Below are 55,421 nucleotides of genomic sequence, written 5' to 3'. Positions count from 1 at the left end.
CTGCAGCTGCTCGAACACTTCATTGCCCACGGCCTGCGCGGTGCTGAGCGTCTGGCCGGGGATGAATTCCATGCCCAGCGCCAGGCCACCAAGGGTGCCGAGCAGGGCCGGGGCGTGCTTCCAGCCGCCCAGGCGTTCCAGCATGCGCGCCTCGCGGCGCACCATCAGCCGGGCGATCGGCGACACGGGGGTGCCACGGTAGCGGGAGTAGTCCTTCACCACCGCCGGACGACCGTCCAGGCAGGTGCGGTAGACATCGGGGGCGAGGAAGCGTTCACCGCGCTTGAGCAGCAGCGGCGCCACGGCGTCATCGCCGCAGGACGGGGAGGGGGTAATGGAAGGGATCATCTGGGGTCTCGGGCGACCCGGTGGGCGGCGCTGAAGCGTCAAGCGAACCGGTACGACTGGGGGAACTGGCTAAACTTTCGTTAAGTGAATTTTAGTACCGGCGAGTTCGCTATTCCACGATTTGTCGGAGAAATGTCGGCGTCGTGGCTGGAACAGTTCGTCACATACATTCGGACAATTATGTCTCAATTTTTTAAAAGGCATTGAATTTCAACGACTTGCAAGGTCGCCCGTCTCCGCTCACACGGCAGCGCTGCGCGCCGCGCACGCCCGGCTTGACCCCGGCGCACGGCCTGCCGACCATAAGCTGTTACACGCGACATCGACGGCCGCACCCACCCGGCACGTCCCCGTCTCCTGCCGCGTTCCCCCACTGATGCCGGCCCTGCGGCCGCATCGCCCTGTTTCCCTGTCCGGCGTGTGCTGGAGGAAAGTGTTTTGATCATCAAAATCGTGCTTGCGGCGCTGTTCGTGTCCTGCGTGCTGTACATCCACTTCCGTGGCAAGGTCCGTGCGCGCTGGTCGCGCCAGCTGCTGGACCACTCCAGCTTCATGGCCCCGATCAACGTGGTCATGTACATGTTTTCCAAGGTGCCGACCACGCCGTTCCTGGACCCGGGCAAGGAATTCCCGCAGCTGGAGCCGCTGCGGCAGAACTGGCAGATGATCCGCGACGAGGCGCTGGCGCTGCGCGATGCGCAGGCGATTGCTGCCTCCAGCACGTTCAATGATGCCGGCTTCAATTCGTTCTTCCGCCGCGGCTGGAAGCGCTTCTACCTGAAGTGGTACGGCCCCTCGCACCCGTCGGCCAAGGCGATGTGCCCCAAGACCACCGCGCTGCTGGAATCGCTGCCGGACGTGCGTGCGGCGATGTTCGCGCAGCTGCCGTCGGGCAGCGAACTGCGCCCGCACCGCGATCCGTTCGCCGGCTCGCTGCGCCTGCACCTGGGGCTGGCCACGCCCAACAACGATGCCTGCTACATCGAAGTGGACGGCATCAAGAAGAGCTGGCGCGACGGCGAGTGGATGATGTTCGACGAGACCTACATCCACCACGCGCACAACGAGACGCCCGATGACCGGGTGATCCTGTTCTGCGATATCGCCCGCCCGCTGCGCTTCGGCCTGCCGGGCCTGTTCAACCGCCTGGTGGCGTCCACGCTGCTGGCCGGTGGCGCCTCGCCGAACCTGCCGGGTGACCCGACCGGTGGCGTCAACAAGGCCTTCGGCAGTGTCTACAAGGTACGGTTGAAGGCCAAGGCGCTGCGCGAGCGCAGCGTGGTGGCCTACCAGGTGATCAAGTGGGGCCTGGTGGTGGCGGTGATCGCTGGTATCTGGGCGCTGTAAGGGAAAAACAGCCGAGCGTGGGCTCGGCTCTACAGGATTCCACGGGGCATGTTGTAGAGCCGAGCCTATGCTCGGCTTGGTCTACCGCAACCTGTCCGAAGGGCAGCCGAGCGTGGGCTCGGCTCTACAGGATCAGCCCTTCAGCGCCGCCTTCACGAACGGCGGGGTCACCAGTACGCCGGTGTGCAGCGCGGCGGTGTAGTACAGGGTGTCGAAGGTCTTGGCGGCCGAATCGGCCTGGCGGAAGTCGAAGCTGCTGTCGCCCTTGCGCGCCAGGGTCACGCTCCACCAGCCGGTGGGGTAGCACGGCTGCGGGAACGGCAGGGTCTTGAACGAGCCGAAGCCTGCCTTGCCCATCTCGGTGCGCATTTCGTTGATCAGCTCCAGCTGCATCAGCGGCGACTCCGACTGCTGCACCAGGATGCCGTCGTCCTTCAGGGCCTTGAAGCAGCTCTCGTAGAACGCCTTGTTGAACAGGCCTTCACCCGGGCCGACCGGGTCGGTCGAATCGACGATCACCACGTCCACGCTGCCGGCCGGGCAGTTGGCCATGTAGGCCACGCCGTCATCGAACATCAGCTCCGCGCGCGGGTCGTCGTTGGAATCGCACAGTTCCGGGAAGTGCTTGCGCGCCATCACCGTCACCTGCTCGTCGATGTCGCACTGGGTCACGCTCTCCACGCCCTTGTGCTTGAGCACTTCGCGCAGGGTGCCGCAGTCGCCGCCGCCGATGATCACCACGCGCTTGGGCGCGGCGTGGGTGAACAGCACCGGGTGGCTGATCATCTCGTGGTAGAAGAAGTTGTCCTTGCTGGTCAGCATGATGGCCCCATCGATGGTCATCAGGTTGCCCCAGTCGGTGGTCTGGAAGATCTCGATCTTCTGGAACGGCGACTGCACTTCGTCCAGCTTGCCGGTGATGCGGTAGCCGATGGCCGAGCCGGTGCGCTCGAAGTGTTCGATGTACCAGTTGCTGTTGTCAGTCATGGGAAAGCATTCCTGTTCGGAAGGGATGGAGCCGGGCTGAAGGCGGGGTGCCACGCATCCGGACGGATCGGCCCGTTCAGGTTGGAACCTGCCGCGGGCGCGGGCGCGCATGATAACGAACCTGTGGGCATATAGGCGTTATCATGCCCCCCCTTTTATTTGCCACAAGGCCGACTGCAATGACCGATTGGTCCCTCGACCAAGCCCGCAAGACCTACTCGATCCCGCACTGGGCGGATGGCTATTTCGACGTGGATCAGGCCGGGCACATGGTGGTGAGACCGACCGGGGCGGATGGCCCGGTGGTGTCGCTGCCCAAGGTGGTGGATGCCGCGCGCGCGGCTGGCGCCAAGCTGCCGCTGCTGGTGCGCTTCCCGGACATCCTCGGCCAGCGCCTGGGCAAGCTGCAGGCGGCGTTCGCCCAGGCCCAGCAGGATTGGGACTACCCGGGCGGCTACACCGCTGTGTACCCGATCAAGGTGAACCAGCACCGCGGCGTGGCCGGCACCCTGGCCAGCCACCACGGTGAGGGCTTCGGCCTGGAAGCGGGCAGCAAGCCGGAACTGATGGCCGTGCTGGCGCTGTCGCGCCCCGGTGGCCTGATCGTCTGCAACGGCTACAAGGACCGCGAGTACATCCGCCTGGCCCTGATCGGCCGCAAGCTGGGCCTGCAGACCTTCATCGTCATCGAGAAGCCGTCCGAGCTGAAGCTGGTGCTGGAAGAGTCCAAGGCACTGGACGTGAAGCCGGGCCTGGGCGTGCGCATGCGCCTGGCCTCGCTGGGCGCCGGCAAGTGGCAGAACAGCGGTGGCGACAAGGCCAAGTTCGGGCTTTCGCCGCGCCAGCTGTTGGACCTGTGGAAGTCGCTGCGCGATACCGAATACGCCGACTGCCTGAGCCTGCTGCACTTCCACATGGGCTCGCAGATCTCCAACGTGCGCGACATCGCCAACGGCATGCGCGAAGCCACCCGTTACTTCGTCGAGCTGTCACAGCTGGGTGCGAAGATCACCCACGTCGACGTGGGCGGTGGCCTGGGCGTGGACTACGAAGGCACCCGGTCGCGCAGCTTCTGCTCGATCAACTACGGCCTGAACTCGTACGCCAGCAACATCGTGCAGCCGCTGGCCAATGCCTGCGAAGAACACGGCCTGACCCCGCCGCGCATCGTCACCGAGTGTGGCCGCGCGATGACCGCGCACCACGCGGTGCTGATCGCCAACGTGTCCGAAGTGGAACAGGCGCAGGAAGGCCGCGTGCCGGACCAGCACGACGACGAGCCGGCCTCGATCCGCCACCTGCGCGAGATCCACGAAGAACTGGACGTGCGCCCGGCGGTCGAGCTGTTCCAGGAAGCGCAGCACTTCCATGCCGAAGGCCTGTCCAGCTATGCGCTGGGCCAGATCGACCTGCCGCAGCGTGCGCGCATCGACGATCTGTTCTATGCCATCGCCCACGGCGTGCGTGCGCGCCTGAGCTATGACGAGAAGAGCCATCGCCCGGCGCTGGATGAACTGAACGAGCGCCTGGTCGACAAGTACTTCGTCAACTTCAGCGTGTTCGAGTCGATTCCCGATGCGTGGGCGATCGACCAGGTGTTCCCGATCGTGCCGATCGAGCGCCTGAACGAGACGCCGGATCGCCGCGGCATCATCGCCGACATGACCTGCGACTCCGATGGCATGGTCAAGACCTATGTCGAGAACGAAAGCCTGGACAGCTCGCTGCCGCTGCACGCGATCAAGCACGGCGAAAGCTACCGCATCGGTTTCTTCATGGTCGGTGCCTACCAGGAAATCCTCGGCGACATCCACAACCTGTTCGGTGATACCGACGCGGTGGAAGTGCTGGCCGATGCCGATGGCTACGCCATCACCCAGCAGCGTCGCGGCGACACCACCGACGTGATGCTGGACTACGTGGGCTACAAGCTGGATGACCTGCGTGCGGCCTACGCCGACCGCGTGGCATCGGCAGACCTGTCGCCGGAGCGCGCGCAGGAGCTGTCCGAAGCGCTGGAAGCGGGCCTGACCGGTTATACCTACCTGTCCGACGAACCGCTGATCTGAGGGTGACGGTAGCGCCGGGCATGGCCCGGCGCTACCGGTGCTGATGAGCGCCCGCGCGATCTTCCACTTGTTCCTGCATGCCGCCGTGCCAGCCCTGCTGGCATGGCTGTTCTGGCGCAAGCGTTTCGCCTCGGCGTGGCTGTTGCTGCTGCTGGGCTGGATCATCGATCTGGACCATCTGCTGGCCGACCCGATCTACGCCCCGAACCGCTGCAGCATCGGCTTTCACCCGCTGCATACCGCGCCGGCGATTGCCGTGTATGCGGGCCTGTGCGTGCCGAAGAAGACGCGGCTGGTGGGGATTGGCCTGATGATCCACATCGTGCTGGACGCGATTGATTGCTGGTGGATGCATCACCGTTGATGCTTGATGCGTGTCGACCAAGGTCGACACCTACCGGGGGCGTGATCCGGTAGCGCCGGGCCATGCCCGGCGAGCGCAGCGGCAGGTCACCCCATCGGCAACCACAACGTCGCGCGCAACCCTGGCTGCGCGTTCTCCAGCGCCAAACGCCCGCCATAACTGGCGGCGATATCCCCCACGATGGCCAGGCCCAGGCCGCTGCTGCTTTCGCGCTCATCCAGCCGCACGCCGCGCTGGGTGACCTGCGCCAACGCCTCGGCTGCCAGACCTGGACCGTCATCGCGCACATCGATGCGCAACTGCCCTTCGTCCACCCGCGCCGTTACTGTCACATCCCGCTGCGCCCACTTGCCGGCGTTGTCGAGCAGGTTGCCAAGCATCTCTTCGAGGTCGGCGCTGGCGCCGGCGAACTGCAGGTCGCTGGCAATGCCCTCGGCCTGGAACTGCAACGCACGCTCGCCATGCACCCGTGCCATCAACCGGCACATCGCCTGTGCCACCGCTGTCACCGGCGTGCGTTCGCGATGATCAGCGGTCAGCCCGGCAGCAAGATAGCGATCGACGCTGGCCTGCATGCGCGCGCCCTGCTCACGCAGCGTGGTGCGCCACGCGCGGCCTTCACCATCAGCTTCGGCGGCGAGCACGCTCAGCGGTGTCTTCAGTGCATGCGCCAGGTCCTGTGCACTGGTACGCGCGCGCGCCACCATCCGTTGCTGGTGGTCCAGCAGTGCATTGAGTTCGTCGCCCAGCGGCGCGATTTCAGCGCCTAATCCTGCTGTATCGATGCGCTGTGCATCGCCGCGGCGCACACGCTCCAGCTGCGTACCGAGGCGTTGCAGCGGGCGCAGGCCGAAATGCACCTGGCTGGCCAGTACCGCCAGCCACGCGGCGACCAGTACCGCCAGCGCCATCGCACTGCGTTGGCGGAACGCGGCCACATCCGCGTCCAGTGCGCTGCGGTCGGAGGCGACCACGGCAACATAGGGTTCGTTGGCGCGTGGCAGGCGCACCTGCTGCACGCGCGCGCGCAGCGACTGCTGCAGCGGGCCGGGAAGATTGCGTGCGGCTGCGCCATTGGCGGCCACGGGCAACGTCTCGTCCCACAGCGAACGCGACTGCAGCAGCACCTTGCCGCTGCCATCGGCGATCTGCCAGTAGGCGCCGGAGAACACACGCTGAAAACGCGCGTCATTGGGCTCCTGGCGAAGCTGCAGCTGACCGTCGGCATCGATCTCGGCCTGCGCCAGCAGGGTCAGCATGTCCTGCTGCAGTTCGTTGTCCAGGCGGTCGCGCGCGCTGCGCTTGAACAGTTCGCCCAGCAGCGCACTGGCCAGTGCCGAGACCAGCAGCAGGCCGATGCCACCGGCCAGCAGCAGCCGGCGTCGCAGTGACGGTTGCCGGCTCACGGCGCCGCCAACCGCCAGCCCTGGCCGCGCACGGTCTGGATCAGGTCGGTGCCGAGCTTGCGACGCACGCGCCCCAGCAGCACGTCCAGCGCATTCGAATCGGGATCGTGGCCGCTATCGAACACGTGCTCACCCAGACGGTCGCGGCCGATCACTTGGCCGCTGTGGTGGATGAAGTAGCTGAGCAGACGGAATTCCTGTGGGCTCAGTGCCAGTGCCTGGCCATCGAGGTCGAAGCGCCCGGCATTGACGTCCAGCTGCAGCGGGCCGCACTGCAGGCGCGGGCTGGCGTGGCCATGGCTGCGGCGGATCAGTGCGCGCAGGCGCAGCACCAGTTCGTCGGCCTGGAAGGGTTTGGTCAGGTAGTCGTCGGCGCCGGCATCGAAGCCGGCCAGCTTGTCGTGCCAGCGTCCGCGTGCGGTCAGCACCAGCACCGGAAAGTCGCGGCCGTTGCCGCGCCAGCGCTCGATCACGCTCAGGCCATCCAGCCCGGGCAGGCCCAGATCGACGATGGCGGCCTGCAGGTCTTCCACCTGGCCGATCTCCTCGGCCTGGCGACCATCGGCCACCACGTCGACCACGTAACCGGCCTGCTCCAGCAGCGGCTGCAGGCGCTCGGCCAACGCGGCATCGTCTTCGGCCAACAGGATGCGCATCAGTCGTCCAGCTCCGTCTTCAGCAGCCTGCCGTTGCGCGCATCATAGTCCAGCTCCACCACCACGCCGTCGGCACGCAGGATCTCCACTTCGTACACGCCATCGTCCAGCTCCACTTCCAGCAGCTGGCCGGGGTGGCGCTTGAGCGCATCGCGCACCACGCTTTCCAGCGGCACGTAACGGCCCTGTTGCACGGCCCGGCGCGCGACCTGCTGCGCCGGGTCCTGGGCGGGGCCGGTGGCGGTCGGGGCGCTGGCCAGCGCCAGCAGCAGGGACAGGGAAGACAGGATCGGCACGTGGATGATGGGGAATGGGGAACAGGCGCGAGTGTGCCGCCGCCAACTAACCATTGGCTAACAGCGCCGGCTAAGTGGCTGTTAACCATGCGGCGCATCGTGGCGTTGCCGGGATGGTCCGGCACCGAACAGGAGAACCCCCATGTTGAAGTCGCTCACCCTCGCCACCGTCGTTGCGCTTGCCGTCGCTCCCGCTGCCCAGGCAGCACCGCTGGGCCTGGCCCAGGTCGAACAGACCCTGCGCAAGGCCGGCTACACCCAGATCCATGAGATCGAGCGCGATGATGGCCTGTGGGAAGCCGACGTCAGCCGCGCCGACGGTCGCTTCAGCGAGGTGTATGTGGACCCGAAGACCGGCGAGATCTTCGACGAGCATGACAGCCGCGCATTGCTGAGTACCGAACAGGTGCTGGCCAAGGCGCAGTCGCAGGGGCTGCGTGAGATCCATTCGCTGGAACGCGATGGTGCGACGTGGTCGCTGGAAGCGCGGAATGCCCGCAACCAGCGCGTGGAAGTGCGCGTGAGTGGTTATGACGGCCGCATCCTGCACAGCGAGCGTGATGGCTGGCTGGATTGATGCCTGCTGGGGTGGGCGTGTCGACCAAGGTCGACACCTACCGATTGATGGCGGGTAGAGCCGGCCGCTGGCTGGATTGAGCTGCGCTTCGGTAGATGCCGACCTTGGTCGGCACAGCGCCGGAAAAGCGTGTCGACCAAGGTCGACACCCACCCAAGGCGCGGATTACCAGCCGTAAGGCGGCGGGTAGTCCCAATAGCCGGGGCCACCACCGTAGTAGCCGCCACCACCATATGGCCCGAAGAAGCCCGGGCCCTTGCCTTCGCTCACGTGGATGTTGACGTTGACCCCACGGGTCTTGCCTTCATCGTTGGTGTAGTTCTTGCTGAGGTTGAGCGTGGCCGCGTTGTAGTGGGTGTTGCCGTAATTCTTGGCGTAGCCGATGCCGGTGGTGAAACTGCCGGACACCTTGACCTTGTCATCCGTCACGTCGGCGATCCTGCCGTCGCCATTCACGCGCGGGCCGGTCTTGTCGCCGTAGAACGTGCCCGGCGGATCCTGCTGCAGGGTGGGATCGTTGAGATAGCGGATCGGCGTCTGCGGCACGGACAGGTCCAGGCCGGAGGCCTGCGGCGCGGTGGCGCCGGCGGCGGACTGCGCCAACGCGGTCCCGGGCAGGGCGGCCAGGCACAGCAGCAGGGTCAGGGGGCGGATCATGACGGCGCTCCAACGGAGAGGGGCCGCGCAGCACGCGGCGGTACAGGCCGACGCTAGCAGGCGTTGCTTGAATGATGCCTGTCGGCGCCCGCTTGCGGTAGAGCCAGGCCATGCCTGGCTGCACGCTACAACCGCCCGAACCCGAACAGCTCCTGCAGCGGGTGCCGGCGCCGCTCGATCCCGGCCCGCAACAGCCCGGCGCCGATCATCGAATAGGTGATGCCGTTGCCACCATAGGCCATGGCGAACTGCACCCGCGGGCCCCACTGCTTATGCGGGCCGAAGAACGGCAGGCCGTCGGCGGTCTCGGCAAAGGTGCCCGCCCACGAGAACGCCGGGGTCGGCTGCAGGTGCGGGAACCACTGCTGCAGCTGCTTCATCAGTTTGCGGGCCTTGCTTTCCACCCGGCCGTCGCGGCGGGCGGGAATATCGATGGCATCGTCCAGCCCGCCCACCAGCAACCGGCGGTCGCCGGTGGCGCGCAGGTACAGATAGGGACGCGCGCTCTCCCAGACCATCGTGCGCTGCAGCCAGCCCAGCTCGTCGGCGTTGATCGGGTCGGTGATGAAGGCATAGCTGCTGCGGTTGCGGGCTACGCGTGGGTCCAGCCATTGCTGGTTGGCATAGCCCATCGCCAGCACCACGTGGCGGGCACGGATCTGCATGCCGGATTCGGTGCGCGCAGTCACGCCGCGCGTGCTGGGGGTGAGGGCATGCAGCACGGTGCGGTCGTGGACCACGCCGCCGCGCCGACGCACACGCTCGAGCAGCCCATAGGCCAGGCGGTACGGATCCACGCGCGCGGCCTGGCGGGTCAGCAGCGCACCGCCGGCATCGACGCTGAAACGTTCCTGCAGCGCCTCCCGGTCCAGCCAGCGGGCATCCAGGCCGATGCCACGGCGCGCCTCACCTTCGGCCATCAGCCGCGGTACGTCACGGCGGCGACTGGTCAGGTACAGGCTGTCCATCTGCTTGAAATCCACATCCTTCAAGCCGCGTGCCACCTGGCGCAGGGCCGGGATCGCATCCGCGCATGCCTGGTAGGCCAGCGCCGCATCGTCCTCGCCATACTGCGAGGCCAGCTCCAGCAGATGGGTGTCGATCTCGTACTGCAGCAACGCGGTACTGGCTGCGGTGCTGCCCCAGCCGATGTCGCGTTGCTCGATCACTGCAACGTCGTGCCCATGGGCCGACAGCTCATCGGCGATCAGCGCGCCGGTGATGCCGCCACCGACCACCAGCACATCGCACTGCAGATCCTGTTCCAGCGGAGGAAAGGCCTGGATCAGGCCGTTGCGCACCGCCCACCACGGGTAGCCACTTTTCAGGTCCATGCGCGTTCGTGCTCAGGCAGTGGGATGGCCGGTATGCGGGGTCTGGATCAGTTCGGACAGATCGAAGCCCTGCAGGCGTGCGGCTGCCAGATAATGTTCCTGCACGGTGGCATCCAGCCGGGGCTCACGCGCCAGCAGCCACAGGTACTTGCGATCGGGGCTGCCGACCAGGGCAACGCTGTAGTCCGGCGCCACCTGCATCACCCAGTAGTCACCCTTGGCGAAGGGCAGCCAGCGCAGGCCCTTGGGCAGGAAGCTGACTTCCAGCCGCGCGCTGTCGTTGTCGATCGCGCACGCCTCACCGGTGGCTTCCTCGATCTCGCCGTCCATGCGGCAGCGGTTGGTGACGCCCACGTTGCCGTTGTCGAGCAGCTGGTAATGGGCCGACACATCGGTGCAGCCCTCCGGCTCATGGCGCATCGGCAGGCGGGCGATCTCGTACCAGGTGCCCAGGTAGCGGGGCAGCTTGAGGTCGGTGACGGTCTTCAGGGGCGGCAGGTCGGTCATTGTCAGGCGTGGCAGGAGAGGACCTCCACGATGCCGAGGACACTGCCACGGGCGGGTGAAGCCGGGGCGAGGGCCATGTCCAGAACATTCCGTCGCCCCGACGGAGCGCGTGCCGTCATCGGCGCAGCGGTATGCTTCCGCCAGCGCCGCGTTTTCCCGATCCGACCGCAGTGGAGGTGCCGATGTACCAGGTGATCCTGTTGAAGAGTGAAACCCAGTTCGCCCGCGAGCAGTGGCCGCAGGTCGACGATCTGGTGGACTACGAAGGCGTGGCCTACAGCCTGCGCGCCGGGCCGCGCCAGCCGTTGCCGACCGACCATGCCTGGCACCCGATCGCGGTGTACGCGCCGGATGAGATCACCGAGGAAGAATTCCAGGAGTGGTACGCGCTGCAGCAGCCACAGGTGGAAGAGCTGCGGCTGAAGTACTGAGCCACCACCACCCGCCTGCGCCTGCGCATCCGCCGTTTACAGCACCTGCCGTATAGTCGCGCGCAGGCGCGGTGGTCCGCGTGAACCGGTGTGGCTGGCTTGTCTTCCTTCTTCCGAACGATCCTGGTGCGTGGCCCCTGGTTGGCCCTGCTGTTGTGCTGCACGTTGCTGCTGGCTGTGCCGGCGCTGGCCCAGGATGATGACCCCACACCGAAGCAGCAACTGGCGCAGATCGACAGCACGCTGAAGGATGTTGCACGCAAGCGCGTTGACGCCGAGGCCACCGAAACGCTGGGCACGCTTTCGGAAAATGCATCGCAGGCCAAGCGCGATGCCGAGGCGCTGGAAAAGACCCTGCAGCCGCAGCTGGACCAGCTCAACGAGCAGCTGACGCAGCTGGGCGATGCGCCCAAGGACACCACTGAACCGCCGGAGCTGGCCGCGCAGCGGCGCACGCTGACCCGCCAGCGCGATGCCCTGGTGGCATCGATTGCCCAGGCGAAGTCCAGCGCCGTGCGCGCGCAGCAGCTGAGCGCGGACATCGACAAGCAGCGCAACGCGCAGCGCACCGAGGAACTGGGGCGCAAGGTCGCCTCGCCGCTGTCACCGACGCTGTGGCGACAGGTGGCCGACCAGCTGCCAAACGACATCGCCCGCGTCACGCCCTTGGCCCAGCAGGGCCGTGCTGCGCTGACCACGGCCATTGCCACCCATGGTTGGGGCACGTTGCTGCTGGGGCTGGCGGCGGCACTGGTGATGATGTTCCCGCTGCGTCTGTGGCTGCGCGCGCTGGGGCGCCGGTTCGCTGCGTCCGAGCGTGCTCCCGACGGCCGCCTGCGCCGCTCCGGCCTGGCCATGTGGCTGCTGCTGGTGGGTACCCTGCTGCCCGGCTACGCCGTGGTGGTGCTGGTGGCTGCGCTGGATGCCATCGGCGCGATTCCGCCGCGCCTGCAGAGCGTGGCTGAAGGAGTGCAGGCGGCGACGTTCGCTGCGGCCTTCATTTCCGCGCTGAGCGCCTGCCTGCTGGTGCCGAAGCGGCCCTCGTGGCGGCTGCTGAACCTCGATGACACTGCCGCGCTGAAACTGCGCAAGTACGCCTGGGGCGCTGCGGCACTGGCCTGGCTGAGCACGGTGCTGGTGGCCATCGATCGCGCCACCCGCACCAGCGACGTCACCACGGTGGCGCTGGATGGTGTGATCGCGCTGACCTATCTGGGCCTGATCATGGCCATGCTGGTGACCTTGGCGCGCCTGCATCGGCGGCAGACCGCCGAGGCCGAGGCGAAGCTGGAAGCGCAGGCCGACGGCCAGGGCGCGGCCGTTCCGGTACGCCGCAGCAGCTGGCTGGTGCTGGCGCGGGTCGCCGGCAACATCGCCGTGGTGGCCGCGATCATCGCCACCTTGATGGGCTATGTGAACTTCGCCAAGTTCGTGAACCAGCAGCTGATCGGCGGCAGCATCGTGGTGCTGGCGGCAACCCTGCTGTTCAAGTTCGTCGACGATTTCTCCACCTGGCTGCTCAACGCCGACAGCAAGGTCGGCCAGACCATCCTGCTCAGCACCGGCCTCAGCGTGTCGCGGCTGGAGCAGGCCGGTGTGCTGCTGTCTGCGGTGCTGCGCACGTTCGTGGTGTTGATCGCGCTGCTGGCGCTGGCCGCACCGTTCGGCAACATCGGCACGATCGTTGAACGCATTGCCTCGCTGGCCAATGGCATCGTGATCAACAAGGACCTGACGCTGCAGCCGGGCCGCATCGTCACCGGCGTGCTGGTGCTGCTGGTGGGCATGGGCCTGACCCAGCTGCTGCAGCGCTGGTTGACCGATACCTACCTGCCCAAGACCGAACTCGACCTGGGTGCACGAAATTCGATCAGCACTATCGCCGGCTACGTCGGCATCATCCTGGTGGGCCTGTGGGCGCTGACCGCGATGGGCCTGAACCTGAAGAACCTGGCGCTGCTGGTCAGCGCGCTCTCGGTGGGTATCGGCTTCGGCCTGCAGGCGATCATCCAGAACTTCGTCTCCGGCCTGATCCTGCTGACCGAGCGGCCGGTGAAGATCGGTGACTGGGTGAAGCTGGGTGACCAGGAAGGTGATATCAAGCGCATCAACGTGCGTTCGACCGAGATCCAGGTGAGCGACAAGTCCACCTTGATCGTGCCCAATTCCGAACTGATCACCAAGACCATCCGCAACATGACGATGGGCAACAACCAGGGCCGCATCCAGATCCAATTCGCGGTGCCGGCCAGCACCGACGTTGCGAGCCTGCGACAAGCGCTGCTGGATGCCTACGGCGCCCACAACACGGTACTGCAGCAGCCGGCGCCGTCGGTGTACATCGACAGCATCGCTGGCGGCCAGATCACCATCAACAGCTTCGCCTACGTGGCCAGCCCGCGACAGGTGTATGGCACGCGCAGTGATCTGTATTTCAGCCTGTTGCAGATCCTGGCCGAGCGGAACATTCCGTTGTCCACGCCAACAGACATCCACATCACCCGCGATCCGCAGCAGTAAGAGGGTGGGTCGGCAGGGCTGCGCCCTGCACCTGCCGAAGCAACGGCAACAGCAACGGCCGAAGCAAAAGCGGGTTTCCTGTGGGATGGCGGGGTGGGTCCGGTTGCGGGGGACGCTGCAAGTACGTCCCTGTAAGCTCGGTCGCGCCATCCATGGCGCTCACGCCCCCGCAACCGGACCCACCCCGCCTTCGACAGATTTCCGCGATCTGTCGGGATGGCATTGCCTGCTCTTGGTGGGTGTCGACCGCGCTGCGGTTGGTAGGTGTCGACCTTGGTCGACACGTAGATCCACGCCATGCGTGGATGAATGTCCATCGAAATCGAATATTTCGAAAATTGATCGAAAAACATCCACGCATGGCGTGGATCTACCAGATTGCGGAAATCTGTCAGAGGTGGGGCGGTGTCGGATTGCGGGGTGTCAGCCGCATGGATGCGGCTGCCAAGCCTACAGGGCGTACTCGCGGCGTCCCCGCACTCCGACACCGCCCCGCCACCCCACGAAATGCCAGCTGTTGCCGTTGCCGTTGCTTCGGCAGGTGCAGGGCGCAGCCCTGCCGAACCCCCTTTACCCCCGCGGTCGCCCACGCGAGGGCACCAGTGCGAACGTATCCACTGCCAGTTTCTCGGCGTGGTTCAACCACGCGCGGATTTCCAGATCGTCCACCTCGTGATCAAGACCGAACGACACGTTGATCTTGCCGTCGGCATCGGGCTGCACCCACTGCTGGGCCAGCACCACCTTGCGCTGCGAAGACACCGCTTCGATCCAGAAACCGCGATCCGGGCGCGTACTCGCCACCAGCTGCAGCATGTACTGGCCGGCGCGGGTGCGGCGGCCCTTCTGGGTGATCATGTGTGCCTGGCGCACGCTGGGGCGGGGGCCCTGGAACGCATCCAGCGGTGCATCCACGTCGATGCCGTTGCGCAGCTGGCCATCGCGGTACAGCTTGATGCCGTTGTCGCGGTTCACCAGCAGCGCGCACCAGTCGCCGTCGGCCGAGCCATCCTCGAACGCGGTGCAGCGATCGACGTAGGCGAGTGTGTTGTCCGAGTCGGCGTCGTCAAACTGGCGTGAGGTGTTTTCCAGGTACACCGATTTCAGGTCCCAGTCCTTGTCGTACTCCAGCAGCACCGGAGGCTGCACGTGCTGCAGACCGACCACCACCTGGTCGTCACCGTCGATCTTCAGCTGCCGCGTCGGTTCACCCAGCCACAGCGAGCGGGCGAAGGCCAGGTACTGCGGGTAGTCGCGGCCGCCATCGCGGCGCGCGGCGGCGCTGGCACTCGGCGCGCGCTTGTCGTCCAGCAGCGAACGGCCAAAGCCCATTGTCTGCAGGTTCGGATCGAGCAGGCTGAGCAGGGTGGCACCGGAATCCAGCGTCGAGCCGTCTTCGGCGGCCAGCTGGCGCGGGGCCACGCCGTCACCCAGGAACAGCAGCAGGTTCTCGCGCTTCTGCTTGGTCAGGATATGGCTGAGGTCATTGGGCATGGCCAGGTGATCGGAGGCGATCACGATCAAGGTGTCCTTGCCATACGGGCTGGCCTGGATGCGCTCGACCAGCTGCGAGATCAGGCGGTCGGTGCACTTGAGTGCGTTGAGCATGCCGATGTTGCCGTACTGGCTCTGGTAGCGCTCGCCCTTGCAGGCCACCGGCAGATGCCCGGCCGGGTGGTGCGTGTCCATGGTCAGCGTGGTCAGCATGAACGGTGCGTCCTGCCGCGACAGCTGTTCGAAGCGCTGGTAGGCGGTGTCCAGCAGCACGTCGTCATGCACGCCCCACGCCGAGTAGTGGATGCGGCCGATCTTCTTCTGCTGCTTGAACCATGCCAGGTCATGCACTTCGTCGAAGCCATGACTGGCCAGGAACTGGCCCTTGCCGGCGAACTGGCCGTTGGCGCCACCCAGATAGTGGTTGGTGTAGCCCTGCTGCTTCAAATAGTCGCCCAGGCACACGGCTTTGGGCAGGAAGCTGCCCATCCGGTCCATGCTGTTCTCATCGCCCTGCGAGGTGGTCAGCGGCACGCCGCACATCGATGACACCAGACCGGCGATGGTCCAGCCGCCGCCCTCGGCCGAGGCCAGCCCGCGGACATCGAGTGACTTGGCGGCCAAGCGGTTGAGATTGGGCATCAGGCCGGGAAACACGGCCTCATCCAGATAGGTGCGTTCCAGGCTCTCGCCGTAGATCCACACGATGTTGCGCGGGCGCTGCAGGGCCTGCGTGGGGATCTGGTACTCGGGAGCGATACGGGCGAAATCCACCGGACGCAGCTGCTGGTACAGGCGTTGGCCATCGCGCGCCAGCGGGCTGATCATGATCGTGGCCACCCACAGCGCGGCGAAACCGGCAAACCACGCACCACCGGCTGTGGGTCGGCGCCAACGCTTCACCCGCGTAGCGAACAGCGGCAGCAGCGACACGGCAGCCAGCACGATGAAGCCGGCGATATAGCCCTTGAAGTCGGCGACACCGGCGCCTTCCATGTCCGCACCCAGGTGGTACAGGGTGGCGGCGTTGAGTCCGTCGCCGGACAGCTTGTCGATCAGCCACCACGCACTGAGCGCCAGCAGCAACAGCGAGAACAGACCTGCTTTCCACCACACCCACTTTGCGGACGCGAGGAACAACCAGGACAGCAGCAACAGCGACAGCAGCAGAATCCAGAGCATAGGCAGCTTCGGCAGTGACGGGGTGGCGATGGACGTCGTACCGACGCGTGTCCATCCGACCGGCGCTGCTGCAAGCACATCTGCATGACAGGCCGATGACCCGATAGTGCATGCACGAACCTGACTGAAATGTTTGTTGAAATCGCGCGTGCGATATCACGCCGCGAACGTAAATCGAGCGTGAAAACTCACGCTCGATTACATTAAAAACCGCATGAATGCGCTGTTTTCGTAGATACACGACGCGCGTGGAAACGACAACGCATCAACGCTATCGATGTCCACGTTCCTCGCGCGAACGCGCACGCCGATCGAACAGCAAGGCGCTGGTCACGATACCCAGCCCAAGCACCACGCCGATCAACAGCAGCACCAGTGCGATGGCGGGATAGCCGAACATATGCCAGCCGGTATCGATCTTCATCATCATCGCCGCCGCCATGATCAACGCTGCGCTGATGATGCCGGCCGCCACGCGGTTGGCGATCTTCTGCAGGTTCTCCATCAGCCGCGACTCTTCCAGCCCGGTCACCTTCATCTGCAGGCGGTTCTCGGCCAGCAGCGCCATGATGTCCGAGAGCTTGCGTGGCCCATCGCGCAGCAGTTGCTGCACCTCCATGGCTTCGCTGGCCAGGTTGGCGGCCGACAGGGATTTCTTCAGACGCGCGCGCATCACGTGCTGCAACTGGCGCTCGACGATGCGCCGCGTATCCAGGTCCGGTGCCAGCAATCGGCATACGGTTTCAAGGTTGAGCAGCGCCTTGCCCAGCAGGCTCAGCTCCGGCGGCGTACGCAATCCGGACGAAGTGGCGATGCGCACCATGTCCAGCACCACACGTCCTTCGGAGAAATTCGCGCTGGCTGCGTAGCGTGCGATCAGCTGGCCGGTCTCGCGCAGGTAACGCTCTTCATCGAACGCCTCCAGCCGCGTGCTGATGCTGATCAGGTCGTCGGCCACTTCCTCGCCGCGGCCATCGACGGCGGCGAACAGGATCTTCAGCAGCCGCTCGCGCAGGCGCGGTGGCATGTGCGCGACCATGCCCAGATCGAAGATCGCCAGGCGCCCATCGGGCAGTACCCGCAGATTGCCCGGGTGCGGATCGGCATGGATCTCGCCGTGCACGAAGATCTGATCCAGATAGCCACGGATCAGCGCCGCCGCCAGTGGGTCCATCGCCTGTTCGGTACGGCGCACATCGGGAATGGCATCCACGCGTACGCCGCTGGCCAGTTCCATGGTCAGCACGCGATGACTGCAGTAGTCCCACAGCGGCTGCGGAATCCACAGGCGCCGGAACGGCTTCAGATGGCGACCGAAGCGCGACAGGTTCTCAGCCTCTGCGTGGTAGTCCAGCTCCTGCATCAGGGTCTTGGAGAATTCGTTGAGCCAGTCACGCAGGCGCACGCGGCGGCCGATCTGGGTCAGGTGGTCGGCGGCCAGGGCGAAGCTGCGCAGCACGTCCAGGTCCGAACGCAGCTGCGCGGCCACCTCGGGCTTCTGCACTTTCACCGCCACCTCGCGGCCGTCATGCAGCACTGCGCGATGCACCTGGGCGATGGACGCGCAGCCCAGCGGCTGTGGATCGAATGCGGCGAACAGCTTGTTCACCGGTGCGCCCAGCTCCTGTTCGACGATGGCGTGGATGCGTTCGACCGGGATCTCAGCGACCTTCTCCTGCATCCGCTCCAGCGCGGTGGCGAACTCCACCGGCACCATGTCCGGGCGGGTGGACAGCATCTGCCCGAGCTTGACGAAGGTCGGCCCCAGCGCTTCCAGGTCACTGACGAACTGCTCGGGATTGCCATCGGGCGGGACATCGGTGTGGCTGCCGGCAGCGTCCAGGTTCATGCCGGAGAACACGCCGGAATGACGGTAGCGCATCAACAGGCGCAGGATCTGGCTGCGCCGGTTCATGCCCCGGATCAGCGGGGGATTGCCTGTGGCGGCGGGCGGCTTGCTCAAACAGAACTCCTCGAAAGCGACGACCCGGCGGCCGTGATCTGGCGGCCGGGTAGCGCCGGGCCATGCCCGGCGGGATCGGAATACGCTTGCAGTGTCCCTGTGCAACGGTAGGCGCGCGGTGAATCCGCTACCGCAGGCGGTGCAGGATGGGTCAGAATCCGCTCATTCCCTTTACTGGATCCCCCATGGCCGGTGCCAGCCTGTTTGCCCTGCTCGACGATATCGCCTCCCTGCTCGACGACGTCTCGGTGCTGACCAAGGTCGCCGCCAAGAAGACCGCCGGCGTGCTGGGCGACGACCTGGCGCTGAACGCGCAGCAGGTGACCGGCGTCAATGCCAACCGCGAACTGCCGGTGGTGTGGGCGGTGGCCAAGGGCTCGCTGGTGAACAAGGTGATCCTGGTGCCCGCCGCACTGGCGATCAGCGCGCTGGAAGCCTGGCTGCACAGCCGCGGCTGGAACGTGCCGTTGATCGTGCCGCTGATGATGATCGGCGGCGCCTTCCTGTGCTTCGAGGGGGTAGAGAAGCTGGCACACCGGTTCCTGCATTCCGCCGATGAGGACGCCGAACACCAGGCTGAGCGGCGCAAGGCGCTGGCCGATGCGCAGGTGGACATGGTCGCGTGGGAGAAGGACAAGGTGAAGGGCGCCATCCGCACCGACTTCATTCTCTCGGCCGAAATCATCGTGCTGTCGCTGGGGGTGGTTGCCTCGGCCTCGTTCATCAACCAGGTCAGCACCCTGGTGGTGATCGCGCTGGCGATGACCGTGTTCGTCTACGGGCTGGTCGCAGGCATCGTCAAGCTGGACGACCTGGGCCTGTACCTGTCGCGCAAGGGCGCGGCGCTGGCGGCGCTCGGTCGTGGCCTGCTGGTATCGGCGCCGTGGCTGATGAAGTTCCTGTCGGTGGCCGGTACCGCGGCGATGTTCCTGGTCGGCGGCGGCATCCTGGTGCACAACGTGCCGGCGCTGCACCACGCGGTGCAGGCGCTGGGCGGCGAAGGCCAGTGGGGCTGGCTGGTCAACGCGCTGGGCAACATGGTGGTCGGCATCATCGCCGGTGCGATCGTGCTGGCGGTGGTGACCGGCGTGCAGAAGCTGCGCGGCAAGTAGCGCCAGCTCCTTCCCCGGTAGGGGCCGACCTTGGTCGGCGGGTTGTTTGTCGCGCGTGCCAACCAAGGTTGGCACCTACCAAGCGGTTTCCGGCGCCTTGCCCGGTAGGGGCCGACCTTGGTCGGCGGTTTGTTTGTCGCGCGTGCCAACCAAGGTTGGCAGCTACCAAGCGGTTTCCAGCGCCTTGCCCGGTAGAGGCCGACCTTGGTCGGCGGTTTGTTTGCCGCGCGTGCCAACCAAGGTTGGCACCTGCTCGCGAACTACCCGGCGTGCACCCGATTCTTGCCTTCGCGCTTGGCCACATACAGGGCGTCATCGGCGCGTCGCAGCAACGTATCGGCATCGTCGCCCGGCTGCCATTGCGAAAGCCCGGCACTGAAATGCACCGGTACCCGCCGGTCCTGCACGGTCAGCACGCGATGCGCCAGTGAACGCTGCAGCCGCTGCACCGTGGCCATGCTGTCCGCGCCGGGGGTTTCCGGCAGTACCAGCACGAACTCGTCGCCACCCAGCCGGGCGATGCCATCGGTGGCACGCAGCAGCAGGCGGCACACCGACACCAGGTGCTGCAGCAGCGCGTCGCCGCCGGCGTGGCCGTGTTCGTCATTGGTCTGGTGGAAATCATCCAGATCGATCACCGCCAGCCCCAACGGCGAGTTGTTGCGGGCGGCGCGGGCCAGTTCGCGTTGCAGCAGTTCGTCCAGACCACGCCGGTTCAGGGCCTGGGTCAGCGGATCGATACGCGCCAGATCGCCGGCCGCGCGCAGATCCTGTTCCAGCTGGTTGATGCGCTGCTCGGCGCGTTCCACCTCCTGCCGTGCGCTGGCCAGGTGATCACGTGCCTGCGCCGCCTGCTGCTGCACCTTGCCGGTGTCCTGCATCACTTCCTGCAGCAGGTGGTTGAGGTCGGCGATGCTGCGCGCCTCGCGCAGTTGCAGCGCATAGCTGCCGATGCGGTCGTGGTATTCACCGGTACTGGCAGCCATGCCGTCCATGCGCTCGATGAACTCGCCCATCAGGCTACGCATGGCTGCTTTCGAATCGTCGATTCCCTGCCGCAGCAGGCCCTGCTTGTAGATCACTTCGCGCAGCTCGGCGCGGGTGCGCTCGACCGATTCGGCTTCCAGCGGCCCGGCCAGCAACTGGCGCACGGCTGCGATCTGGCCCTGCAGCCAGCTGCGGTCATCCAGCAGCTCGCTGACGTTCTCCAGCAGCAGTGCGAACAACTCAAGCAACAACGCCTGCTGTTCCTGCCAGCTCTCGGCGCGCACGCCGATCTGGTGACCCAACTCGCGCGCACCTTGTTCGATCGGCTCCAGTGCCGCGCCCGGTTGCCACTGGCGCAGGCGTACGGCCAGTGCCTGGGCCTGCTCGCGCAGGTCGGGATCGTGCTGCAGCAGCGCCACCACCGCCCCGCCCAGCAGCAACCGCAGCTGTTCGGACAGGCGCAGGCTGTCGGGCTGGCCATCGGGCGAGTGCTGGTCGATGGTACGGATGTACTTGTCGATCAGCTGCCGCATCGCCCGGCCATAGCGCGGCCAATCGGCACTGGCCTGCGCCGACTGCAGGCGATCGCCCATGTCGCCCAGCTCGCCGGGCAGGGTGGCCATGCCATTGGCGAAGGCGGTCAGCAGCGGCTCGGGTGCATCGGCCCCGGCAAACAGCTGCTGCAATGCCACGCCGCTGCCGCCCTGCAGCACCACCCGATCGCCGCGCCCGTCATCGACCACCGCGCGCACGCGCGCAGGCGGCCCGATGGCGGTACCGGGGGCAGAGCGGGGGTCGGGCTGGTCCGTCATGGAACGAATCCTGGGGTGGCAGGGGGCTGGTCACAGCATATCGGCGCAACTGGCGGTGGCTTGAACCGATAGGATGGGCGACAGGATGCCGCAGTGGAGGTGGGTATGCGTGTGATGTTGCTGGGGGCGACGGGACTGGTGGGCGGGCTGGCCCTGCCGATGCTGCTGGACGACCCGCGCTGCCGCGCTGTGGTGGCCCCGACCCGACGGCCGCTGGACCTGCGCGACCCGAAACTGCACGCCCCGCTGCTGGACTTCGATCAGCTGCCGGATGCGCCGGGCTGGGCACCGGTGGATGCAGTGGTCTGCGCGCTGGGCAGCACGATGGCCCTGGCGGGAAGCCGCGAGGCCTTCTACCGGATCGACCACGACTACCCGCTCGCCTTCGCCCGCCTGGCCAGGACCCAGGGCGCGCGTGCCTTCGTACTGAATTCGGCGGCGGGGGCCAATCCGGGTTCGGCCATCTTCTACAGCCGGGTAAAAGGCGAGCTGGAGCGCGACCTGCGCGCGCTGGGCTTCGCTTCGCTGACCCTGGTCCGGCCGGGCCTGATCGGCGGCCACCGCCCACAGGCGCGCCGCGGCGAACAGTTCGCCCTGCAGGTGCTTGGTGCGTTGCGGCCGGTGCTGCCGCGAGCGTGGCGTATCAACCCGGCCACGCGTATTGCGCGGGCGCTGGTGAACGCGGCACTGGCGCCGGCACCGGGCGAGCACGTTGTGGCTTCGAAAGACCTGGTGGACTGATGTCGCGCGCGCTGCGTCTGACCCAGCTGCTGCAGGTGCTGCGCCGCCACCGCCGGCCGGTGGCCGGTCAGGCGCTGGCCGAAGAGCTGGGCATCAGTCTGCGCACGCTGTACCGCGATATCGAAACGCTGCGCGAACAGGGCGCCGACCTGCGCGGGGAAGCCGGTGTTGGCTACCAGCTGGAACCGGGCGACGTGCTGCCGCCGCTGACCTTGCCACCGGCGGAAATCGACGCGCTGGTGCTGGGCCTGCGCTGGGTAGCGGCACGCACCGAGCCGGCGCTGGCCGAGGCCGCGCGTGATGCGTTGGCACGCATCGCCCATGTGCTGCCAGCAGCACGCCGCGAAGCACTGCGTGACAGCGGCCTGCGGGTGGGCCCATCGCGTACGGCAGCGAAGGTGCCCCCGGCGCGCCTGCAGACCGTGCGCGAAGCGGTGGGTACGCAGCAGCGGCTGCAGTTCGCCTATGAGGATGCACAGGGACGGCGTACCGAGCGCGTGGTCTGGCCGTTCGCACTGGGCTACTTCGATGAAGTGCCGATGCTGGCGGCGTGGTGCGAGGGCCGCGAGGACTTCCGTCATTTCCGCCTGGATCGCATCCGCCATGTACGTGCGTTGGAAGCGCGGTACCTGGTGCCACGCGCCACCTTGCTGCGGCGCTGGCAGAAGGCGCAGGGCATCGCCCCGGATTGGCTGGACCGTTCGTGACGGACCAGCTTTGGTAGAGGTCGAGCTTGCTCGACGCTTTTGCAGTTCGCGGAGAGCAGTCGAGCAAGCTCGACATCTACCAAAGCGGGAGCAACAGCAGTCGAGCAAGCTCGACATCTACCAGAGCCAGAGCGCGAGCAGGCTCGACGCTACTGACAGGATCTGTCAGCAGGGCAGGGCCACCATGAATGCTCCCAACAACGGAGCTTCCCTATGTTCAAGCCCAGCACCCTGCTGCAGTACGTGCGTGACGTCGCCGCCAGCGCCACCTTCTACAGCGGCATCCTCGGCAAGCCGCCGGTCGAGCAGTCGCCCGGCTTTGCGCTGTTCCTGCTCGGCGATGGCGCCGCACTGGGCCTGTGGCAGCGCGATGACGTGCAGCCGCCTGTCACCGCCGAGGCGGGTGCAGCCGAACTGGCGACGGTGGTGGCGGATGCAGCAACGGTCAAGCGCATGCACGACGAATGGCGCGCGCTTGGCGTGCAGATCACCCAGGCACCGGTGACGCTGGAATTTGGCCACACCTTCGTCGGCGTCGATCCCGATGGCCACCGCCTGCGTGTCTACAGCCGCGCCGAGGGCATGGTCGCGCGGAATTGATTCAGGGAGGGCGCCGGTACTTGCCGGCTCCTGGACCTACCCTTGCTTCTGTGCTGCTTCGATGACGATTGAAAATGTCTCGTCGTCTTCCGAATTCCATTCAATGGCCAGCTGGGCAAGCTCTCCGACCACATCGCGGCCTGGATTGCACCGCCTGAGCTCCTTGATGAATTGCCGGATATGACGGGGCGTCAGTTTACAACCTGGATAATTGAAGAGACTTAGCGCGGCGTCTGATGAAAGGTTCAGCAGGTCCGGCGCGAGGATGGAATAGGCTTTGATGTAGCGGGGGAATGGAATATCCGACAGGAAGTTCTCCGCTGCACACATGATCGACCCATCATGTGGCGGTTTCCGAAGAAATTCGCTCATGACCGCCAGGATGACCTCTTCTGACGGCGCATCCTTCAACGGTGTGTAGAAGTGGTCTGCATAGGCCCAGCAGCTCTTCTGGTCCACGACTGCATTCGACAGGTCATGCAGGGTCGAGATCCAGACATCGGCGTCCATCGGTGCAACCGGGGCAGTCTGATTGTTCTGGCCCTCTTGTTCATCATCGGCGATGAGTCCTCGACGCACGGACTTCCCGTTGTGCCATGCCGTATTGCGTGAGTCCAGTAGCTTCCACATCTTCTCCTGCCCGAACCACATATCGTACTGCGATGGAAGGGGGCTTTCCGGGAAAAGTGAGAAAAAGTCAGAGAGGTAGACGGCGTGCGGACTGAAGTACTCGACAGTGAAGCTCAGTGCATCCTCACTGAGAGCATTGCCGGGAATCTCACCGTGAAATGCCGCGTGCAGATTTGCTACCAGTTCCATTGGGGAATTTGACCGAGCGATGGTCGATCCCACCGCCTGATCGATGAAGGCGCCCGTTGAAGCCAACCATCGCAGATAGACCAGTGCTGGAATCGAAAGGTCGTCCAGTGCTTCTTCCGGTGATGGCAATGGCCCGAAGGGCCGCTCGCGAAACAGCTGGGCGCCCTTGGCCAGGAATGCATCAATGATGGTGGTTGGATTTGACATGGCAGAACAGACAGGTCTGGAGGCTCGATGCTAGGGAGCTTGGCGTGGGAGTCCATGCAACTATTCCTAAATGTGCTTGCGCGCATCTTCGGTTGACCAGCAAGAAGCAGCCGAGCATGGCTAGGCGCCATAGTGGAGCGGGCACAAAAAACGCCGGGCAGTGCCCGGCGTTTTTTGTGTTTCAGAAGTGGTGGCCGATCAGCTGGCCAGCGCCAGATCATCCATCATCGCGCGCAGGAAGCGGGCCGCTTCACCGCCGGTGGCGGCGCGGTGGTCGAAGGTCACTGACAGCGGAATGACCTTGTGCGCTTCCACGCCGCCCATCACCGGGGTCATCTGGTGGCGGGCACGGCCGGCACCGACGATGGCCACGCACGGCGGCACCACGACCGGGGTCGCGTAGCGGCCGGCGAACATGCCGAAGTTGGACAGCGAGATGGTGTAGCCGCTCAGTTCCGACGCTGCGATCGAACGCGCTTCCACCTGCTCGCGCAGACGGTTCACGCCTTCGCGGATGCCACGGGCATCCAGCATGTCGGCATTGCGCAGCGCCGGCACGAACAGGCCGTCGTCGGTATCAACGGCGATGCCGATGTCCACCTGCGCATGCAGGGTGCGGGTCAGCGCTTCACCGTCGAACCAGGCGTTCATCGCCGGCACCTTCTGCGCGGCGACCACGATCGAGCGCACCAGGCGCGCGGTGACGTCGTTGCCCGGCAGCCAGGCGTGGATGTCGGCGTCGTCGTTCAGCGTGGTCGGCACGACCTTGCTGTGCGCATCGGCCATGACGCGGGCCATGTTGCGGCGCACGCCCTTCAGCGGTTCCGGTTGGCCCTTGGCGACCACGCCCGGCGGCTGGGTGCGCATCGGCTTGCCAGCGGCAGACAGCGGGGTGCGTGCGTCGGACTGTACCGGCGCGGCCACCTGGGCCGGGGCCGGTGCGGCAGCCGCCGGTGCAGCAACCGCTGCCGGTGCGGCGCCGATCTTCGCGCTGCCATCGGCAGCGGCCTGCTTGACGTCGGCCATGGTCACCGCGCCATCGGTGCCGGTGGCACGCACGCGGCTCAGGTCCACGCCCAGCTTGCGCGCGGTGGCACGCACGGCCGGTACGGCCTTGACGCCGCCAACGGCCAGCGCCTGTTCGGCATGCACCGCGTTGGAGCTCTGCATCGCGCCGACCACGGTGCCGGCGTCATCACGCTCGGCGGCCGCCGGCTTGGCTTCTTCAGCAGCTACCGGGGCGGCTGCGGTCGGCAGCGGCGGCGGCGTCGGTGCGGCCGGAGCCGCCGGAGCGGCATGACCGTGGCTGTGGCCGGTGTCCTGGCCGTCAGCGCGCTGCGGCAGGTTCGGGTCCAGCGCGAAGCTGGCCAGCACCGCGCCGGTCGGGATGATGTCGCCGGCAGCGCCGGACAGCTTCAGCACCGTGCCGGAGAACGGCGAGGGCACTTCGACGACGGCCTTGGCGGTCTCCATCGAGACCAGCGGCTCATCCAGCTTGATCACATCGCCTTCCTTGACGAACCACTCGACGATGGTCGCGTCCGGCAGGCCTTCGCCCAGGTCGGGCAGGTTGAAGTTCTTGGTCTGGCTCATTTGCAGTTCTCTTCCAGCAGTTCCAGTTCGCGGGCAGGCAACCAGCCCGTCGCGCCATTGGCGCGCTCGGACCACCACCACCCGCCGTGTTCGTGATGAAGCTTGACCATCTCGCCGTTCTCCACATCCAGCTCGCGGGCGTCATAGTCGCGCAGGGCTTCTGCGCGACCATCGTCCAACAGCTGCAACCACGCTACCGGTGCCCATCCGGCGCGCCCATCACTGGTGCGCACCCAGGCAAACGCCGGCCATTCCTCGTCACGTACGCCTACTTCGACGATCTGGCCGGTGCGGAACCGGAGCGGGTTGGGATACTGGCTGCGGTAAGCCCCGAGAAGGCGGGCCCGCATGTCAGCCTGCCGCCACCGCGCGCTTTGCCGCCGCCACGATCCGCTCCACGCTCGGCAGATACTTCATCTCCAGGCGGAACAGCGGAATGTGGGTGTCGTAGCCGGTAACGCGCTCGACCGGAGCCAGCAGGTCGTACAGCGATTCCTCGGCCAGGCGTGCGGCGATTTCCGCGCCGAAGCCCGCGGTCTTCGGGGCCTCCTGCACGATCACGCAGCGGCCGGTCTTGGCCACCGACTCGGCGATGGTGGCGAAGTCCAGCGGACGCAGCGTGGCCACGTCGATGACTTCGGCACTGATGCCTTCGCCGGCCAGCTTGTCGGCCGCTTCCAGCGCTTCCTTCACCTGCGCACCCCAGGTCACCAGGGTCACGTCGGTGCCGTCGCGAAGCACGAAGCACACGTCCAGCGGCAAGGCTTCGCCGTCGTTGACGACCACTTCCTTGTACTGGCGGTAGATGCGCTTGGGCTCCATGTAGATCACCGGATCCGGCTCGCGGATCGCGGCCAGCAGCAGGCCATAGGCGCGCTGCGGCGAGGACGGCAGCACCACGCGCAGGCCCGGCACGTTGGTGAAGATCGCTTCGTTGGCTTCGCTGTGGTGTTCCGGCGCACGGATGCCACCACCCCACGGCACGCGCAGCACCATCGGGCAGTGCAGGCGGCCACGGGTGCGGTAACGCAGCCGCGCGGCGTGGCAGATGATGTGGTCGACCATCGGGTACATGAAGCCGTCGAACTGGGCTTCGGCCACCGGCTTCATGCCCTGTGCGGCCAGGCCGATGGTGAGGCCGGCGATGGTGGTTTCATCCAGCGGGGTGTCGAGGATGCGGTCGGCGCCGAAGCGCTGCTGCAGGCCGGCGGTGGCGCGGAACACGCCGCCGTTGACGCCCACGTCTTCGCCCAGCACCAGCACCGACTTGTCGTGCTCCAGCTCCCAGGCAAGTGCCTGGGTGATGGCTTCGATGAGGGTGATCGGGGTGTCGGTCATGTTCTGTTCTCCGCGCGCGACGGCAGCGCTGTCGGCGGCGTTGGTGTGCGCGCTGGACGCGCCGTTCTTGATCTCATCCATGGCGCTGCTCCAGGGCGATCGCCTGGGCGCGCTGGGCCAGCAGGTCCTGCGGCGGGTCGGCATAGAGGAAATCGAACATCGCCTCGACCGGCTGCACCGGCGTGTTGAGGTACAGGTTCACTTCCTCGTCCACGCGCTTGCCGCACTCGGCGGTCCAGGCCGCTTCTTCTTCCTCGCTCCAGACACCGGCGTTGGTCAGGTACTTGCGCAGGCGCAGCATCGGCTCGCGCTGCCAGGCATCCTTCACTTCGGCGTCGTCGCGGTAGCGGCGCGCGTCATCGGCGGTGGTGTGGTCCGACAGGCGATAGGTCATCAGTTCCAGCACGGTGCCACCGTCGCCGGCCAGCGCACGTTCGCGCGCCTGCAGCATGGCGGCCATCACCGCGATCAGATCGTTGCCGTCCACCTGCAGGCAGTGCAGGCCGCCCGCCAGGCCCTTCTGTGCCAGCGTCTCGGCACCGGTCTGGGCCGAACGCGGGACCGAGATGGCCCAGCCGTTGTTGACGATGCACAGGATCAGCGGCAGCTTGTAGGCACCGGCCGAATTCAGTGCAGCGTAGAAGTCGGTCTTGGAACTGCCGCCGTCGCCGCACACGGCCACCGCGATCTGCGGTTCCTTGTTGAGCTTGAACTTCAGCGCAGCGCCTGCGGCGTGCAGGCACTGGGTGGAGATCGGCACGCAGAACGGGAAGTCCTTGGCTGCATTGCCGCCGTAGTCGTTGCCGCGCTCGTCGCCGCCCCAGTACATCAGCACGTCGTGCGGGCGCACGCCCCGCATGAACATGGCGCCGTACTCGCGGTAGGACGGTGCGAACACGTCGTCCTTCTGCATCGAGGCGCCGATGCCCACATGCGCGGCTTCGTGGCCGAGGCAGGCGGCGTAGGTGCCCAGCTTGCCGGTGCGCTGCAGCGCGATCGACTTGCCGTCGAACACGCGCACGAACAGCATCTGCTTGAACATCGGCAGCAACGCGCGCGGGTCGCGCAGGGCTTCGGGCAGATCATCGCGGACGAGCGTGCCGTCCGTGTCCAGATACTGCAGGTATTCGATCTTGAACTCAGCGGCAACCGTCATTGCGTACTGCACCTTCGACAGAGAAGTTACAAATGATATGAATCGCCATGTTAAGGAATGCGTACGAAAAAGCTCTCCTGCGGCGCAGCACGGCCTGCCGGCCTTTGTACCCCCTTCCGGGTGCTTGATGCCAATAACTTCAGCGTATTCAGCCATTGCTGCAAAGCATCACAAACGGCCCTGGGCTGAGCGCCAGTGGAACGGCGCAAACGGTTCCACGCGCAACGGCCGTTCCACAGCCGCGCCGCACGCCCCGGTACGGTCATCACGGCTGCCAGCGCGGCAGCAACGCGCTACCCTTGCCGCCCCCGATCTGGTCCCGCCCATGTCCGTCGACAACAACCAACGCGATCTCGAAGCCGGTATCCACACCGACCTGCAGGGGCGGCTGACCTACGGCGGCTACCTGCGGCTGGACCAGCTGCTCAGCGCGCAGCAGCCGCTGTCCAATCCGCCGCATCACGACGAGATGCTCTTCATCATCCAGCACCAGACCTCCGAGCTGTGGCTGAAGCTGTTGGGCCACGAGCTGGGTGCGGCAATCGGTTTCCTGCAGCGCGACGAGGTCTGGCAGTGCCGCAAGGTGCTGGCGCGCAGCAAGCAGGTGCTGCGCCAGCTGACCGAGCAGTGGTCGGTACTGGAGACGCTCACTCCGTCCGAGTACATGGGTTTCCGCGACGTGCTGGGCCCGTCCTCGGGCTTCCAGTCGCTGCAGTACCGCTACATCGAGTTCCTGCTGGGCAACAAGAACGCGCAGATGCTGCAGGTGTTCGAGCACGATACGGCCGGGCAGGCGCAGCTGCGCACCGTGCTGGAGGCGCCGAGCCTGTACGAGGAGTTCCTGAAGTACCTGGCCCGCTTCGGCCACGCCGTGCCGGCGGTGTACGAGGCGCACGACTGGACCCAGCCGCATGTGGCCGATGACGCACTGCAGCCGGTCTTTGAACGCATCTACCAGGACACTGACCGCTACTGGCGCGAGTACGCGCTGTGCGAGGACCTGGTGGACCTGGAAACGGCCTTCCAGCTGTGGCGGTTCCGACACATGCGCACGGTGATGCGGGTGATCGGCTTCAAGCGCGGCACCGGCGGCTCCTCCGGCGTGGGCTTCCTGGCCAAGGCGCTGGAGCTGACCTTCTTCCCTGAATTGTTCCAGGTGCGCACCACGCTGCAGGTCGCGCCCCCACCGGATCTGGCCTGATCCCCATTCAGCTTGGCCGCCTGCGGCTGGCTGGATCGTTTCAGATGCAAGTTCAGCGAGCAGGCTGCGACCTGCCTCAAACGGCGTGTATTTGACGTGAACGCCAGAAGTCGGTGATCCTCGCGCGTTGCTTCACCGCACATCGGACGTGCCTCCATCCACCGAACCAGGAATTCCGCATGAGCGTAAACGCCACTGCGAACACCCCAGAGCCGGCGCTGCCGGACTTCAACACCACGATGGGCCACCCGCGCCCGTTGTGGATGCTGTTCATGACCGAGTTCTGGGAGCGCTTTGCGTTCTACGGCATCCGCTGGGCGTTGGTGCTGTACATCGTTGCCCAGTTCTACAACGGCAACGCCGCCGGTGAAGGCGACGCCAGCCGCATCTACGGTGCCTACCTGGCGCTGGTGTATGCCGCCGCGATCTTCGGCGGCTACGTGGCCGACCGGGTACTGGGTTACCAGCGCTCGATCCTGACCGGCGCGATCATCATGGCCGTCGGCCTGTTCATGATCTCGCTGCCGCAGGAGCACATCTTCAAGCTCGGCCTGGCCACGATCATCGTCGGCAACGGTCTGTTCAAGCCCAACATCTCGACCATGGTCGGCAAGCTGTACGGCCTGAAGGACGAACGCCGCGACTCGGGCTTCACCATCTTCTACATGGGCATCAACATCGGCGCGATGATCGCCCCGGTGCTGACCGAGTACCTGGCCCGCAAGGTCTTCGGCACCTCGGAAATGCCCTCCTACAAGGTCGTGTTCATCGCCTCCGGCGTGGGCATGCTGATCTCGCTGGTGTGGTTCTACATCGGTCGTGCCGGCCTGAAGGGCATCGGTGCACCGCCGGCTGGTGCTGAAGGTTTCGGCCGCATCATCATGGTGCTGGTCGGTTCGCTGTTCGCCATTCCGGTGGCTTACTTCCTGCTCGCCACCGGCGCCACCGCGCTGGCCTGGATCCTCGGCGTGATGTTTGCCGCCCTGGCCGTGCTGCTGCTGGTGGAAGGCATCCGCGAGGGCAAAGTGCAGCGCGACCGCGTGATCGCCATGCTGATCATCTTCGCCTTCAACGTCATGTTCTGGATGTTCTTCGAACAGGCCGGCAGCTCCTTCACCTTCCTGGCCGAGAACATCGTCAACCGCCAGCTGGGTGAGTGGACCTTCCCGACCGCATGGTTCCAGTCGGTCAACTCGGTGGCGATCATCACCCTGGCGCCGATCATCGCCTGGATCTGGGTGGCCCTGGGCCGCGCCAATCCGTCCATCCCGCGCAAGTTCGGCCTCGGCCTGCTGTTCAACGGCGCGGCCTTCGCACTGCTGATGTTCGCTCTGTCGACCATGGTCGTGGACGGCAAGATCCCGTTCTGGACCCTGTTCATGGTCTATGTCATCCAGTCGGTCGGTGAGCTGTGCCTGTCGCCGATCGGCCTGTCTATGGTGACCAAGCTGGCACCGGTACGCCTGGTCGGCTTCGGCATGGGTGGCTGGTTCCTGTCCACCGGCATCGGCAACAACCTGTCGGGCATTTTCGCCGGCGCGGTCAGTGGTGAAGGCGGCATGACGGTCGAATCGGCACTGAAGGGGTATACCTTCGGCTTCTGGGCCTTGATCGGTTCGGGTGTGGTCCTGTTCCTGGTCGCGCCGCTGATCAACAAGCTGATGCACGGCGTGAAGTAATGAGAGGGTAGTGGGCATGCGTACAACGTTCGGTGGTGCAGTGGTGGCAGTGGTGTGTGCGGCGCTGATCGGCGCTTGTTCGCAGCCTCAACCTCCTGCGGCCCCCGAACCCACGCAGCCCCTGGATACCCGCCCCACCGAGCCACCGGTCGCTGACCCCAGCGAACCGGTGGCCTCGGGCAACACTCCGGCGGCGGCTGATATCGCCGCCATCGCCGGGCTTGGCGCGCAGTTCGACCCGGCCCGCGACCCCGTTGCCGACCTGGAAACGGCCAAGGTCGAAGCCCAGCGCGGCAACAAGCGCATCATCCTGGAAGTGGGCAACGCCGCCTGCGAGCCCTGCCATGCGCTGGACGAAGCCGTGGAAGGCAATGGCGATCTGCGCCGCTTCCGTGATGCCCACTACGTGTGGGTAAAGGTCAACGACAGCGCCGAGAACCCGAACGCGGCCTTCCTGGGCCAGTTCCCGCCGCTGCAAGGCGAACACCCGCACCTGCTGGTGATCGATGCCGACGGCACCCTGCTGGCGCCACAGCCCAGCGAAGCGATGCACAAGGGCAGGATCGTGCAGACCGCACGCGTGATGGCGTTCCTCAAGCAGTGGGCGCCGCCAACGCCGCGGTAGCGTCCGGCGCCTGCCGCTGCCCGGCCATCCACGCGTGGCGTGGATCTACAGATCATTACCCTTCGGCCGTTAATGGCAAGGACCTCACTGCGCCACCCGGCGCGACCGGAGCGCCCATGCACAGCGACCACGCCGAACGCCTGCCCGAACCTGCCAGCTCACTGGCCGAAGGTGAGGCGCCTGATGGCGTGAGCCTGCCGCCGCAGGAAGCCCTGCTGGACGACGCCGGCACCGGCGCGGAAGCCCTCGAACTCGCACCGCCGCGGCATCGGTTGCCGCAGATCGCCTTGCCCGACAACGTGGTGCTGAAGGGCGCGGTGCAGAAGCTGGTGGAACAGAAGGCGCGGCTGGATCGACTGGCCGCCGAAGGGCAATTGGCCGGTCTGCTGCCGCCGGAATGGCACGGCAACGGCGTGCGCGCGATCGACCTGTCCAGTTTCGTGCAGGGCGTGCTGCCGTTCCTGCAGCCCGGCGAGCGAGGTGAAACCGCACCGGCCCGCCTGCCGGTGCGCCATGTGCTGGGCGATGACAGCCGCTGGGGCCTGGCCGACGTACCCGAACCGAAGTCACTGGCCTGGTATCTGGCCAGCGATGACCGCGCCACCGCGGGCAGCAAGGATGTCGCCGAGGCCTATCTGGTCGGCGCGCTCGGCCTGGCCTGGATGCAGGAAGGGCGCAGCCGCCCCGGCTTCCTGCGTGCGATGGACCAGGACAGCCTGGCGGCACGGGTGACCATGCTGGGCTACCCGCCGCCGGGCGAGCTGGCGTTGTACAGCGTGACCGCGCACGGCCAGCCGCAGATCTGGTGCGTGCATGGCCGGCGCAGGCTGCGGCCGCTGGTGGCGCCGTGGCTGAGCGTGCCCCTGCTGACCGCCTATGGCGTGCCCGCACCGGTGGCGTGGCCGGGCAGCTTCCCGCCCGTCGAGGCCGTGGCCGAGGCGATTGCCGCCGCCCGTCCGGGCAAGCTGCTGCCGGAAGTGGATCTGGGCAGAGTCGTCGCGAAGATCGCCGAAGACGCCGCGTCCGAGGCGTGGCAGCCGGTCAGCCTGCTGCAGCTCAACACCTGGTCGCCGCGCTGGCCGTTCTTCCTGGGCACCTTCGTCGGCCTGCCGTCGCTGCTGCTGGTCACTGCCGCGCTGGCGTTGCCCGGGGCCGTTGAAGCGGCCACCGTTGCCGCCTCGCTGGGCTTTGCCGGCGGCGCCATCGGCGCGCTTGCGGTGCCGTGGATCCATGCGCGGCGCAAGCATCTGAGCTGAGTACGTGGGCCATCCGCGCGTGGTGTAGATCTGTTGACCCCCTAACGGTCGATCTCTGCAGCAGTGAACTCCATGCGTTGCCGTGCACGCTCCGTGGCGGCCTGCAGCCGTTGCTTGAGCACTTCACGTGAGGGAAGAGATGTCAGGTACTCCGCCACATGGATGCCTGAGCGGTCCAGTTCCAGCAACTCGATCTGGCCTGCCTTCTTGCCTGTGCAAAGGATGATGCCCAGCGGCGCCTCCTCACCTTCCTCTCGCTCATACCGATCCAGCCAACGCAGATAGAGCTCCATCTGGCCCTTGTACGCAGGCTTGAAGTCACCGATCTTCAATTCGACGGCCACCAGCCTGCGCAGGCGGCGGTTATAGAACAACAGGTCGAGATGGAAGTCATCGTCGTCGATCTGGATGCGTTTCTGGCGGGCGACGAAACTGAAGCCTGCCCCGAGTTCAAGCAGGAATCCCTGCATCTCACGCAGGATGGCGCCTTCCAGCTCCTGCTCGTCCCAGCATTCCTTCAGCCCGAGAAAATCCAGGACGTACGGGTCGCGCAGGACCAGGCCCGGGGAGAGCTGCTGGTTCCTGCGCAACGCCGACAGCTCATTGGCAATGGTCTGCTCGGGTTGGCTGGAAAGGGCCGTACGTTCGTACAGCATCGAGTCGATGCGCTGGCGCAACATGCGGACGCTCCAGCCTTCCGTGCTGGCCATCTGGGCGTAGAAGTCGCGCTTGAGCGGATCAGACAGCGGGATCAGCGCGATGAAATGGGTCCAGCTCAATTGTCGTAGCAGTGATACGACAATCTGCTCGTCGGCAAATGCGATGGAGAACTGCACCATCCTGCGCAGGCTCTTTTCACCGAACGAACCGCCGAACTCGGCAGACAGTATCCTGGCGATGCGCTTGAACAGGACCTCTCCATAGCGTGCCCGGCGTCCACCCATCTGATCGACATGGATGCGACGTCCTATGCGCCAGTACAGCAGCGTCAGTTCGGCATTGACGGTCCTCACCATCCCGGCGCGGGCCGTGGATATCAGTGCCCGGATATCAGCCAGCAGATCGTGGGTATGCGGCAGGGTGAGGGGCGGTGTGTCATCCATGAGGTGCCTTCCAGCAGGGTCAGGGTTCAGCAATCACCCGCAGCGCACTGGCATAGCCCTTGGCGAGACTGGTCAGGTCGAGCAGCCGGTTCAACGACAGCAGCAGGCCCGGCTGGCAGGCCTTCAGGCGCTGATGTTCGAACCACGCCTGGGTGACCGTTTCCAACGTGGCCAACGCCTCATCGATGCGCTGCAGGTCGGCTTCGCGGTCGATGGGGTCGGCAGGGGGGTGATGGGGGCGTGTCATGGCGAAGCTCCGGGGAGAGGCCGCCGGAAAGGCGGCAGGCGATGCGTGGTTGAAAGACCGCTCAAACGCGAAAACGGTGGGCACCAGGCCCCACGCACCGCCCGCCATAAGGCAGACCCGGCTGCAGAATGGCGCCCACCTTCAGATGGGCACCATTGGTGCAGCGTCGTTACGCGTTTGATGGACGGGCTTTCAACCCCGGCAGCGGTGCTCCGCTGCGCGCCTACCCTCGGGCCGATGGGACCGGCAGTCCAATAGGCAATGCCATTCGATGCGCGAATTTCGATACAACCGCTCTGTCGATCAGAACTCTACCGGCCCGATGCCGAAACATCAGGTGGTAAACGCGACACGTCGAGTCGAACCCGGCCGAAAGACCGTTCGTCGGCGGGCCATGAACACCGCGCGTTGCACGTGATCAATGGCCTGCGCCGGATCCCTCACAGCGCAGCCCGCGACATCATCCACGCCTGGCGTGGATCCATGGGTCGACCAAGGTCGACACCGACCAAGGGCGGCGGGGGGCGCCGCCCCGAAGGGGTCAGACCCCTTCGCCCATCCGCTCCAGGCCATCGCCGGCCAGGCGCAGGATCAGCTTCTCCAGCACCTGCTCCTCTTCCTCGCTCAGCACCGACATCAGCTTGCGGGTGATCTCGATCACCATCGGCGCGATCGTCTCGTACACCTCGAACCCCGCCGCCGACAGCGCCAGCACCGAACGGCGGCGGTCATCGCCATGCGTCTCACGCTTGATGAAACCGCGCTCCAGCAGGCGGGCCACCGCGCGGCTGACCGCCACCTTGTCCATCGCCGTGCGGTCGGAGACCTCGCTGGCCGACGAGCCGGGGTACAGCGCCAGGATGGTGATCACCCGCCACTCCGGGATGGCCAGGCCATAGCGGTCGCCGTACAGCTTGGCGATGTTGCCGCTGACCCGGTTGGACAGCACGCTCAGCCGGTACGGCAGGAACTGTTCCAGGTCGAGCAGGACGTGGGAGGCACGCAGGCGGGTGGAAGCGGGATCGGCGGGGCTCATGTTGCGGTGCACCTTGCTGGTGGTTTCAAGTGTAACTATAAGTGTTGGGTCCGTACCCTGCATTCTCGCCGGGTCCAACCCCGCCCGCACCTGGTTTGTGCCGATGCGGCACCGATTCGGAGCCACGCCATGAATACCGCAGTCCCGTCCGCCTCGCATCCCAACCCCGGCATGCAGGTCACCACCTTCGAAAATCCGATGGGCATCGACGGCTTCGAGTTCGTCGAATTCGCCGCACCGGCCGGCCGTGGTGCCGAGCTGCACGAGTACTTCCGCAAGATGGGCTTCAGCGCGGTGCTCAAGCACAAGCAGCGTCCGATTACCGTCTATCGCCAGGGCGACGTCAACTTCCTGGTCAATGAAGACCCCGATTCGTTCGCTGCCGATTTCGCCGAGAAGCACGGCCCGTGCGCCTGCGGCTTCGCCATCCGCTTCAAGAAGCCGGGCGCGGAGGTCTACCAGACCGCGCTGGGCAATGGCGCCGAAGCCATCGCCTTCAAGCCGGAGAGCAAGGCGGTCAACGCCCCGGTCATCAAGGGCATCGGCGACTGCATGCTGTACCTGGTGGATCGCTACGGCGATGCCGGCAGCATCTTTGATGGCGACTACGAGCTGATCGCCGGCGCCGAGCTGCGCCCGAAGGGCTTCGGCCTGACCTTCATCGACCACCTGACCCACAACCTGTACTTCGGCAACATGCAGCAGTGGTCGGACTACTACGAGCGTCTGTTCAACTTCCGCGAGATCCGTTACTTCGACATCAAGGGCCTGAAGACCGGCCTGGTGTCCAAGGCGATGACCGCGCCGGACGGCATCGTGCGCATTCCGCTGAACGAGTCGTCCGATCCGAAGAGCCAGATCAATGAGTACCTGGACGCGTACAAGGGCGAGGGCATCCAGCACATCGCCTGCTTCACCGAGAACATCTACGAGACCGTTGAAGCAATGCGCGCGCAGGGCGTGGATTTCCTCGACACGCCGGAGACCTACTTCGACGTGATCGACCAGCGCGTGCCGAACCACGGTGAGGACGTCGCCCGCCTGGCGAAGAACAAGATCCTGATCGACGCCGACCCGGAAACCCATCAGCGCAAGCTGCTGCAGATCTTCACCCAGAACTGCATCGGCCCGATCTTCTTCGAGATCATCCAGCGCAAGGGCAACGAAGGCTTCGGCGAAGGCAACTTCACCGCGCTGTTCGAGAGCATCGAGCGCGACCAGATCCGTCGCGGCGTGCTGTAACGTCTTCGGTAGCGCCGGGCCAGTCCCGGCGCCTGCCCATCTGTAGAGCCGAGCCATGCTCGGCTGCTTTCCGTTCCGGTCCCGCCGTACCCAGGAGCCCCCATGTCCCCCTCCATCACCGCCCGCGGCTACCAGTCCGGTTTCGGCAACGAGTTCGCCAGCGAGGCCGTGCCCGGTGCACTGCCCGTCGGCCAGAATTCGCCGCAGAAGGTGGCCCATGGCCTGTATGCCGAGCAGCTGACCGGCACCGCGTTCACCGCACCGCGCGGCAGCAACCGCCGCAGCTGGCTGTATCGGATCCGTCCGGCGGTGACCCACGGCGAGTTCACTCCGTTCGCGCAATCGCAGCTGCAGGGCGATTTCGGTGCGCAGCCCGCTTCGCCGAACCAGCTGCGCTGGAGCCCGCTGCCGCTGCCGGAACTGCCGACCGATTTCGTCGAAGGTCTGTACACGATGGGCGGCAACGGTTCGCCCGACGCGCATGCCGGTGTTGGTATCCATCTGTACGCGGCCAACCGTGACATGGTCGGCCGCTACTTCTACGACGCCGACGGCGAGCTGCTGATCGTGCCGCAGCTGGGCAGCCTGCGGCTGCTGACCGAACTGGGCGTGATCGAGATCGAACCGCAGCAGATCGCGGTGATTCCGCGCGGCGTGCGCTTCCGCGTCGAGCTGCCTGACGGCCCGAGCCGTGGCTACATCTGCGAGAACTTCGGCGCACTGCTGAAGCTGCCCGACCTGGGCCCGATCGGCTCCAACGGCCTGGCCAATCCGCGCGACTTCGAGACCCCGCATGCCGCGTTTGAAGACATCGACGGCGATTTCGAACTGATTGCCAAGTTCGACGGCCGCCTGTGGCGTGCCCCGATCGATCATTCGCCGCTGGACGTGGTCGCCTGGCACGGCAACTACGCGCCGTACCGCTACGACCTGCGCCGCTTCAACACCATCGGCTCGATCAGCCACGACCACCCCGATCCGTCGATCTTCCTGGTGCTGCACTCGCCCAGCGACACGGCGGGCACCAGCAACATGGATTTTGCGATCTTCCCGCCGCGCTGGCTGGTGGCGCAGAACACGTTCCGTCCGCCGTGGTTCCACCGCAACATTGCCAGCGAGTTCATGGGCCTGGTGCATGGTGCCTACGACGCCAAGGCCGAAGGCTTCGTACCGGGCGGTGCGTCGTTGCACAACTGCATGAGTGGCCACGGTCCGGATGCGCCGACCTTCGACAAAGCCTCCAGTGCAGACCTGTCCAAGCCGGACGTGATCAAGGACACGATGGCCTTCATGTTCGAGACCCGTGGGGTGATCCGCCCGACCGCGCAGGCGCTGGCCGCCGGTCACCGCCAGGGCGATTACCAGCAGTGCTGGAACGGCCTGCGCAACAATTTCCGTTGATCGTCCGTATCCACGCATGGCGTGGATCTACTGGGAAGCGCGATACCGCATCCACGCATGGCGTGGATCTACCGGGTGGCGCGATACCGTATCCACGCATGGTGTGGATCTACTGGGTGGCGCGATATCGCGCGGCGTGGATCCATCGGGGTTCGTGATGCAGTAGATCCACGCCACGCGTGGATGCTGTTCGCCGGATCAGGCGATGGCCGCGAACGCGTCGCAATGCTCCACCGGCAATGCCTCCATCAGTCGCTGCCGCACACGTTGGCAGTAGCCTTCCGAGGTCAGCGCCGGCAACACCTGCAGCGCTGATTGCATCACCCGCAGGACCTCGCCTTCGGCACGCGCCTGCTGCAGGTCGCGGAACAGCGCCGCTGCATTGGGATGCCGCTGCATCTCCAGGATTCCCAGCACATAGATGCGCGCGGCGACCAGCGAGCGGCGTCGCTCGACGGGCGCGGTGGATGCTGCGGCGGCTGACGGCGCCAGCGGGGCAGCAGCCACACTCGGCGCAGGCTGCATGGAAACGGCGGCATCCGCGCCGGTCACCAGATATCCGGCCTGGATCAGCTGGATCACCATCGCTGCCGCGTCCTGCCCCAGCAGCGTGGTCAGCTCGGCGATGCTGCGCTGGCCATCGCACAGGATCAGCAGCCGTCGCTGGCGCATGTCCAGCGGCGCGCGGTGGGCCTGCAGCGCGGTTCGGGCGAGGTCGGTCTTGCGCGGTTGCATGGGGAGGACAGCCAAGTCGGTGCTTGCCCAGCCTGAATGAGGGCGATGAAACGGCGATGACAATGCAGCGCCTGCACGCGCGCTGGGGTAGCGTGCACCCACCCTGTGCCAAGGATCCGCACCGATGAAGCACCTCCCGATCGCCGGCCTGCTGTTGTTGTCGCTGGCCGCCTGCAACCGTAGTCCCGAAACTGCCGCGGCGGACGCACCTGCCGCCGCCGCCACACCGGCGAAGGATGCCTCCGTCCCCGCCGACGCCGATCTGGCCACCGCTTCGCCGGTGGACCCGCGCCGCGACAGCCCGGCACGCCTGGATGGCTTCGGCGGTGCCACGCTGGGCGCCGGCATCGCCGAGGTCCGCAGCGGCTTCGGCACGCCGTTGCAGGGCCTGGGTACCGATGCCGCCGGCAAGCCGCTGCCGGCCGACGATGCCAATGAGGGCTGCTACTTCCTGCGCCCGCAGGACGCCGAAGACCCGCGCCTGATGTTCGAGGCGCGCAAGCTGGTCCGCTACGACGTGCGCAGCCCGTCCATCGTCGCCCCCGGTGGCGGCCGCGTCGGCATGACCCTGGGCGAGCTGCAGGTGCTCTATCCCGAGCGCGCCGACGTCGGCCCGGACAAGTACGACGACAAGGCCCAGCACCTGCGCGTGCGCCCGGCGCAGGAGGGCGCGGCGATCATCGATTTCGCCCTCGGCGCTGACGGCAAGGTCGGTGCCTGGCGGGTCGGCAGGACGCCGCAGGTGGACTACGCCGAAGGCTGCGGCTGATCCACCCTCCTCGGCCACCCGCAGCGGGTGGGCCGAGCGTAGAATCGCGCCACGACCGCTGGGGAGTGCTCGATGATCGCCATTGCCATTGCCTGGTTCCTGCTCGGCCTGCTGTTGCTGGCCCTGGGTGGGGACTCCATCGTCAAAGCCGTTTCCGGCCTGGCGCAGCGCTTCGGTGCCAGCGCATTCACCGCCGGCCTGCTGTTGCTGGGCATCACTACTTCGCTGCCGGAGCTGGCGGTCAACGCTCGCGCGCTGGTGGTGGGCCAGCCCGAGCTTGCCTTGGGCAACGCCGTCGGCAGCAGCGTCGTCAACCTCGGCCTGACCCTGGCAATGGCTGCCATTGCCGCGCCGCTGTTGTTGCGTGCCCGCCTGCAGACGGTGCTGTGGTGGGCGCTGCTGGCCGCGGGCCTGCTGCTGATCGTGTTCGGGCTGGATGGCCGCCTGCTGCGCTGGGAGGCTGGCGTGCTGGTGGCCGGGTTCGTGGTGGTGCAGTTCCTGCTGCTGCGCCGCGGGCGCCATGAGAGCGCCGAGGTACAGGCGATCATCGCCGAGTCGGCACTGAGCCGCACCAGTCTGCCGTTGAATGTGCTGCGCGTGTTGATTGCCGCCGTGGCGCTGTATTGGGGCGCGCGCCTGGTGGTCGGTGCTGCCGCTGATTTCGGTGCTGCGCTGGGCTGGACGCCGCTGCTGGTCGGTCTGTTGCCGGTGGCGATCGGCACCGCGTTGCCGGAGGTGGCAGCCGCCGTCGCGGCGGCGCGCCGTGGTCACGGCGACATGGTGCTGGGCCACGTGCTCGGTTCCAGCGTGGTCAACCTGATGCTGGTGATCGGTGCGATGGGGCTGCTGCAGCCGCTGGCGCTGCCGGCTTCGTTCGTGCGCCTGGAACTGCCGGCGCTGCTGGCCTTCGCATTGGTGCTGTACCCGATGCTGCGCGGCGACCTGCGCATCAGCCGCATCGAAGGTGCGGTGCTGCTGGGCGCTTTCGTGGCCTGGTTGGGGCTGGAAATCGCGCTGGTCACTCCGGTCTGAGGTAGTGCCGGCCGCTGGCCGGTAACCTCGGCGAACTCGCAGCCAGGCATGGCCTGGCTCTACTGGCGGTTATCCGGGGTCGTGCCGACCAACGGTTGGCACCCACCGTCAACGCGCGGTGGTTTCCTCTTCCCGCTCCGGTTCCGGCGGCGGCAGCTGTTCTTCTTCGGCACGCTCGTTGCCCGGCAGGCTCGGGCGCGTTTCCATCAGCAGCGACAACGCCGCCTTTGCCATCAGGTGCGCGCTGATCGGTGCGGTGATGAACAGGAACACGGTGATCAGCAGCTCGCGCGGCTGCGGGTCCTGGCCCAGGAAGATGTGGTAACACACCGAGCACACCAGCACGCAGCCCACGCCCAGCGTGCTGGCCTTGGTCGGTGCGTGCAGGCGCTTGAAGAAGGTGGACAGCTTCACCAGCCCCAGCGCGCCGACCAGGATGAAGAAACAGCCGAACAACAGCAGGATCGACAGCGCGATCTGGATGAAGGTGATCATTCGACGATGTCCCGGCGCAGCACGAACTTGCTCAGCACCACGGTGCTGCCGAAGCCGAGCATGGCGATGATCAACGCCGCCTCGAAGTAGATCGCCGAATTGAGGTACATGCCGAACAGCATCAGCTCGGCGATGGCGGTCACCGACAGCGTATCCAGTGCAAGGATGCGGTCGGGCACGGTCGGCCCGCGCAGCAGGCGCCAGGTGGCCAGCAGCATGGCCAGGCCGACCACATGCATGCATACCACCAGGGTGGTCTGGATGATCTGGAATCCAGTCATGGGAAGATCTCCATCAACGGGGCTTCATAACGGCGCTTGATCGTGTCGATCAGCTCCTGCGGGTCTTCCAGGTGCAGCACGTGCACCAGCAGGAACTTGCGGTCGTCGCTGAGTGCGGCCGACACCGTGCCGGGGGTCAGGGTGATCATGCTGGTCAGCGCGGCAATGCCGTGGATGTTGGCGATGTCCAGCGGCAGCCAGATGAAACCGGGGTGGATGTTCTTTTCCGGGCCCAGCACCTGGATGGCCACGCGGATATTGGACATCAGGATGTCCCACAGGGTCACGAACAACAGCTTCGGCAGCGGCCGCAGGGTGCCGATGCGGGCGAACTCGCGGTCCAGGCGCGCAGCGAACAGCGGAATCACCACGCCCAGCAGCAGGCCCAGCAGGAACTGGCCGAGCGTGAAGCTGTCGGACATCAGCAGCCAGAACACCACCACCATCACGCTCAGCGCAGGCGAGGGCAGCAGGCGGCGGATCGGGGAACGCTTGGCGGTCATGGCTGGCGGATCTCCGGCGTGGTCGCGCGCAACTGCTGCACGTAATCGCCCGGCTGCAGCAGCTGGGTGGCGATGGCGTCGGTGTGCTGCATCAGCGGGGCAGCGAACAGCGTCATGCCGATGCCGTAGGCCAGCAGGATGCAGGCGGCAAACAGCTCGACACGGCGCAGCGGTGCCTTGCGCGGTGGTGGTGCATCGGGATCGGGCAGCGGCACGCGCCAGAACAGGCGGATGCCACCGCGGGTCAGGCCCATGATGACCAGCAGGCTGCTGACCAGCACTGCCGTCCACACCGCGCCGGTGTACTGCGCGGGCATGCCGGCCAACAGCGCGGCCTTGGCCAGGAAGCCGGACAGCGGCGGCAGGCCGGCCACCGACACCGCCGCAATCAGGAACAGCACGGCGGGCGTCTCCTTGCCGGGCATCGGCGCGATCACTTCCTTGCGGTCGCTGGCGCCGCCGCGGCGGCGTCGGATCAGGTCGGCGACCAGGAACAGGGCGGCGGCGACGAAGCTGCTGTGCGGCAGGTAATACAGGCCGGCCGACAGCACCTTCGGCGTGCCGACAGAAAATGCGATGAACAGCGTCGCCGCCGAAACGATCACCAGATACGAAATCAACACGCGCAGGCGCGCTGCGGCCAATGCGCCCAGGCCGCCCAGCACCAGCGTCGCTACACCGGCCCACAGCAGCCAGTCACGGCCGTAGCCGGCCATCGCCCCCGCATCCTCTCCGAACCACAGCATCTGGATGCGCAGCACGGCATACAGGCCCACCTTGGTCATGATCGCAAACAGCGCCGCCACCGCCGCCGGTGCACGCGCATACGATTCGGGTAGCCACAGGTACAGCGGCATCAGCGCGGCCTTGGCACAGAACACCAGCAGCAACAGGCCCATCGTCGCCTTCACCAGGGTCAGCTGCGCCGGCGGCACTTCGGCAATGCGCTGCGACAGCTCGGCCATGTTCAACGACCCCAGCGAGGCGTACAGCAGGCCCAGCGCAATCAGGAACAGGGTCGAGGCGGTGACGTTGAACACCACGTAGTGCAGGCCGATGCGCATGCGCAGGCCACGGCCGCCACTGAGCAGCAGGCCGTAGGAGGCGATCAGCATCACCTCGAAGAACACGAACAGGTTGAAGATGTCGCCGGTCAGGAAGGCGCCGTTGAGGCCCACCAGCTGGAACTGGAACAGCGCATGGAAGTGCGGTGCGCGCCGGTCCCAGCCCGAACACGCGTGCAGCAGGCAGGGAATGGCCAGCAGCAGGGTGGTCAGCAGCATCCAGGCGGACAACTGGTCGGCGACCAGCGCGATGCCCAGCCGCGACGGCCAGTCGCCCAGCAGGTAGACGCGGATGTCGCCGCCTGCGGTGTCGGCGAACAGCAGGCCGACCACCACCGCCAGTGCGGCCAGCGATGTCCACGCCACGGCACGCTGTACCTTCGGCCCATAGCGCCGGTGTTCAACGAACAGCGACAGCGCCGCACCGAGCAGCGGAACCAGGATCGGCAGGATCACCAGATGATTCATGCGCGGTCCTCGCCCCGGCGCGGCGGTGCATCGTCGTCCGGCTCGTGCGCGTCCACATGGTCACTGTGGTTGTCGCTGCGGCTGCGCATGGCCAGCACGATGCTGACGGCGGTCATCGCAAACGCGATCACGATTGCAGTCAGTACCAGTGCCTGCGGCAGCGGATCGGTGTAGTTGCCGAGTTGGCTTTCCACGCCTTCCTGCAGCACCGGCGCCTTGCCCTGCACCACGCGGCCACCGGCAAAGATCAGCAGGTTGGTGGCGTAGGACAGGAAGGTCATGCCGAGGATCACATCGAAGCTGCGCGCGCGCAGCAGCAGGTAGATGCCGATGGCGGTCAGCACGCCGATCGCAGAGGCCAGGGCCAGTTCCATCAGTGCATCTCCCCCGTTCGTGCCGAGCGGCGTTGCAGGTCGATCTCGCCCTTGCGCGCGGTGCGCGTCCGCGAGGGTTTGACGGTGGCCATCATCGACAGCATCAGCATCGCGCCACCGAACACCACCAGGTACACGCCGATATCAAAACCAATCGCGCTGGCCAGCGGTACATCACCGATCAACGGCAGGTGCAGGTCCAGGTGACCACTGGTCAGGAACGGCACACCGAACAGCATCGAGGCGGCGCCGCTGAGGATGGCGATCAGCAGGCCGGTACCGATGCAGCGGATGTAGTCGAAGCCGAAGCGCGATTCCACCGATGCGGTGCCCTGGATCACGTACTGGATCAGCAGCGGCACCGCCAGCACCAGGCCGGCGATGAAGCCACCGCCCGGCGCGTTGTGGCCGCGCAGGAACAGGAAGATCGACACCGTCAGGGTCAGCGGGAACATGATCTGGGCCAGATCGGCCGGCACCGGCAGCTTGATCGGCGGGCCGGGCATGATCTGCTCCGGCGCCATCCGCGTACGCCGCAGCAGCGCATGCACGACCAGTGCGGCAATACCGAACACGGTGATCTCGCCGAAGGTATCGAAGCCGCGGAAGTCGACCAGGATCACGTTGACCACGTTCTGGCCGTACGCCTCGGGCAGGGCGCGGGCAAGCAGTTCGCCGGCCATGGTGTTCGGCGGCAGGGTCATCGCGCTGTAGGCCAGCGCGCCGAGGCCGGCACCGGCCACGATCGCGATCAGCGCATCACGGCGCTTACGCCAGCGCGGCCGCTCCGGGCCGGACTGTGCGGGCAGATAGTTCATGCCCAGCAGCATCAGCACCAGGGTCACCATCTCCACCAGCAGCTGGGTCAGTGCCAGGTCCGGTGCGGACAGGAACACGAAGGTCAGTGCCACCATCAGGCCGACACCGCCGACCAGCAGCACCGCCAGCAGGCGCTGTTTGTACATGCGCAGCGTCGCCACCGCGCAGGACATCATCACCAGCCACAGTGCCCAGCCCAGCAGCGGGATGGGCTGCGGTTTGGTCCATTCCGGCGAGGCCGGGTTGGCGATGTAGGGCGCGGCGGCAACCACGATCGCCACCACCACCAAGCCCAGCAGCATGCGCTGCAGGCTGCCGTTGGCGATGCCGGCGGTCAACCGCTGCGCACCGGCCGACAGCAGGTCCAGCTGGTGGTGGAAGACGTTGCGTCCCGGCGTGGTGTTGGTCACCCCATGCAGGTCGATCAGCTTGCGCAGGCCGAAGTAGAGGGCCACGCCACCGACCACGCCCGCGGCGCTCATCGCCAGCGGCAGGTTGAAGCCATGCCAGATCGACAGGTTGTACTCGGGCATCGCGCTGCCGAGGATCGAGGCGGCTGCCACGTGCAGTACCGGGGCCACGGTCACGGCCGGGGCGATACCCACCGCCACGCAGATCACCACCAGGATCTCCACCGGCACCTTCATCCAGCGCGGCGGCTCGTGCGGCACGCGGTCCAGGCCATGCGGGCCCTTGCCGAAGAAGGTGTCGTGCACGAAGCGCAGGCTGTAGGCCACGCCGAACACACCGGCCAGCAGCGCGGCGATCGACACCGCCGTGCGCATGGTGTCGGTGCCACCGGCCGAGAGCGCTTCGGCGAACAGCATTTCCTTGGACAGGAAGCCATTGAGCAGCGGGATGCCGGCCATCGCCAGCGAGGCGATGATCGCCAGCGCGCTGGTGAACGGCATCAGCTTGCGCAGGCCACCGAGCTTGCGCATGTCACGGGTGCCGGTCTCGTGGTCGATGATGCCGGCGGCCATGAACAGCGAGGCCTTGAAGGTGGCGTGGTTGAGGATGTGGAACACGCCGGCGACCACCGCCATCGGCGTGGACAGGCCGAACAGCAGGGTGATCAGGCCCAGGTGCGAGATCGTCGAATAGGCCAGCAGGCCCTTCAGGTCATGCTGGAAGATGGCGTTCCAGGCACCGATCAGCAGGGTGATCGCACCGATGCCGCTGACCGTGTAGAAGAACAGATCGCTGCCGGCCAACGCCGGATGCAGGCGCGCCAGCAGGAATACGCCGGCCTTCACCATGGTGGCCGAGTGCAGGTAGGCCGACACCGGGGTGGGCGCGGCCATCGCGTGCGGCAGCCAGAAGTGGAACGGGAACTGCGCGCTCTTGGTGAAGATGCCCGCCAGCACCAGGAACAACGCATAGGGGTACAGCGCACTGGCGCGGATCTGCTCGCCGGCGGCCAGCACCACGTCCAGGTCGAAGCTGCCGACGATGCGTCCGATCAGCAGCACGCCGGCCAGCAGGGCCAGGCCGCCGCCGCCGGTGATCACCAGCGCCATCCGTGCGCCCTCGCGGGCGTCCTGGCGATGCGACCAGAAACCGATCAGCAGGAACGAGCTGATGCTGGTCATTTCCCAGAAGATCATCAGCAGCAACAGGTTGCCCGACAGCACCATGCCCAGCATGGCGCCCATGAACAGCAACAGGTAGGTGTAGAAGCGGTGCGCGCTGTCCTGCGGGCTCAGGTAGTAGCGCGCATACAGCACCACCAGCGCACCGATGCCCAGCACCAGCCCGGCGAACATCCAGGCCAGGCCATCCAGGCGCAGGGTGAAGTCCAGGCCGATCTGCGGCAGCCACGGCACCATCGTCCGCACCACCTGGCCATCGAGCACCGATGGGGTCAGCCAGGCGAGGATCGCCAGCCCGCCCAACGGCGCCAGCGCCGCCAGCCAGGCAGCAGTCGAGCGCGAACTACGGGGGAAGGCTGCGACAGCCACTGCCATGAGGAACGGCAGGGCCAGCAGCAGGGGCAGGCTGGGGAGCATGCAGGGAATCCATGATTCACGAGCAGGTCAGGGAGCATAACAGGCCGCCAAATGTCGCCGAAACCCATTGAACAGCGATCAATTGCATGTAACGTGCGCTGATTCATTTTTTCTGCGATGCAGCATGCGGCGCGGATGCCCCGTCAGGACCCGGTTGGCAGGTCCACCCTACGCCCACGCAGGGAGACCGCAGCCCCTGTCGCACAGGGACCGCCGCCGCTGGGCGGGGCAAGGTGGGGAGGTCACCGCGGCAGGCTGGCAGGCGCGCCGTGCAGCGTTGGTGATGGCATCTGCCCGTTCAGGAAACGAACGCGTCGATGCGGCGAAGCTGGTCAGTAGCGCCAGTCGAGCTTGCGATAGGCCTTGGCCATCACCCAGGCCGGGCCGATCAGCAGGTAGGTCAGGTCGGTCAGGAAGCTGGGCTTGCGGCCTTCGAACTTGTGGCCGATGAACTGCGCGATCCAGGCGACGACGAAGACGCCGATGGCCAGCCAGAACAGATTGTGCAGGCCGATTTCCGCTTCCAGCAGCCGGCACAGGCAGCCGAACACGAAGAACTGGATGAGCATCCCGATGCCCAGCGGGCGCGACAGTTTGTTGTAGAAGCACCAGGCGCTGAACATCGCGAACGCCGACCAGATGCCGTACTGGAACCAGGTGATCAGCGGCGGCACGCACCACAGCAGGGCCACCACCGACCACAGGATCGCCGGCACCGCCACCACGTGGATGCGCTGGTTGACCACATTGCGGTGGTCGTCGGAGTAGCTGGCGAAATAGCGGTCGATCGGACGCGCAAGCTGGGTGGTGGTCTGCATGCGGCCAGCATACCCCGGCCGGGGCCGCCAGTAGAGCCAGGCCATGCCTGGCTGCAGGTTCGCCGAGGTTGCCGGCCAGCGGCCGGCCCTACCCCGGGAAACCGACAGTAGAGCCAGGCCATGCCTGGCTGCCGGGGGGCGCAGGAAACCCGCCCCCAGCCAGACCGGCCGGGGGCGCAGGGAATCAGTCGACGCTGATTCCGGCCAGGCGCTGCAGCGCCTCGGCGTACTTGGCGCGGGTGCGCTCGATGATCTCGGCCGGGATGCTCGGACCCGGGGCGGTCTTGCCCCAGTCCAGCGTCTCCAGGTAGTCACGCACGAACTGCTTGTCGTAGCTCGGCGGGCTGGTGCCCACTTCGTACTCGTCGGCCGGCCAGTAGCGCGAGGAATCCGGCGTCAGCATCTCGTCCATGATGTACAGGCGACCATCGGCGTCGGTACCGAACTCGAATTTGGTGTCGGCCAGGATGATGCCGCGCTCGCGCGCGTAATCGGCCGCGAACTTGTAGATGCGCAGCGTGGCGTCGCGCACGCGCTCGGCCATCTCCGCACCGACCGTCTTCACCATCGCGTCGAAGTCGATGTTCTCGTCATGGTCGCCCACGGCGGCCTTGGTCGAGGGGGTGAAGATCGGTTCTGGCAGCTGCTCGGCCTGGCGCAGGCCGTCGGGCAGGTCGATGCCGCTGACCTTGCCGGTGCGCTGGTAGTCCTTCCAGCCGCTGCCGATCAGGTAACCGCGGGCGATAGCTTCCACCGGTACCGGCTTCAGCTTGCGGGTGACCACCGCGCGCTTGGCGTACAGGGCCGCGTCCACGCCCTCGGGCAGCACGCTGGCCACATCGATGCCGGTCAAGTGGTTGGGCATCAGGTGCGCGGTCTTGGCGAACCAGAAGTTGGACACCTGGCAGAGCATCTCGCCCTTGCCCGGAATCGGGTCGGGCAGGACCACGTCGAACGCCGACAGGCGATCGGTGGCGACCATCAACAGGTAGTCCCCCGGCGGGGTACCGGCCGGCAGCCGCTCGCGCGGGATATCGAACACATCACGCACCTTGCCGCGGTGGCGCAAGGGCAGGCCGGGGAGATCGGATTGCAACAGCGTGGTTGGCACGGGCACTCCTGGGGCTTCGTCGATACGGCTGCCCAACGGACCCGGCGGGCCCGCTGACCAGCGGGCGGCCTAGTGTAAAGCGGTCCGGGCCCGCTGTGACGTAAAATGAGCGTCCATTTCGTCGGCCGACCCCGGAGCGCCATGCGCTGGTACGGAAAACTGCTCGGTTTCATCGCCGGGGCCCTGCTGTTCCGGCCCAATCCGCTGTTCGGCGCGGTGGTCGGCCTGTTGATCGGCCACGCTTTCGACTCGGACTGGTTCCGCCTGAACAAGGAGAACCCCTACCGCGAGCTGGGGCTGACCTCCGAGGCCACCGATGCCGAGGTCGAGCGCGCCTACCGCAAGCTGATCTCCCAGTACCACCCCGACAAGCTGGGCGGCGCCGCCCCCGAGCTGCAGCAGCAGGCCGAGCAGAAGTCGCGGCGCATCAACGCCGCCTACGACCGCATCAAGACCCTGCGCAAGCGCTGACCCCACAGTCCCGCCTGCGGGCGGGAGACCCCTTTCCCCGTTCCGAAGGCCCCGGCCATGTCCAACTGCCTCATCGCTCCTTCCATCCTCTCGGCCAACTTCGCCCGCCTGGGCGAAGAAGTCGACAACGTCCTGGCCGCTGGCGCCGATTGGGTCCATTTCGACGTGATGGACAACCACTACGTGCCGAACCTGACCATCGGCCCGATGGTCTGCCAGGCGCTGCGCAAGCACGGCGTCACCGCACCGATCGACGTGCACCTGATGGTCGAGCCGGTGGACCGCATCATCCCGGACTTCGCCGAGGCCGGCGCCACCTACATCAGCTTCCACCCGGAGGCCAGCCGCCACGTGCACCGCACCATCCAGCTGATCCGCTCGCTGGGCTGCAATCCGGGCATCGTGCTGAACCCGGCCACCCCGGTGGATATCCTCGACTGGGTGCTGGACGACCTCGACCTGGTGCTGCTGATGTCGGTCAACCCGGGCTTCGGCGGCCAGGCGTTCATCCCGTCGGCATTGGACAAGCTGCGCGTGGTGCGCAAGAAGATCGATGCCAGCGGCCGTGACATCCGCCTGGAGATCGACGGCGGGGTGAAGGCCGACAACATCGGTGAGATCGCTGCCGCTGGTGCCGATACCTTTGTCGCCGGCTCGGCCATCTTCAACGCCAAGACCAGCTACCAGGACGTGATCGCGCAGATGCGCGCCAACGTCGCTGCGGCACGGGGCTGAGCCATGAGCACGGTGGCCGTGTTGAACATCCGCCCGGCTACCGTCGCCGACGCTGGCCTGATCCTGCGCTTCATCCGCGAACTGGCGATCTACGAGAAGGCCGAGCATTCGGTGCAGACCGATGAAATCGGCATCGCCGAAAGCCTGTTCGGCGCCGACGCCACCGCCCGCGCGCTGGTCTGCGAGGCGAACGGCGCAGCCATCGGCTACGCGGTGTACTTCTACAACTATTCCACTTGGCTGGGCCGCAAGGGCATCTACCTGGAAGACCTGTACGTGAGCCCGGAAAAGCGTGGTTCCGGTGCGGGCAAGGCGCTGCTGAAGTACATCGCCCGGCAGGCGGTGGCTGAAGGGTGCGGCCGCTTCGAGTGGTCGGTGCTGGACTGGAACACGCCGGCCATCGAGTTCTACACCGCCGCCGGCGCCAAGCCGCAGGACGAGTGGACGGTGTACCGGCTGGAAGGTGAGGCGCTGCACGATTTCGCCAACGGTTGAGTCGGAATGCATCCACGCATGGCGTGGATCTACTGAAGACGGTGCGTGGGCACAGTAGATCCACGCCATGCGTGGATGCGCCTGGCAGGCAAAAAAAAGGCCACGCCAAACACCGGCGTGGCCTTGCTGCATGCGTGGGAGGCTGATCCTGCCTCCATCCATCGTCCCTGCTATGGCCTTCCATTCTCCGGGTGTTCGGTGACAACCGAATGACATGATGTCGTCAACGACCCTGCCGGGAGTGGCGCAGGCGCACTAGAATGCGCTGATGAAGAGCGATGTCGCTGACCTGCTTGAATCGTGGTTTCAGTTTGCAGCAGAAGATGCGCTGGTGATGGATCTGGAATACATCAACGCTGAGGCGCACGGCAATCTCTGCGCATTCTCTCCGCCGGCGGAGGTGACCCTGGATGTCGAGCAGGTGGTTGCCTTCAGTCACAGGGTTGCCGCGCACCGGTCCGCGCAGGTCGCAGGCCACGCAATGACGTTCTACTGCTGGCATGACATGAAGGTGCGCCAGCTGCGCCTGAGCCTGGTGTCATCCTTGCACGGTAAGCTGCCATTTGGCTGCCACCACGTCGAGACAACGGATATCCGCAGCGTTGTGCAGCCCATCGTGCTTGATGACTGGAACAACCCTCGATTCATGTGTTTCGAGGAAAGTGATGCGTCTGACGAATTCGACACCGGCACCGTCACCGACGAGCCGCTGTATACGCAAGAACATCCCCTGAGGGTCGCAGTCATTGCGCTTGGCTGAACGGTTGCCACCGTCTTTCACTGGCCCCGAACGCGCGATTGCTAGCCTGTGCCGCCTTTCCCTGGAAGTACCGCATGAGCACCCCCCGCTGGCGCCTGATCCTCAACGGCAAGTCCGCAGGCAACGACGACCTGCGCGAGGCCGTGGGCCACTGGCGCGACCGTGGCGTGCAGCTGGAAGTGCGGGTGACCTGGGAAGACGGTGACGCCGAGCGCTACGTGGCCGAGGCCATCGACCACGGCGTGGACGTGATCGTGGCGGCCGGTGGCGACGGCACGCTGAGCGCGGTGGCCGAGACGCTGGCGCATCGTGACGAGCCGGCCGGGGCGCTGCCTTCACTGGCGTTGGTGCCGATGGGCACCGCCAACGATTTCGCAACCGCTGCCGGCATTCCGGTGGGGCCGCAGGAGGCCTTCGCACTGATTGCCGGCAGTACGCCGCGTCCGATGGATCTGCTGCGTGTCGATGCCGACGGCAAGCCATGGTGGTGCGCCAACCTCGCCAGCGGTGGCTTCGGTACCCAGGTCACGGTGGAAACCGATGCGGGCTTGAAGAAGATGCTCGGCGGTCTGGCGTATGTCATCACCGGCATCGCCAAGCTCGGGCGCATCGAACCGATCACCGCGCGCCTGAGCGGGCCGGATTTCCAGTGGGAAGGTGGGTTCATCGCGCTGGGTATCGGCAACGGCCGTCAGGCCGGTGGCGGTCAGCAGCTGTGCCCGCAGGCACTGATCGATGACGGCCTGCTGGACGTCACCGTGGTGCCGGAACTGGAAGGTGAAGTCGCCGCCACCCTTGGACAGATGCTGACCGGTGGCAAGGAAGCGGCGCTGGAACGTGTCGCTACACGCGCGCAGCTGGCTTGGCTGCGGATCGACGCGCCGCAGCCGCTGACCTTGAACCTGGACGGCGAACCGGTGCAGGCACGCAGCTTCCGCATCGAATGCGTGGCGGGCAGGGTGCGGATGCACCTGCCGGAGGATTGCGTGCTGCTTTCCGGTCGCTGATACACGAATTACAGCAGCGGGATGTCTTCTTCCCTGCTCGGGAATTTGAAGGCCTCGCGCTTCCTGCGGATGTGCTCGGGCATCGGTGGGCGGGGAATGTTGCGTTCGATCAGCCACTGCTGGCATTTCTTCTGCCACGGCAGGTTGTCCGGCGTGGTGATCTCCCAATAGATGTCTTCGACCATCTTCTGCCGGCCAGGCTGGCTTGACTCTTCCGGCTTTGCGATCGCGGGATCAGCACCATGTTCCAGCAGCCAGTATGCGTAGTCGAAGCCGCCTCGCGTGGTGTACCAGCTAAGTACCGTGTCATCGCCCAGGTCTAGGCTTGATTCATTGATGTTGGCCCCGTTCTCAATCAGTACCTGGATGTTCTTCCACTGATTTCCGCTGAGGAATGCCTGCAGCAGTAGAGTCTCGTTGGCCGAGTTGCGGGTGTTGGGGTCTCCGCCGTGCTTCAGCAGCAGCTCAAGGAAGCGAGGGTCGTCCATCTTTGCCGCGTAGACCATCGCATTGTTGTAACCAAGCCTGCGTCCATCCACGGTCTTGTATGCGCGTGCATTCGGATCTGCGCCGTTGTCCAGGAGAGCGCGTAGCCCATCAAGATTTTTCGCCCGAAGTGGCCACGCCACCAGGGGGATTCCAGCGTCACGAGCGAAGACCTTGTCGGGATCGACTCCTTCGTCCTTCATCATGCGCGTGATCGTCTCGGCATCCCCTTGCTCGCTGGCAACGGCCAGCTCAAGTGCCCTTCCCTTGAAGTAACCGCTGGCACCATGCGTTGACTGTGGTGTGCAGCCCGAAAGCAGGAGCAGCGCTGCCGCCAGAAGGGCGTGATGCATAAAGAAGCGTCGGAGGTGAACGTCCATGTCTGATCTCCCTACAGCAGCGGAATATCTTCTTCCTTGCTCGGGAATTTGAAGGCCTCGCGCTTCCTGCGGATGTGCTCAGGCATCGGCGGGCGGGGAATGTTGCGTTCGATCAGCCACTGCTGGCATTTCTTCTGCCACGGCAGGTTGTCCGGCGTGGTGATCTCCCAGTAGATGTCCTCAACCATCAATTGCCGAGCAGATCTTCCCGAACTTTCCGATACGTGCTCGGGAATGGTGGGATCTGCACCGTGCTCCAGCAACCAGTATGCGTAGTCGAATGCGCCTCTTCCTGTGTACCAGCTCAGGACGGTGTCGTCTCCCAGGCTTCTGCGGTTGGATCCATTCACGTCTGCGCCGTTCTTGACCAGGGTCTGGACATTCTTCCACTGGTTCCCGCTGATGAAGGCTTGGAAGAGAAGCGTTTCATTGTTGACGTTTCGTGTGTTGGGATCTCCTCCGTGCTTCAGCAGCAGTTCCAGGAACCGAGGATCGTCCATCTTGGCCGCGTAGACCATCGCGTTGTCGAACCTGATCAGTTCTCCATTCATCTGCTTTGACTCACGCGCATTGGGGTCTGCCCCAACGTCGAGCAGCACTTTGAGTCCCTCGATGTTGCGGGCCCGCAGCGGCCATGCGATCAGCGGAATTCCGTCCCGCGTTGAAAACGCCTTGTCCGGGTTGACGCCCTCGTCCTTTACGAGGTGACGTATGGCATCGGCGTCGCCGCTTTCAGCAGCAATTGCCAGCCGTAATGCCGCTCCCTCGAAATAGCCATCGGCACCGTGTGCAGACGTTCCAGAGCACCCTGTCACAAGCAGAAGCGTGATCCATGCCACACTTGTGAGGAATTTTGTCGTCATATTGTGAAAAATGACGGTCATTTTTTTCCTGTCTATTTGCTGATGACGTGACACTAGCAAAAGGTTCTGGTAATCCATAGGTGCCGCGAAACAAGCGGCACTTCAAGGTGCAATGGAGTTTGCCATGAATGGTTCGGAGAGCGAGGCGCGTGCCCGCGCAGTCAATGAGCAGAATATTCTCGTGCAGCAATTGCGCGACAGTGGGAACGAAAAGGAAGCTGAGCGCCTCCAGGAAACGTACCATGCGCGTGAAATGTCGGGACTGGCTGCTGACGTGTATAAATCAGCGAAGCACGAGGGAAAGCCCCCGGTAGGTGAAGTGACCCCCGGGAGTTGGACGCCAGATCCAACCCCGAGGGATACATGAACAGGTACGAAGCTCGATTCAAACTGCAGGTCGCCAAAGAAGCCTGCAAGACCTCCACGTCGGTCAAAGCCATCGCCCGACACCACGGTTTGGAGTTCTCCACGGTCAGACGCTGGGTGGCTACGTATCGGCTGCACGGTTGGCGCGGGTTTCACCGCCAGACCCGGTCCTATGACCTCGCGTTCAAGCTGGCTGTTCTGGAGAAGATGAGCCGGGACGGCATGTCCGGGCGTGAGGCCACCACCTACTTTCAGATTGGCGATGCCGGCGCAGTGGGGCAGTGGCGGCGCCTGTATGCTCAGGGCGGTGCCCAAGCGTTGGCACCGCCGCCGCTGCCGCCCCGAAAGCCGATGAAAAAGACCCGTTCGTCCAAACCACCTGAGGATATGAGCCGCGATGAGCTGCTCAAGGAAGTCGCCTATCTGCGTGCGGAGACCGACTACCTAAAAAAACTCGATGCCTTGATCCGGGAAGAGCAGGCGGCGCAGGACGCAAAGCGCAAGCCATCCAAGGATTGAGGCAGGTTCATACGCTGTCGCTTCTGCTCGAAGCGGCAGAGCTGTCGCGCAGTACTTTCTATTACCAGAACCATGTCCTGGCCCATCCGGATCAGGACGAGGCAGATCTGTGCGAGCGCATCCGTGCAATCTACGATCAAAGCCAAGGGCGCTATGGCTATCGCACGGTGACGCTGGAATTGGCCAATCAGGGCCATCGGACCAATCACAAGCGGGTACAGCGTCTGATGGGAGAGATGGGCCTGAAATCACGGGTCCGCGTGAAGCGCTACCGATCTTTCAAAGGGGCAGCCAATGTTGTGGTTGGCAATGACCTCAATCGCCAGTTCCATGCCGAGCGGCCCAACCAGAAGTGGGTGACCGACGTCACCGAGTTCAAGGTGCAAGGGATGAAGCTCTACCTGTCGCCGATCATGGACCTCTACAACGGCGAAATCGTGGCTTATCAGATCAAGCGTCAGCCCGTGTTCGATCTGGTAGGTCAGATGCTGGACGAAGCCATCAACAAGCTCTCCCCGGATGAGCGCCCCATGATCCACTCCGACCAGGGCTGGCAGTACCAGCATGAAAACTACCGGCACATGCTGGAAAAGCACTCGTTGAAGCAAAGCATGTCCCGGCGTGGCAACTGCCTGGACAATGCGGCAATGGAAAGCTTTTTCGGGACGCTGAAGTCAGAATTTTTCTACCTGAACAGCTTTGACAGCATCGAGAGTCTGGAGGCTGGGCTCGTGGATTACATCAAGTACTACAACCAAGAGCGCATCAGATTGAAATTGAAGGGCCTGAGCCCGGTACAGTACCGGAAACAGGCCCAAGCGGCCGTTTGACCCCACCGTCCAACTCTCGGGGGTCACTTCA

54 protein-coding genes (1 of these 54 running past the window's edge) are annotated in these 55,421 nt (G+C 65.7%); 24 read left to right on the top strand and 30 right to left on the bottom strand.

The features are described 5' to 3' along the window. On the bottom strand, positions 1-348 hold the 5' portion of the coding sequence (locus tag AC13GI_RS06475; protein ID WP_164280352.1) for an RIO1 family regulatory kinase/ATPase domain-containing protein. 312 nt of this gene lie to the left of the window's left edge; only the first 348 of its 660 coding nucleotides appear in the window; it begins with the start codon at positions 346-348; the stop codon falls past the left edge of the window. Between the two features lie 441 nt (positions 349-789). Here AC13GI_RS06475 and AC13GI_RS06470 point away from each other — a divergent pair, with 441 nt between their 5' ends. Then, positions 790-1,695 (top strand): aspartyl/asparaginyl beta-hydroxylase domain-containing protein, encoded by a 906-nt coding sequence (locus AC13GI_RS06470; protein ID WP_049465655.1) that lies wholly within the window; start codon positions 790-792, stop codon positions 1,693-1,695. A gap of 132 nt (positions 1,696-1,827) precedes the next feature. On the opposite strand, the gene speE is transcribed toward AC13GI_RS06470, so the two are convergent. Next, complete coding sequence (speE, locus tag AC13GI_RS06465) at positions 1,828-2,682, bottom strand: polyamine aminopropyltransferase (RefSeq protein WP_032977218.1); 855 nt, start codon at positions 2,680-2,682, stop codon at positions 1,828-1,830. A gap of 179 nt (positions 2,683-2,861) precedes the next feature. Here speE and speA point away from each other — a divergent pair, with 179 nt between their 5' ends. Together speA and AC13GI_RS06455 are read left to right on the top strand one after the other, a co-directional pair. After that, positions 2,862-4,751: an arginine decarboxylase gene (gene speA, locus AC13GI_RS06460; protein WP_099819728.1), complete on the top strand. Its 1,890-nt coding sequence runs from the start codon at positions 2,862-2,864 to the stop codon at positions 4,749-4,751. 43 nt (positions 4,752-4,794) lie between these two features. After that, a complete protein-coding gene (locus tag AC13GI_RS06455) occupies positions 4,795-5,115 on the top strand; it encodes a DUF6122 family protein (protein ID WP_033832425.1) in 321 nt (106 codons plus the stop codon). A gap of 86 nt (positions 5,116-5,201) precedes the next feature. Here AC13GI_RS06455 and AC13GI_RS06450 read toward each other — a convergent pair whose 3' ends face one another. The 3 genes from AC13GI_RS06450 to AC13GI_RS06440 are packed head-to-tail and all read right to left on the bottom strand — an operon-like array spanning position 5,202 to position 7,467. After that, complete coding sequence (locus AC13GI_RS06450; protein WP_482995838.1) at positions 5,202-6,521, bottom strand: ATP-binding protein; 1,320 nt, start codon at positions 6,519-6,521, stop codon at positions 5,202-5,204. Next, the gene (locus tag AC13GI_RS06445) at positions 6,518-7,177 is read right to left on the bottom strand and encodes a response regulator transcription factor (RefSeq protein WP_482995837.1); all 660 of its coding nucleotides are present in this window, start codon (positions 7,175-7,177) and stop codon (positions 6,518-6,520) included. The genes AC13GI_RS06450 and AC13GI_RS06445 overlap by 4 nt, the downstream gene beginning before the upstream one ends. Then, positions 7,177-7,467, bottom strand: coding sequence for a PepSY domain-containing protein (locus AC13GI_RS06440; protein WP_089238156.1), 291 nt, complete (start codon positions 7,465-7,467; stop codon positions 7,177-7,179). Before AC13GI_RS06440 ends, AC13GI_RS06445 begins: the two co-directional genes overlap by 1 nt. A gap of 148 nt (positions 7,468-7,615) precedes the next feature. Here AC13GI_RS06440 and AC13GI_RS06435 point away from each other — a divergent pair, with 148 nt between their 5' ends. Then, entirely contained in the window at positions 7,616-8,050 is a 435-nt protein-coding gene (locus tag AC13GI_RS06435) for a PepSY domain-containing protein (RefSeq protein ID WP_482995836.1), read from the top strand. Positions 8,051-8,215: 165 nt separating this feature from the next. On the opposite strand, the gene AC13GI_RS06430 is transcribed toward AC13GI_RS06435, so the two are convergent. The 3 genes from AC13GI_RS06430 to AC13GI_RS06420 form a co-directional block, all read right to left on the bottom strand. After that, on the bottom strand, positions 8,216-8,707 hold the full coding sequence (locus AC13GI_RS06430) for a hypothetical protein (protein WP_099819724.1): 492 nt from the start codon (positions 8,705-8,707) through the stop codon (positions 8,216-8,218). A gap of 125 nt (positions 8,708-8,832) precedes the next feature. Further along, positions 8,833-10,041, bottom strand: a complete 1,209-nt coding sequence (locus tag AC13GI_RS06425; RefSeq protein WP_482995835.1) for an NAD(P)/FAD-dependent oxidoreductase — start codon at positions 10,039-10,041, stop codon at positions 8,833-8,835. 12 nt (positions 10,042-10,053) lie between these two features. Continuing rightward, the gene (locus AC13GI_RS06420; protein WP_482995834.1) at positions 10,054-10,548 is read right to left on the bottom strand and encodes a lipocalin family protein; all 495 of its coding nucleotides are present in this window, start codon (positions 10,546-10,548) and stop codon (positions 10,054-10,056) included. A gap of 182 nt (positions 10,549-10,730) precedes the next feature. Between AC13GI_RS06420 and AC13GI_RS06415 the strand changes: the two genes are divergently transcribed. Both AC13GI_RS06415 and AC13GI_RS06410 read left to right on the top strand, forming a co-directional pair. After that, positions 10,731-10,979 (top strand): hypothetical protein, encoded by a 249-nt coding sequence (locus AC13GI_RS06415; RefSeq protein WP_089237451.1) that lies wholly within the window; start codon positions 10,731-10,733, stop codon positions 10,977-10,979. 90 nt (positions 10,980-11,069) lie between these two features. Further along, positions 11,070-13,499 (top strand): DUF3772 domain-containing protein, encoded by a 2,430-nt coding sequence (locus tag AC13GI_RS06410; RefSeq protein ID WP_482995833.1) that lies wholly within the window; start codon positions 11,070-11,072, stop codon positions 13,497-13,499. A 570-nt stretch (positions 13,500-14,069) separates the two neighbouring features. On the opposite strand, the gene AC13GI_RS06405 is transcribed toward AC13GI_RS06410, so the two are convergent. Both AC13GI_RS06405 and AC13GI_RS06400 read right to left on the bottom strand, forming a co-directional pair. Beyond that, complete coding sequence (locus tag AC13GI_RS06405) at positions 14,070-16,175, bottom strand: phosphoglycerol transferase I (protein ID WP_482995832.1); 2,106 nt, start codon at positions 16,173-16,175, stop codon at positions 14,070-14,072. A 271-nt stretch (positions 16,176-16,446) separates the two neighbouring features. Beyond that, positions 16,447-18,090, bottom strand: a complete 1,644-nt coding sequence (locus AC13GI_RS06400) for an ABC1 kinase family protein (protein WP_243380061.1) — start codon at positions 18,088-18,090, stop codon at positions 16,447-16,449. Between the two features lie 233 nt (positions 18,091-18,323). Between AC13GI_RS06400 and AC13GI_RS06395 the strand changes: the two genes are divergently transcribed. Then, the gene (locus AC13GI_RS06395; protein ID WP_482995831.1) at positions 18,324-19,250 is read left to right on the top strand and encodes a DUF808 domain-containing protein; all 927 of its coding nucleotides are present in this window, start codon (positions 18,324-18,326) and stop codon (positions 19,248-19,250) included. Between the two features lie 260 nt (positions 19,251-19,510). On the opposite strand, the gene AC13GI_RS06390 is transcribed toward AC13GI_RS06395, so the two are convergent. Further along, positions 19,511-21,049, bottom strand: a complete 1,539-nt coding sequence (locus AC13GI_RS06390) for a GGDEF domain-containing protein (RefSeq protein ID WP_482995830.1) — start codon at positions 21,047-21,049, stop codon at positions 19,511-19,513. A gap of 105 nt (positions 21,050-21,154) precedes the next feature. On the opposite strand from AC13GI_RS06390, the gene AC13GI_RS06385 reads away from it, so the two are divergent. From AC13GI_RS06385 to AC13GI_RS06375, 3 genes are all read left to right on the top strand, one after another. Continuing rightward, on the top strand, positions 21,155-21,790 hold the full coding sequence (locus tag AC13GI_RS06385; RefSeq protein ID WP_482995829.1) for a Rossmann-fold NAD(P)-binding domain-containing protein: 636 nt from the start codon (positions 21,155-21,157) through the stop codon (positions 21,788-21,790). Further along, the gene (locus AC13GI_RS06380) at positions 21,790-22,497 is read left to right on the top strand and encodes a helix-turn-helix transcriptional regulator (RefSeq protein ID WP_482995828.1); all 708 of its coding nucleotides are present in this window, start codon (positions 21,790-21,792) and stop codon (positions 22,495-22,497) included. The genes AC13GI_RS06385 and AC13GI_RS06380 overlap by 1 nt, the downstream gene beginning before the upstream one ends. 213 nt (positions 22,498-22,710) lie before the next feature. After that, positions 22,711-23,097 (top strand): VOC family protein, encoded by a 387-nt coding sequence (locus tag AC13GI_RS06375; RefSeq protein WP_482995827.1) that lies wholly within the window; start codon positions 22,711-22,713, stop codon positions 23,095-23,097. Positions 23,098-23,133: 36 nt separating this feature from the next. On the opposite strand, the gene AC13GI_RS06370 is transcribed toward AC13GI_RS06375, so the two are convergent. The 5 genes from AC13GI_RS06370 to pdhA form a co-directional block, all read right to left on the bottom strand. Then, the gene (locus AC13GI_RS06370) at positions 23,134-24,123 is read right to left on the bottom strand and encodes a hypothetical protein (protein WP_482995826.1); all 990 of its coding nucleotides are present in this window, start codon (positions 24,121-24,123) and stop codon (positions 23,134-23,136) included. 198 nt (positions 24,124-24,321) lie between these two features. Beyond that, positions 24,322-25,716: a dihydrolipoamide acetyltransferase family protein gene (locus AC13GI_RS06365; protein WP_089237418.1), complete on the bottom strand. Its 1,395-nt coding sequence runs from the start codon at positions 25,714-25,716 to the stop codon at positions 24,322-24,324. Next, on the bottom strand, positions 25,713-26,066 hold the full coding sequence (locus tag AC13GI_RS06360) for an SH3 domain-containing protein (RefSeq protein WP_025874583.1): 354 nt from the start codon (positions 26,064-26,066) through the stop codon (positions 25,713-25,715). Before AC13GI_RS06360 ends, AC13GI_RS06365 begins: the two co-directional genes overlap by 4 nt. A gap of 1 nt (position 26,067) precedes the next feature. Further along, positions 26,068-27,135, bottom strand: coding sequence for an alpha-ketoacid dehydrogenase subunit beta (locus tag AC13GI_RS06355; protein ID WP_089237416.1), 1,068 nt, complete (start codon positions 27,133-27,135; stop codon positions 26,068-26,070). Next, the gene (pdhA, locus tag AC13GI_RS06350; protein ID WP_032976633.1) at positions 27,128-28,210 is read right to left on the bottom strand and encodes a pyruvate dehydrogenase (acetyl-transferring) E1 component subunit alpha; all 1,083 of its coding nucleotides are present in this window, start codon (positions 28,208-28,210) and stop codon (positions 27,128-27,130) included. The genes AC13GI_RS06355 and pdhA overlap by 8 nt, the downstream gene beginning before the upstream one ends. A gap of 325 nt (positions 28,211-28,535) precedes the next feature. Here pdhA and AC13GI_RS06345 point away from each other — a divergent pair, with 325 nt between their 5' ends. The 4 genes from AC13GI_RS06345 (at position 28,536) to AC13GI_RS06330 (ending at position 32,971) form a co-directional block, all read left to right on the top strand. After that, positions 28,536-29,411: a tryptophan 2,3-dioxygenase gene (locus AC13GI_RS06345; protein ID WP_205405225.1), complete on the top strand. Its 876-nt coding sequence runs from the start codon at positions 28,536-28,538 to the stop codon at positions 29,409-29,411. Between the two features lie 179 nt (positions 29,412-29,590). Continuing rightward, positions 29,591-31,090, top strand: a complete 1,500-nt coding sequence (locus AC13GI_RS06340; protein ID WP_100553839.1) for a peptide MFS transporter — start codon at positions 29,591-29,593, stop codon at positions 31,088-31,090. A 16-nt stretch (positions 31,091-31,106) separates the two neighbouring features. Continuing rightward, entirely contained in the window at positions 31,107-31,715 is a 609-nt protein-coding gene (locus AC13GI_RS06335) for a thioredoxin family protein (RefSeq protein WP_482995825.1), read from the top strand. A gap of 116 nt (positions 31,716-31,831) precedes the next feature. Then, the gene (locus AC13GI_RS06330; RefSeq protein WP_482995824.1) at positions 31,832-32,971 is read left to right on the top strand and encodes a hypothetical protein; all 1,140 of its coding nucleotides are present in this window, start codon (positions 31,832-31,834) and stop codon (positions 32,969-32,971) included. Positions 32,972-33,012: 41 nt separating this feature from the next. Here the strand turns inward: AC13GI_RS06330 and AC13GI_RS06325 are convergent, their stop codons facing one another. The 3 genes from AC13GI_RS06325 to AC13GI_RS06315 all read right to left on the bottom strand — a co-directional run bounded on the left by AC13GI_RS06325 (position 33,013) and on the right by AC13GI_RS06315 (position 35,357). Then, the gene (locus AC13GI_RS06325; protein WP_180165204.1) at positions 33,013-34,074 is read right to left on the bottom strand and encodes a PDDEXK nuclease domain-containing protein; all 1,062 of its coding nucleotides are present in this window, start codon (positions 34,072-34,074) and stop codon (positions 33,013-33,015) included. Positions 34,075-34,093: 19 nt separating this feature from the next. Continuing rightward, positions 34,094-34,321: a hypothetical protein gene (locus AC13GI_RS06320; protein WP_482995823.1), complete on the bottom strand. Its 228-nt coding sequence runs from the start codon at positions 34,319-34,321 to the stop codon at positions 34,094-34,096. 541 nt (positions 34,322-34,862) lie between these two features. After that, a complete protein-coding gene (locus AC13GI_RS06315) occupies positions 34,863-35,357 on the bottom strand; it encodes a MarR family winged helix-turn-helix transcriptional regulator (protein WP_050815698.1) in 495 nt (164 codons plus the stop codon). A gap of 129 nt (positions 35,358-35,486) precedes the next feature. On the opposite strand from AC13GI_RS06315, the gene hppD reads away from it, so the two are divergent. After that, on the top strand, positions 35,487-36,599 hold the full coding sequence (gene hppD, locus AC13GI_RS06310; RefSeq protein ID WP_170919610.1) for a 4-hydroxyphenylpyruvate dioxygenase: 1,113 nt from the start codon (positions 35,487-35,489) through the stop codon (positions 36,597-36,599). A gap of 102 nt (positions 36,600-36,701) precedes the next feature. Then, on the top strand, positions 36,702-38,000 hold the full coding sequence (gene hmgA / locus AC13GI_RS06305) for a homogentisate 1,2-dioxygenase (protein WP_482995822.1): 1,299 nt from the start codon (positions 36,702-36,704) through the stop codon (positions 37,998-38,000). Positions 38,001-38,198: 198 nt separating this feature from the next. Here hmgA and AC13GI_RS06300 read toward each other — a convergent pair whose 3' ends face one another. Further along, on the bottom strand, positions 38,199-38,735 hold the full coding sequence (locus AC13GI_RS06300; protein ID WP_482995821.1) for a hypothetical protein: 537 nt from the start codon (positions 38,733-38,735) through the stop codon (positions 38,199-38,201). A 124-nt stretch (positions 38,736-38,859) separates the two neighbouring features. Here AC13GI_RS06300 and AC13GI_RS06295 point away from each other — a divergent pair, with 124 nt between their 5' ends. Then, positions 38,860-39,504 carry a hypothetical protein gene (locus AC13GI_RS06295; protein WP_205405219.1) on the top strand — a complete coding sequence of 215 codons (645 nt, stop codon included), beginning with the start codon at positions 38,860-38,862 and terminating at the stop codon, positions 39,502-39,504. Positions 39,505-39,576: 72 nt separating this feature from the next. Then, a complete protein-coding gene (locus AC13GI_RS06290) occupies positions 39,577-40,536 on the top strand; it encodes a sodium:calcium antiporter (protein WP_380656596.1) in 960 nt (319 codons plus the stop codon). Positions 40,537-40,644: 108 nt separating this feature from the next. On the opposite strand, the gene AC13GI_RS06285 is transcribed toward AC13GI_RS06290, so the two are convergent. The 8 genes from AC13GI_RS06285 to AC13GI_RS06250 all read right to left on the bottom strand — a co-directional run bounded on the left by AC13GI_RS06285 (position 40,645) and on the right by AC13GI_RS06250 (position 48,478). Beyond that, positions 40,645-41,031 carry a Na+/H+ antiporter subunit G gene (locus tag AC13GI_RS06285; protein WP_205405217.1) on the bottom strand — a complete coding sequence of 129 codons (387 nt, stop codon included), beginning with the start codon at positions 41,029-41,031 and terminating at the stop codon, positions 40,645-40,647. Then, positions 41,028-41,312 carry a K+/H+ antiporter subunit F gene (locus AC13GI_RS06280; RefSeq protein WP_025874598.1) on the bottom strand — a complete coding sequence of 95 codons (285 nt, stop codon included), beginning with the start codon at positions 41,310-41,312 and terminating at the stop codon, positions 41,028-41,030. The genes AC13GI_RS06285 and AC13GI_RS06280 overlap by 4 nt, the downstream gene beginning before the upstream one ends. Beyond that, positions 41,309-41,815, bottom strand: a complete 507-nt coding sequence (locus AC13GI_RS06275) for a Na+/H+ antiporter subunit E (protein ID WP_025874599.1) — start codon at positions 41,813-41,815, stop codon at positions 41,309-41,311. Before AC13GI_RS06275 ends, AC13GI_RS06280 begins: the two co-directional genes overlap by 4 nt. Beyond that, positions 41,812-43,347 (bottom strand): monovalent cation/H+ antiporter subunit D, encoded by a 1,536-nt coding sequence (locus AC13GI_RS06270; RefSeq protein WP_099819701.1) that lies wholly within the window; start codon positions 43,345-43,347, stop codon positions 41,812-41,814. Before AC13GI_RS06270 ends, AC13GI_RS06275 begins: the two co-directional genes overlap by 4 nt. Next, positions 43,344-43,721 (bottom strand): Na+/H+ antiporter subunit C, encoded by a 378-nt coding sequence (locus AC13GI_RS06265; RefSeq protein ID WP_482995820.1) that lies wholly within the window; start codon positions 43,719-43,721, stop codon positions 43,344-43,346. Before AC13GI_RS06265 ends, AC13GI_RS06270 begins: the two co-directional genes overlap by 4 nt. Further along, a complete protein-coding gene (locus AC13GI_RS06260) occupies positions 43,721-46,549 on the bottom strand; it encodes a monovalent cation/H+ antiporter subunit A (RefSeq protein WP_482995819.1) in 2,829 nt (942 codons plus the stop codon). Before AC13GI_RS06260 ends, AC13GI_RS06265 begins: the two co-directional genes overlap by 1 nt. A 332-nt stretch (positions 46,550-46,881) precedes the next feature. Beyond that, on the bottom strand, positions 46,882-47,367 hold the full coding sequence (locus AC13GI_RS06255; protein WP_100462165.1) for an Mpo1 family 2-hydroxy fatty acid dioxygenase: 486 nt from the start codon (positions 47,365-47,367) through the stop codon (positions 46,882-46,884). Positions 47,368-47,551: 184 nt separating this feature from the next. Next, complete coding sequence (locus tag AC13GI_RS06250) at positions 47,552-48,478, bottom strand: phosphoribosylaminoimidazolesuccinocarboxamide synthase (RefSeq protein WP_162291998.1); 927 nt, start codon at positions 48,476-48,478, stop codon at positions 47,552-47,554. 141 nt (positions 48,479-48,619) lie between these two features. Here AC13GI_RS06250 and AC13GI_RS06245 point away from each other — a divergent pair, with 141 nt between their 5' ends. The 5 genes from AC13GI_RS06245 (at position 48,620) to yegS (ending at position 51,946) form a co-directional block, all read left to right on the top strand. Continuing rightward, positions 48,620-48,949: a J domain-containing protein gene (locus tag AC13GI_RS06245; protein WP_005411327.1), complete on the top strand. Its 330-nt coding sequence runs from the start codon at positions 48,620-48,622 to the stop codon at positions 48,947-48,949. A gap of 57 nt (positions 48,950-49,006) precedes the next feature. Then, the gene (gene rpe / locus AC13GI_RS06240; RefSeq protein ID WP_482995818.1) at positions 49,007-49,684 is read left to right on the top strand and encodes a ribulose-phosphate 3-epimerase; all 678 of its coding nucleotides are present in this window, start codon (positions 49,007-49,009) and stop codon (positions 49,682-49,684) included. Between the two features lie 12 nt (positions 49,685-49,696). Next, positions 49,697-50,179: a GNAT family N-acetyltransferase gene (locus AC13GI_RS06235; protein ID WP_482995972.1), complete on the top strand. Its 483-nt coding sequence runs from the start codon at positions 49,697-49,699 to the stop codon at positions 50,177-50,179. 268 nt (positions 50,180-50,447) lie between these two features. Continuing rightward, the gene (locus tag AC13GI_RS06230) at positions 50,448-50,939 is read left to right on the top strand and encodes a hypothetical protein (protein WP_482995817.1); all 492 of its coding nucleotides are present in this window, start codon (positions 50,448-50,450) and stop codon (positions 50,937-50,939) included. A 74-nt stretch (positions 50,940-51,013) separates the two neighbouring features. Next, entirely contained in the window at positions 51,014-51,946 is a 933-nt protein-coding gene (gene yegS, locus AC13GI_RS06225) for a lipid kinase YegS (protein WP_482995816.1), read from the top strand. Between the two features lie 8 nt (positions 51,947-51,954). Here yegS and AC13GI_RS06220 read toward each other — a convergent pair whose 3' ends face one another. Together AC13GI_RS06220 and AC13GI_RS06215 are read right to left on the bottom strand one after the other, a co-directional pair. Further along, positions 51,955-52,812 (bottom strand): ankyrin repeat domain-containing protein, encoded by an 858-nt coding sequence (locus AC13GI_RS06220; protein ID WP_482995815.1) that lies wholly within the window; start codon positions 52,810-52,812, stop codon positions 51,955-51,957. 11 nt (positions 52,813-52,823) lie between these two features. After that, the gene (locus tag AC13GI_RS06215) at positions 52,824-53,696 is read right to left on the bottom strand and encodes an ankyrin repeat domain-containing protein (RefSeq protein ID WP_482995814.1); all 873 of its coding nucleotides are present in this window, start codon (positions 53,694-53,696) and stop codon (positions 52,824-52,826) included. Positions 53,697-54,038: 342 nt separating this feature from the next. Between AC13GI_RS06215 and AC13GI_RS06210 the strand changes: the two genes are divergently transcribed. Beyond that, a protein-coding gene (locus AC13GI_RS06210; RefSeq protein WP_482995612.1) for an IS3 family transposase occupies positions 54,039-55,390 on the top strand; the annotation gives its coding sequence in 2 pieces (ribosomal slippage) (positions 54,039-54,486 and positions 54,486-55,390; 1,353 coding nt in all). The last annotated feature ends 31 nt before the right edge of the window (positions 55,391-55,421 follow it).

The sequence above is a fragment of the Stenotrophomonas sp. 82F1 genome (assembly GCF_056861525.1).
Note: the sequence above shows the minus strand (reverse complement) of the source record. Positions and strands in the feature narration are given on the sequence as shown.

Excerpts from the sequence above, each read along its gene's own strand:
- AC13GI_RS06375 (WP_482995827.1), top strand. The coding sequence starts at position 22,711 with ATGTTCAAGCCCAGCACCCTGCTGCAGTACGTGCGTGACGTCGCCGCC.
- AC13GI_RS06255 (WP_100462165.1), bottom strand. The coding sequence starts at position 47,367 with ATGCAGACCACCACCCAGCTTGCGCGTCCGATCGACCGCTATTTCGCC.
- AC13GI_RS06270 (WP_099819701.1), bottom strand. The coding sequence starts at position 43,347 with ATGAATCATCTGGTGATCCTGCCGATCCTGGTTCCGCTGCTCGGTGCG.
- yegS (WP_482995816.1), top strand. The coding sequence starts at position 51,014 with ATGAGCACCCCCCGCTGGCGCCTGATCCTCAACGGCAAGTCCGCAGGC.
- AC13GI_RS06260 (WP_482995819.1), bottom strand. The coding sequence starts at position 46,549 with ATGCTCCCCAGCCTGCCCCTGCTGCTGGCCCTGCCGTTCCTCATGGCA.
- AC13GI_RS06345 (WP_205405225.1), top strand. The coding sequence starts at position 28,536 with ATGTCCGTCGACAACAACCAACGCGATCTCGAAGCCGGTATCCACACC.
- AC13GI_RS06265 (WP_482995820.1), bottom strand. The coding sequence starts at position 43,721 with ATGGAACTGGCCCTGGCCTCTGCGATCGGCGTGCTGACCGCCATCGGC.
- AC13GI_RS06430 (WP_099819724.1), bottom strand. The coding sequence starts at position 8,707 with ATGATCCGCCCCCTGACCCTGCTGCTGTGCCTGGCCGCCCTGCCCGGG.
- AC13GI_RS06230 (WP_482995817.1), top strand. The coding sequence starts at position 50,448 with ATGAAGAGCGATGTCGCTGACCTGCTTGAATCGTGGTTTCAGTTTGCA.
- AC13GI_RS06390 (WP_482995830.1), bottom strand. The coding sequence starts at position 21,049 with ATGACGGACCAGCCCGACCCCCGCTCTGCCCCCGGTACCGCCATCGGG.
- AC13GI_RS06415 (WP_089237451.1), top strand. The coding sequence starts at position 10,731 with ATGTACCAGGTGATCCTGTTGAAGAGTGAAACCCAGTTCGCCCGCGAG.
- AC13GI_RS06455 (WP_033832425.1), top strand. The coding sequence starts at position 4,795 with ATGAGCGCCCGCGCGATCTTCCACTTGTTCCTGCATGCCGCCGTGCCA.
- AC13GI_RS06300 (WP_482995821.1), bottom strand. The coding sequence starts at position 38,735 with ATGCAACCGCGCAAGACCGACCTCGCCCGAACCGCGCTGCAGGCCCAC.
- AC13GI_RS06280 (WP_025874598.1), bottom strand. The coding sequence starts at position 41,312 with ATGACTGGATTCCAGATCATCCAGACCACCCTGGTGGTATGCATGCAT.
- AC13GI_RS06320 (WP_482995823.1), bottom strand. The coding sequence starts at position 34,321 with ATGACACGCCCCCATCACCCCCCTGCCGACCCCATCGACCGCGAAGCC.
- AC13GI_RS06360 (WP_025874583.1), bottom strand. The coding sequence starts at position 26,066 with ATGCGGGCCCGCCTTCTCGGGGCTTACCGCAGCCAGTATCCCAACCCG.
- AC13GI_RS06385 (WP_482995829.1), top strand. The coding sequence starts at position 21,155 with ATGCGTGTGATGTTGCTGGGGGCGACGGGACTGGTGGGCGGGCTGGCC.
- AC13GI_RS06335 (WP_482995825.1), top strand. The coding sequence starts at position 31,107 with ATGCGTACAACGTTCGGTGGTGCAGTGGTGGCAGTGGTGTGTGCGGCG.
- AC13GI_RS06420 (WP_482995834.1), bottom strand. The coding sequence starts at position 10,548 with ATGACCGACCTGCCGCCCCTGAAGACCGTCACCGACCTCAAGCTGCCC.
- AC13GI_RS06275 (WP_025874599.1), bottom strand. The coding sequence starts at position 41,815 with ATGACCGCCAAGCGTTCCCCGATCCGCCGCCTGCTGCCCTCGCCTGCG.
- AC13GI_RS06245 (WP_005411327.1), top strand. The coding sequence starts at position 48,620 with ATGCGCTGGTACGGAAAACTGCTCGGTTTCATCGCCGGGGCCCTGCTG.
- AC13GI_RS06445 (WP_482995837.1), bottom strand. The coding sequence starts at position 7,177 with ATGCGCATCCTGTTGGCCGAAGACGATGCCGCGTTGGCCGAGCGCCTG.
- AC13GI_RS06220 (WP_482995815.1), bottom strand. The coding sequence starts at position 52,812 with ATGGACGTTCACCTCCGACGCTTCTTTATGCATCACGCCCTTCTGGCG.
- AC13GI_RS06285 (WP_205405217.1), bottom strand. The coding sequence starts at position 41,031 with ATGATCACCTTCATCCAGATCGCGCTGTCGATCCTGCTGTTGTTCGGC.
- AC13GI_RS06355 (WP_089237416.1), bottom strand. The coding sequence starts at position 27,135 with ATGGATGAGATCAAGAACGGCGCGTCCAGCGCGCACACCAACGCCGCC.
- AC13GI_RS06380 (WP_482995828.1), top strand. The coding sequence starts at position 21,790 with ATGTCGCGCGCGCTGCGTCTGACCCAGCTGCTGCAGGTGCTGCGCCGC.
- AC13GI_RS06405 (WP_482995832.1), bottom strand. The coding sequence starts at position 16,175 with ATGCTCTGGATTCTGCTGCTGTCGCTGTTGCTGCTGTCCTGGTTGTTC.
- AC13GI_RS06315 (WP_050815698.1), bottom strand. The coding sequence starts at position 35,357 with ATGAGCCCCGCCGATCCCGCTTCCACCCGCCTGCGTGCCTCCCACGTC.
- AC13GI_RS06295 (WP_205405219.1), top strand. The coding sequence starts at position 38,860 with ATGAAGCACCTCCCGATCGCCGGCCTGCTGTTGTTGTCGCTGGCCGCC.
- AC13GI_RS06365 (WP_089237418.1), bottom strand. The coding sequence starts at position 25,716 with ATGAGCCAGACCAAGAACTTCAACCTGCCCGACCTGGGCGAAGGCCTG.
- rpe (WP_482995818.1), top strand. The coding sequence starts at position 49,007 with ATGTCCAACTGCCTCATCGCTCCTTCCATCCTCTCGGCCAACTTCGCC.
- AC13GI_RS06425 (WP_482995835.1), bottom strand. The coding sequence starts at position 10,041 with ATGGACCTGAAAAGTGGCTACCCGTGGTGGGCGGTGCGCAACGGCCTG.
- speE (WP_032977218.1), bottom strand. The coding sequence starts at position 2,682 with ATGACTGACAACAGCAACTGGTACATCGAACACTTCGAGCGCACCGGC.
- AC13GI_RS06290 (WP_380656596.1), top strand. The coding sequence starts at position 39,577 with ATGATCGCCATTGCCATTGCCTGGTTCCTGCTCGGCCTGCTGTTGCTG.
- speA (WP_099819728.1), top strand. The coding sequence starts at position 2,862 with ATGACCGATTGGTCCCTCGACCAAGCCCGCAAGACCTACTCGATCCCG.
- AC13GI_RS06370 (WP_482995826.1), bottom strand. The coding sequence starts at position 24,123 with ATGTCAAATCCAACCACCATCATTGATGCATTCCTGGCCAAGGGCGCC.
- hmgA (WP_482995822.1), top strand. The coding sequence starts at position 36,702 with ATGTCCCCCTCCATCACCGCCCGCGGCTACCAGTCCGGTTTCGGCAAC.
- AC13GI_RS06215 (WP_482995814.1), bottom strand. The coding sequence starts at position 53,696 with ATGACCGTCATTTTTCACAATATGACGACAAAATTCCTCACAAGTGTG.
- AC13GI_RS06340 (WP_100553839.1), top strand. The coding sequence starts at position 29,591 with ATGAGCGTAAACGCCACTGCGAACACCCCAGAGCCGGCGCTGCCGGAC.
- AC13GI_RS06325 (WP_180165204.1), bottom strand. The coding sequence starts at position 34,074 with ATGGATGACACACCGCCCCTCACCCTGCCGCATACCCACGATCTGCTG.
- hppD (WP_170919610.1), top strand. The coding sequence starts at position 35,487 with ATGAATACCGCAGTCCCGTCCGCCTCGCATCCCAACCCCGGCATGCAG.
- AC13GI_RS06435 (WP_482995836.1), top strand. The coding sequence starts at position 7,616 with ATGTTGAAGTCGCTCACCCTCGCCACCGTCGTTGCGCTTGCCGTCGCT.
- pdhA (WP_032976633.1), bottom strand. The coding sequence starts at position 28,210 with ATGACGGTTGCCGCTGAGTTCAAGATCGAATACCTGCAGTATCTGGAC.
- AC13GI_RS06400 (WP_243380061.1), bottom strand. The coding sequence starts at position 18,090 with ATGAACCGGCGCAGCCAGATCCTGCGCCTGTTGATGCGCTACCGTCAT.
- AC13GI_RS06330 (WP_482995824.1), top strand. The coding sequence starts at position 31,832 with ATGCACAGCGACCACGCCGAACGCCTGCCCGAACCTGCCAGCTCACTG.
- AC13GI_RS06395 (WP_482995831.1), top strand. The coding sequence starts at position 18,324 with ATGGCCGGTGCCAGCCTGTTTGCCCTGCTCGACGATATCGCCTCCCTG.